Annotated in this window: 45 protein-coding genes and 1 pseudogene; 23 read left to right on the top strand and 23 right to left on the bottom strand. The window is 72.5% G+C overall.

Going from position 1 to position 43135, the window contains the following annotated elements; all coding sequences use genetic code 11:
* Window positions 1-779 (top strand): hypothetical protein (locus ACFWN1_RS09350; RefSeq protein ID WP_384359516.1); only part of this gene is annotated, 779 nt, incomplete at its 5' end.
* 93 nt (window positions 780-872) lie between these two features.
* Here the strand turns inward: ACFWN1_RS09350 and ACFWN1_RS09345 are convergent.
* Window positions 873-1631 (bottom strand): DUF4239 domain-containing protein, encoded by a 759-nt coding sequence (locus tag ACFWN1_RS09345; RefSeq protein WP_384359515.1) that lies wholly within the window; start codon window positions 1629-1631, stop codon window positions 873-875.
* A gap of 30 nt (window positions 1632-1661) precedes the next feature.
* The gene (locus ACFWN1_RS09340) at window positions 1662-1790 is read right to left on the bottom strand and encodes a hypothetical protein (RefSeq protein WP_384359514.1); all 129 of its coding nucleotides are present in this window, start codon (window positions 1788-1790) and stop codon (window positions 1662-1664) included.
* Between the two features lie 723 nt (window positions 1791-2513).
* Between ACFWN1_RS09340 and ACFWN1_RS09335 the strand changes: the two genes are divergently transcribed.
* The 3 genes from ACFWN1_RS09335 to ACFWN1_RS09325 all read left to right on the top strand — a co-directional run bounded on the left by ACFWN1_RS09335 (window position 2514) and on the right by ACFWN1_RS09325 (window position 6643).
* Window positions 2514-3461 (top strand): SCO0930 family lipoprotein, encoded by a 948-nt coding sequence (locus ACFWN1_RS09335; RefSeq protein ID WP_384359513.1) that lies wholly within the window; start codon window positions 2514-2516, stop codon window positions 3459-3461.
* Window positions 3462-3692: 231 nt separating this feature from the next.
* On the top strand, window positions 3693-4505 hold the full coding sequence (locus ACFWN1_RS09330; protein WP_384359512.1) for an SAM-dependent methyltransferase: 813 nt from the start codon (window positions 3693-3695) through the stop codon (window positions 4503-4505).
* Window positions 4502-6643 carry a putative bifunctional diguanylate cyclase/phosphodiesterase gene (locus ACFWN1_RS09325; protein ID WP_384359511.1) on the top strand — a complete coding sequence of 714 codons (2142 nt, stop codon included), beginning with the start codon at window positions 4502-4504 and terminating at the stop codon, window positions 6641-6643. Before ACFWN1_RS09330 ends, ACFWN1_RS09325 begins: the two co-directional genes overlap by 4 nt.
* Window positions 6644-6763: 120 nt before the next feature.
* Here ACFWN1_RS09325 and ACFWN1_RS09320 read toward each other — a convergent pair whose 3' ends face one another.
* Complete coding sequence (locus tag ACFWN1_RS09320; RefSeq protein WP_384359510.1) at window positions 6764-7648, bottom strand: LysR family transcriptional regulator; 885 nt, start codon at window positions 7646-7648, stop codon at window positions 6764-6766.
* A 115-nt stretch (window positions 7649-7763) separates the two neighbouring features.
* Between ACFWN1_RS09320 and ACFWN1_RS09315 the strand changes: the two genes are divergently transcribed.
* From ACFWN1_RS09315 to ACFWN1_RS09305, 3 genes are read left to right on the top strand one after another with little or no spacing between them, the layout of a single operon-like run.
* Window positions 7764-8435, top strand: a complete 672-nt coding sequence (locus tag ACFWN1_RS09315) for a succinate dehydrogenase (RefSeq protein ID WP_384359517.1) — start codon at window positions 7764-7766, stop codon at window positions 8433-8435.
* 3 nt (window positions 8436-8438) lie between these two features.
* Window positions 8439-10385, top strand: coding sequence for a fumarate reductase/succinate dehydrogenase flavoprotein subunit (locus ACFWN1_RS09310; RefSeq protein ID WP_384359509.1), 1947 nt, complete (start codon window positions 8439-8441; stop codon window positions 10383-10385).
* Window positions 10382-11131: a succinate dehydrogenase/fumarate reductase iron-sulfur subunit gene (locus tag ACFWN1_RS09305; RefSeq protein WP_384359508.1), complete on the top strand. Its 750-nt coding sequence runs from the start codon at window positions 10382-10384 to the stop codon at window positions 11129-11131. The genes ACFWN1_RS09310 and ACFWN1_RS09305 overlap by 4 nt, the downstream gene beginning before the upstream one ends.
* 178 nt (window positions 11132-11309) lie before the next feature.
* On the opposite strand, the gene ACFWN1_RS09300 is transcribed toward ACFWN1_RS09305, so the two are convergent.
* The 8 genes from ACFWN1_RS09300 to ACFWN1_RS09265 form a co-directional block, all read right to left on the bottom strand.
* Window positions 11310-11504: an antitoxin gene (locus ACFWN1_RS09300; RefSeq protein WP_031182137.1), complete on the bottom strand. Its 195-nt coding sequence runs from the start codon at window positions 11502-11504 to the stop codon at window positions 11310-11312.
* Window positions 11505-11587: 83 nt separating this feature from the next.
* Window positions 11588-11800, bottom strand: coding sequence for a dodecin (locus ACFWN1_RS09295; protein ID WP_030817079.1), 213 nt, complete (start codon window positions 11798-11800; stop codon window positions 11588-11590).
* A 147-nt stretch (window positions 11801-11947) separates the two neighbouring features.
* Window positions 11948-12907, bottom strand: coding sequence for an L-histidine N(alpha)-methyltransferase (gene egtD / locus ACFWN1_RS09290; RefSeq protein ID WP_384359507.1), 960 nt, complete (start codon window positions 12905-12907; stop codon window positions 11948-11950).
* On the bottom strand, window positions 12904-13680 hold the full coding sequence (gene egtC / locus ACFWN1_RS09285; protein WP_384359506.1) for an ergothioneine biosynthesis protein EgtC: 777 nt from the start codon (window positions 13678-13680) through the stop codon (window positions 12904-12906). The genes egtD and egtC overlap by 4 nt, the downstream gene beginning before the upstream one ends.
* Window positions 13680-15014 (bottom strand): ergothioneine biosynthesis protein EgtB, encoded by a 1335-nt coding sequence (egtB, locus tag ACFWN1_RS09280; RefSeq protein WP_384359505.1) that lies wholly within the window; start codon window positions 15012-15014, stop codon window positions 13680-13682. Before egtB ends, egtC begins: the two co-directional genes overlap by 1 nt.
* Window positions 15011-16348 carry an ergothioneine biosynthesis glutamate--cysteine ligase EgtA gene (egtA, locus tag ACFWN1_RS09275; protein ID WP_384359504.1) on the bottom strand — a complete coding sequence of 446 codons (1338 nt, stop codon included), beginning with the start codon at window positions 16346-16348 and terminating at the stop codon, window positions 15011-15013. Before egtA ends, egtB begins: the two co-directional genes overlap by 4 nt.
* 350 nt (window positions 16349-16698) lie before the next feature.
* The gene (locus ACFWN1_RS09270; protein WP_384359503.1) at window positions 16699-17145 is read right to left on the bottom strand and encodes a type II toxin-antitoxin system PemK/MazF family toxin; all 447 of its coding nucleotides are present in this window, start codon (window positions 17143-17145) and stop codon (window positions 16699-16701) included.
* Window positions 17146-17191: 46 nt separating this feature from the next.
* Window positions 17192-18178 carry an alpha/beta hydrolase gene (locus ACFWN1_RS09265; protein ID WP_384359502.1) on the bottom strand — a complete coding sequence of 329 codons (987 nt, stop codon included), beginning with the start codon at window positions 18176-18178 and terminating at the stop codon, window positions 17192-17194.
* Window positions 18179-18312: 134 nt separating this feature from the next.
* On the opposite strand from ACFWN1_RS09265, the gene ACFWN1_RS09260 reads away from it, so the two are divergent.
* Window positions 18313-19281, top strand: coding sequence for an SDR family NAD(P)-dependent oxidoreductase (locus ACFWN1_RS09260; protein WP_384359501.1), 969 nt, complete (start codon window positions 18313-18315; stop codon window positions 19279-19281).
* A gap of 65 nt (window positions 19282-19346) precedes the next feature.
* Here the strand turns inward: ACFWN1_RS09260 and ACFWN1_RS09255 are convergent, their stop codons facing one another.
* Complete coding sequence (locus ACFWN1_RS09255; protein WP_384359500.1) at window positions 19347-19910, bottom strand: NAD(P)H-dependent oxidoreductase; 564 nt, start codon at window positions 19908-19910, stop codon at window positions 19347-19349.
* A 101-nt stretch (window positions 19911-20011) separates the two neighbouring features.
* Here ACFWN1_RS09255 and ACFWN1_RS09250 point away from each other — a divergent pair, with 101 nt between their 5' ends.
* A complete protein-coding gene (locus ACFWN1_RS09250; protein WP_384359499.1) occupies window positions 20012-20770 on the top strand; it encodes a TetR/AcrR family transcriptional regulator in 759 nt (252 codons plus the stop codon).
* On the opposite strand, the gene ACFWN1_RS09245 is transcribed toward ACFWN1_RS09250, so the two are convergent.
* Together ACFWN1_RS09245 and ACFWN1_RS09240 are read right to left on the bottom strand one after the other, a co-directional pair.
* Window positions 20667-21851 (bottom strand): FAD-dependent oxidoreductase, encoded by a 1185-nt coding sequence (locus tag ACFWN1_RS09245; RefSeq protein ID WP_384359498.1) that lies wholly within the window; start codon window positions 21849-21851, stop codon window positions 20667-20669. The two genes, ACFWN1_RS09250 and ACFWN1_RS09245, sit on opposite strands and share 104 nt — an antisense overlap.
* Window positions 21852-21868: 17 nt before the next feature.
* Entirely contained in the window at window positions 21869-22531 is a 663-nt protein-coding gene (locus ACFWN1_RS09240; RefSeq protein ID WP_384359497.1) for a TetR/AcrR family transcriptional regulator, read from the bottom strand.
* Between the two features lie 150 nt (window positions 22532-22681).
* Here ACFWN1_RS09240 and ACFWN1_RS09235 point away from each other — a divergent pair, with 150 nt between their 5' ends.
* Window positions 22682-23680 (top strand): LacI family DNA-binding transcriptional regulator, encoded by a 999-nt coding sequence (locus tag ACFWN1_RS09235; protein ID WP_384359496.1) that lies wholly within the window; start codon window positions 22682-22684, stop codon window positions 23678-23680.
* Window position 23681: 1 nt separating this feature from the next.
* On the opposite strand, the gene trxA is transcribed toward ACFWN1_RS09235, so the two are convergent.
* Entirely contained in the window at window positions 23682-24077 is a 396-nt protein-coding gene (gene trxA / locus ACFWN1_RS09230) for a thioredoxin (protein WP_384359495.1), read from the bottom strand.
* 197 nt (window positions 24078-24274) lie between these two features.
* Here trxA and ACFWN1_RS09225 point away from each other — a divergent pair, with 197 nt between their 5' ends.
* Window positions 24275-25705: a dihydrolipoyl dehydrogenase family protein gene (locus tag ACFWN1_RS09225; protein WP_384359494.1), complete on the top strand. Its 1431-nt coding sequence runs from the start codon at window positions 24275-24277 to the stop codon at window positions 25703-25705.
* Between the two features lie 8 nt (window positions 25706-25713).
* Here the strand turns inward: ACFWN1_RS09225 and ACFWN1_RS09220 are convergent, their stop codons facing one another.
* Both ACFWN1_RS09220 and ACFWN1_RS09215 read right to left on the bottom strand, forming a co-directional pair.
* Window positions 25714-26355: a peptide deformylase gene (locus tag ACFWN1_RS09220; protein ID WP_384359493.1), complete on the bottom strand. Its 642-nt coding sequence runs from the start codon at window positions 26353-26355 to the stop codon at window positions 25714-25716.
* 96 nt (window positions 26356-26451) lie between these two features.
* The gene (locus ACFWN1_RS09215; protein WP_384359492.1) at window positions 26452-26799 is read right to left on the bottom strand and encodes a tetratricopeptide repeat protein; all 348 of its coding nucleotides are present in this window, start codon (window positions 26797-26799) and stop codon (window positions 26452-26454) included.
* A 183-nt stretch (window positions 26800-26982) separates the two neighbouring features.
* Here ACFWN1_RS09215 and ACFWN1_RS09210 point away from each other — a divergent pair, with 183 nt between their 5' ends.
* Complete coding sequence (locus ACFWN1_RS09210) at window positions 26983-28041, top strand: enoyl-CoA hydratase/isomerase family protein (RefSeq protein ID WP_384359491.1); 1059 nt, start codon at window positions 26983-26985, stop codon at window positions 28039-28041.
* Here ACFWN1_RS09210 and ACFWN1_RS09205 read toward each other — a convergent pair.
* Window positions 28029-28364, bottom strand: coding sequence for a hypothetical protein (locus ACFWN1_RS09205; protein ID WP_384359490.1), 336 nt, complete (start codon window positions 28362-28364; stop codon window positions 28029-28031). The two genes, ACFWN1_RS09210 and ACFWN1_RS09205, sit on opposite strands and share 13 nt — an antisense overlap.
* Window positions 28365-28432: 68 nt before the next feature.
* Entirely contained in the window at window positions 28433-28765 is a 333-nt protein-coding gene (locus ACFWN1_RS09200) for an antibiotic biosynthesis monooxygenase family protein (protein ID WP_384359489.1), read from the bottom strand.
* A 79-nt stretch (window positions 28766-28844) separates the two neighbouring features.
* Here ACFWN1_RS09200 and ACFWN1_RS09195 point away from each other — a divergent pair, with 79 nt between their 5' ends.
* Window positions 28845-29228, top strand: a complete 384-nt coding sequence (locus tag ACFWN1_RS09195) for a VOC family protein (RefSeq protein ID WP_384359488.1) — start codon at window positions 28845-28847, stop codon at window positions 29226-29228.
* Window positions 29229-29274: 46 nt separating this feature from the next.
* Here the strand turns inward: ACFWN1_RS09195 and ACFWN1_RS09190 are convergent, their stop codons facing one another.
* Window positions 29275-31407, bottom strand: coding sequence for an MMPL family transporter (locus tag ACFWN1_RS09190; RefSeq protein ID WP_384359487.1), 2133 nt, complete (start codon window positions 31405-31407; stop codon window positions 29275-29277).
* Between the two features lie 159 nt (window positions 31408-31566).
* On the opposite strand from ACFWN1_RS09190, the gene ACFWN1_RS09185 reads away from it, so the two are divergent.
* The 7 genes from ACFWN1_RS09185 to ACFWN1_RS09155 all read left to right on the top strand — a co-directional run bounded on the left by ACFWN1_RS09185 (window position 31567) and on the right by ACFWN1_RS09155 (window position 40707).
* Complete coding sequence (locus ACFWN1_RS09185; RefSeq protein ID WP_384359486.1) at window positions 31567-32040, top strand: MarR family winged helix-turn-helix transcriptional regulator; 474 nt, start codon at window positions 31567-31569, stop codon at window positions 32038-32040.
* A 169-nt stretch (window positions 32041-32209) separates the two neighbouring features.
* Window positions 32210-33184, top strand: a complete 975-nt coding sequence (locus ACFWN1_RS09180) for a LacI family DNA-binding transcriptional regulator (RefSeq protein ID WP_384359485.1) — start codon at window positions 32210-32212, stop codon at window positions 33182-33184.
* A gap of 245 nt (window positions 33185-33429) precedes the next feature.
* Entirely contained in the window at window positions 33430-34785 is a 1356-nt protein-coding gene (locus ACFWN1_RS09175) for an ABC transporter substrate-binding protein (protein ID WP_384359484.1), read from the top strand.
* Window positions 34772-35671, top strand: coding sequence for a carbohydrate ABC transporter permease (locus ACFWN1_RS09170; RefSeq protein WP_384359483.1), 900 nt, complete (start codon window positions 34772-34774; stop codon window positions 35669-35671). Before ACFWN1_RS09175 ends, ACFWN1_RS09170 begins: the two co-directional genes overlap by 14 nt.
* Window positions 35668-36555: a carbohydrate ABC transporter permease gene (locus ACFWN1_RS09165; RefSeq protein ID WP_384359482.1), complete on the top strand. Its 888-nt coding sequence runs from the start codon at window positions 35668-35670 to the stop codon at window positions 36553-36555. Before ACFWN1_RS09170 ends, ACFWN1_RS09165 begins: the two co-directional genes overlap by 4 nt.
* Complete coding sequence (locus ACFWN1_RS09160) at window positions 36552-38564, top strand: beta-galactosidase (RefSeq protein ID WP_384359481.1); 2013 nt, start codon at window positions 36552-36554, stop codon at window positions 38562-38564. The genes ACFWN1_RS09165 and ACFWN1_RS09160 overlap by 4 nt, the downstream gene beginning before the upstream one ends.
* A gap of 22 nt (window positions 38565-38586) precedes the next feature.
* Window positions 38587-40707: an alpha-galactosidase gene (locus tag ACFWN1_RS09155; protein WP_384359480.1), complete on the top strand. Its 2121-nt coding sequence runs from the start codon at window positions 38587-38589 to the stop codon at window positions 40705-40707.
* Between the two features lie 10 nt (window positions 40708-40717).
* Here ACFWN1_RS09155 and ACFWN1_RS09150 read toward each other — a convergent pair whose 3' ends face one another.
* Complete coding sequence (locus tag ACFWN1_RS09150) at window positions 40718-40900, bottom strand: hypothetical protein (RefSeq protein ID WP_384359479.1); 183 nt, start codon at window positions 40898-40900, stop codon at window positions 40718-40720.
* 713 nt (window positions 40901-41613) lie between these two features.
* Here ACFWN1_RS09150 and ACFWN1_RS09145 point away from each other — a divergent pair.
* Entirely contained in the window at window positions 41614-41979 is a 366-nt protein-coding gene (locus ACFWN1_RS09145; protein WP_384359478.1) for a mechanosensitive ion channel family protein, read from the top strand.
* 3 nt (window positions 41980-41982) lie between these two features.
* A complete protein-coding gene (locus tag ACFWN1_RS09140; RefSeq protein WP_384359477.1) occupies window positions 41983-42180 on the top strand; it encodes a hypothetical protein in 198 nt (65 codons plus the stop codon).
* Between the two features lie 86 nt (window positions 42181-42266).
* On the opposite strand, the gene ACFWN1_RS09135 is transcribed toward ACFWN1_RS09140, so the two are convergent.
* Window positions 42267-42437 (bottom strand): DUF5670 family protein, encoded by a 171-nt coding sequence (locus ACFWN1_RS09135; RefSeq protein WP_384359476.1) that lies wholly within the window; start codon window positions 42435-42437, stop codon window positions 42267-42269.
* A gap of 210 nt (window positions 42438-42647) precedes the next feature.
* Here ACFWN1_RS09135 and ACFWN1_RS09130 point away from each other — a divergent pair, with 210 nt between their 5' ends.
* The gene (locus ACFWN1_RS09130) at window positions 42648-42890 is read left to right on the top strand and encodes a hypothetical protein (RefSeq protein ID WP_384359475.1); all 243 of its coding nucleotides are present in this window, start codon (window positions 42648-42650) and stop codon (window positions 42888-42890) included.
* A gap of 14 nt (window positions 42891-42904) precedes the next feature.
* On the opposite strand, the pseudogene ACFWN1_RS09125 reads toward ACFWN1_RS09130, so the two are convergent.
* A pseudogene (locus ACFWN1_RS09125) lies at window positions 42905-43135 on the bottom strand (SRPBCC family protein); the annotation flags it as partial.

Below are 43135 nucleotides of genomic sequence, written 5' to 3'. Positions count from 1 at the left end.
GCATGGGCAACGGGAACGGCACCACGGGCGGCGTCGTCCCGAACACGGGTGTCGTCCCCCCGAACACGGGCGTCGTCGTGCCGAACCCCGGCATCGTCATCCCGAACACCGGTGTCTTCAACGGGAACGGCAACTTCAACGGGAACTGGGGCAACGGCAACGGGAACTGGGGCAACGGGAACGGGAACGGGAACTGGGGCAACGGGAACGGCAACGGCAACTGGGGCAACGGGAACGGGAACGGGAACGGCAACAACAACGGCAACTTCGGCAACGGCAACGGCAACTGGGGTAACGGCAACGGCCGGGGCAACGGCTTCGGGAACGGCAATGGGAACTTCGGCAGCGGGAACGGCAACGGCGGTCACGGCGGCGGCAACGGCGGCAACTTCCGCGACATCTTCGTCACTCCCAGCGTCCTCCCCGCCGGCGGCCGGCTGACCATCACCGTCCGGGACTGCCGGGGCGGCACCGTCTCCTCGCGCGCCTTCGGCTCCGCCCGGCTGAACTCGAACGGCGACGACGACGCCCGCGCCGTCGTCACCATCGACCGCAGCGCCCGGCCCGGCCGCTACGACATCACCGCCGACTGCGGGGGCCGCTCCCTTACCCGCCCGAACGCCTTCACGGTGCTCGGCGGTGTCAACGGCGGCCTCGGCGGCAGCAGCGTCACGGGCGCCACCCCCGCCGACACGGCCATCGGCGGCGGACTCGTCGCCTCGGCCGCGCTCGGCGGCGGCGTCTTCTGGCTGCGCCGCCGCCACGAGAAGCGCGCCTGAGCGCCGCCCCGCGTCCTCGCCGGCGCGGGAGACCCGCCACCACGGGCCCTCGCCCCACCCCTCGCCGGGCCGGGACGAGGGCTCCGGCGTACGCTACGCGTGCGGGAACAAGGTGCGGAACGGCTCCGCCGTCACCGCGATGCCCCGGCTGAACGGGGCGTCGAAGTCCCAGATCAGGAACAGCATGAACGCGATGGTGGCCGAGAACAGCCCGGCCAGGACCAGTTCACGCGCGGTGCGCCTGATCTGGAGCGCGAACACCATCCCCACGGTGATCACCGCGCCGGCCAGCAGCCCCCACCACACCACGGACGGCATGGTCGCGCCGGTGGAGTCGGCCCGCGCGTTGCGCGCCTGGTCGGCCGCGGCCACCTGGTCCACCAGGGGCTGGTACGCCTGCGCCTCGAAGTCGTCGCGCGGCTGGTAGTCCGTCACGTCCTGACGCACCCGGTCCAGCAGCCGCGCCCCCCGCCCGGTGACCTCGCCCCTGTCCGTCATCGACTTCCACTCGGTGTCCACGACGTAGGAGACATAAGCGTCGATGTCCGTGCGCACCCGGTCACGTACGTCCTCCGGGTACACCCGGACCCGCTCCGAGACCTCGTGCAGTGCCTGCGCCTCGGCCTGGACGGTGTCCCCGGCCGCGCCGCGCGCCTCCCAGACGCCCGCGATGGCCAGGCCCAGGACGATGGCGTACACCACCCCGATCCACATCGTCATGTACTCGATGACGTCCGGGGTCTCGCTGGGGTCCTCGTCCTCGGGAGCCCGGCGGTGCCGGACGAGGGTGATGACCACCACCACGGCACAGGCGCCCAGCATGGCAAGGACGAGAACGAGCCAATCCGACAACGGATACCTCCAGAGACGGGTGCGGCCGCGTCACCGCGGGCGCAGCGCCGCGACGGCGACGATCGCGGGGATGGTGACGAGCAGGACGTAGCGGACCGGAGAGGTGTGGGAGCGAGCGGTGTGCCGGGCGGGACGCGGGTGGTACGCCGGGTAGCTCACCGGGGTCACGGTCGGCCGGGGGGCTGCCACCGGCGGCGGAGGGGGCTTCGGCACCGGCCTGGGCGGCGCGGGTACGGGCTCGGGCACCGGAGCGGCCGGGGGCGGCGGGGCCGGGGGCGGTGCCGGGCGCGGTGCCGGTGGGGTCGGCGTCGGCCGGACGGGTGGGTCCGGGGCGGGAGGCGGTGTCGGCCGCGGCTGGGGCTTCGGCGGGGGAGTAGGGCTGGGTGTGGGCGTCGGGGGTGGCGGAGTCGGGGTGGGTGTCGGGGTCGGGGGTGTCGGGGTCGGCGGGCACGGTGGCGGCGGGGCCGGTGGGGAGGGAGGGCACGCCGGGGGGTCCGGGTGGTGGCCGCCGGCCACCGCCACGGCCACCGTGCCGTCCGGGCCCGTGGAGGCGTAGGCGCAGGCATCGGCCGACGCCGTGCCGACCGGGCAGCCGGCCACGCTCCACACCACCGCCAACAGCGCCAACGCCTTCGCGGCGACCGCGCATCGGGTTGCTTGGGGACCTTGCACGAGCGAGATCATGAAGGGCGCGCGAGGCTCCCACGTCGAATAATGTGGAGAGTGGTCCGAATGAGGGACAACGCGCCCCGCCCGGTTTGACGAGCCGCGCCGAAAGAATTTCGCCGCGCGTTGAACGCTCCACCCCCCGCCCCCCGTACCCATGACCGTGCGGCAAGTCATTGGACGCCGCAACAAACTGGCGAAAATGGGGAGTTGAGGATGAAGACCTCCTGGCGGACCGCCGCACTGGTGGCCACAGCCGCTTCGGTGCTGGCGCTGACGACGGCGTGCGGTCAGGACAACGTCACGCCCCCTGCGGCGGCGGCCCAGAACGTGGGAGCCTCGGCCAGCGCCCCGGGCACCGGCCTCGTCACGGGCAACGGCTACGGCGCCGACGGTGCGCAGAGCAGTGCCTCACCGGCGACCCCCGCCGCCCCCGCGGGCAAGCTGACCGTGGCCACCAACCCCCAGCTGGGCAGCGTGCTCACCGACGGGTCCGGCCTCACCCTGTACCGGTTCGACAAGGACACGGCCGAGCCGCCGAAGACCAACTGCGAGGGCGACTGCGCCACCACCTGGCCCCCGGTGCCCGCCGCCGACGCCAACGCCGGCGCCGGCATCGACAAGGCCATGCTCGGCGAGGTCACCCGCCCGGACGGCACCAAGCAGCTCACCATCGGCGGCTGGCCCGCCTACCGCTACGCCAAGGACCTCAACTCCGGTGACGTCAACGGCCAGGGAGTGGGCGGCAAGTGGTTCGCGCTCGCCCCCAACGGCAAGAAGGCGTCCCTGACCTCCCTGCCCGGCCTCTCCGTCCGCAAGGACCCCAAGCTCGGTGACATCGTCGTCGACAAGAACGGCCGCACGGTCTACCGCTTCCTCAAGGACAAGGCGTGGCCCAAGTCCGTCTCCAACTGCACCGGGGCGTGCCTGGAGAAGTGGCCCGCGGTCGCGCCGGTGAGCGCCGACGACACCCAGGGCGTGAAGAAGAAGGGCCTGATGCCCTTCACCCGTCCCGACGGCGTCAAGCAGATGTCCGTCAACTGCTGGCCCATCTACACCTTCTCCGGCGACAAGGCCCCCGGTGACACCAACGGCCAGGGTGTGGGCGGCACTTGGTACGCCGTCTCGCCCGAGGGCAAGCCGATCGGCGCGCCCGGCAAGTAGGGGCACCGCCCTGGGCGACGGGCCCGTACCGTCCGTGTCACGCGGAGGGTACGGGCCCTGTCCCATGCGCCCGGGTGGTCACCCAGCGGGGTCGGACGGGTGCTTTCCGCAGGCGGTGACCGGGAACGGATGGTCAATTTCCGTTTGGGGTCGCCCCTTTGGCGGGCGATCAGTAGCCTCAGCTCGAACGCCGCCACACCCGTCCCTGTCGCCTACGCCTTGGAGTGATACATGGAGCGCCCCGCCTGGGCCCCCCGCAGCATCGACATCTCGGTGCCGAGCGTCTCGCGCATGTACGACTACTACCTGGGCGGATCGCACAACTTCGAGGTCGACCGGGAAGCGGCCCGCAAGGCGATGGAGTTCCTCCCCGGCCTGCCGAAGATCATGCAGGCCAACCGGGCGTTCCTGCGCCGGGCCGTGCGCTTCGCCACCGGGCAGGGCATCGACCAGTTCCTCGACATCGGCTCCGGCATCCCGACGCACGGCAACGTCCACGAGATAGCCCAGGAGGCCCGCCCCGGCGCCCGCGTCGTCTACGTCGACCACGATCCCGTGGCCGTCGCGCACAGCCGGTCGGTGCTCGCGGGCAACGCGGACGCGGACGTCGTCGCCGCCGATCTGCGCAAGCCGCAGGAGATCCTCACCAGCCCCGAGGTGGCCCGCCTGATCGACCTCGACCGGCCGGTGGCCCTGCTGCTGGTGGCCGTCCTGCACTTCCTGGAGGACGCCGACGAACCCCACCGGGCGGTGGCCGGACTGCGGGCCGCGCTGGCGCCGGGCAGCCTGCTGATCCTCACCCACGCCTCCTTCGAGGGCATCCCGCTGCCCGAGGAGCGCGCCGAGGGCGCGGTGGACGTGTACCGGGACATCCGCAACCCCCTGGTCATGCGCCCGCGGGAGGAGATCGCCCGCTTCTTCGACGGCTTCGAGTTGATAGAGCCCGGCCTGGTCCATCTCCCCGACTGGCGCCCGGAGTCCGCGCCGGAGGACGAGGACGACTTCGCGTTCTCCGGATACGCCGGCGTGGGGCGTACCGCATGAGCGCCGAGCCGGACGGGCCGGAGGACAGAGTACGGCGGCTGACGGCCATCTGGAGCCGGGCGGTCTACCCCGTCACCTCCACGTCCCTCACCCGCGCCGAGTTCGAGGAGCGGCTGCTCCCGCTCGCCCACCGTCTCAGCCACGCTCTGCGGGCCCACAGCTTCGACGCGGGTGAGGCCAGGGCGGTCGGCGCCGCGCTGGTCCACGCGCACGGCACCGACCCCGAGGTGCTCGCCCGCACCCTGGACTGCGTCGACGCCTACCTCGTCCTGTACTGCGGCGACGACGGCCCGCAGGACCAACTCCGCATGCGCTCGTCGCGGTTGCAGCACGCCATGGCCGCCGGGTACGCCCAGGCGCTGCGCGAGCGCACCCTCGTCGAGCAGGAGTCCATCGCGCAGGCCGCCCTGCGCGCCCAGGGCGTGGTCGCCGAGGCCCTGCACGCCAGTGAGGCCCGCTTCCGCGCGGTGTTCGAGGGAGCCGCGATCGGCATCGGCATCGCCGACCTCGACGGCAACGTCCTCCAGGTCAACGGCGCCCTCCAGCGCATGTTCGGCGTCTCCGAGACCGCGATGCGCGGCCAGCAGGTCCGGGACTGGTCCCACCCCGAGGACGCGCCCCAGACCTGGCGGCTCTACGAGGAGCTCATCCGCGGCGAACGCGACCACTACCACGTGGAGAAGGCGTTCAACCGGACCGACGGCACCGCCCTGTGGACCAACCTCACGGTCTCCCTGCTCCGCGACGGCGAAGGCAACCCGCGGTACCAGCTGGCGCTGATGGAGGACACCACCGAGCGCCGCCTCCTCCATCTCCGGCTGCGCTACGAGGCCACCCACGACGCCCTGACCGGGCTGCCCAACCGCACCCTGTTCTTCGAGCGGCTGGAGAAGGCCCTCGCGGCGGGCGAGGGCCAGCGCTTCGGCCTGTGCTACCTCGACCTCGACGGCTTCAAGGCCATCAACGACAGCCTCGGCCACGCGGCCGGCGACCGGCTGCTGGTGGAGGTCGCCGACCGGCTCCAGTCCTGCACCGCCAGGTCCGGCGAGATGGTCGCCCGGCTCGGCGGCGACGAGTTCGTGGCCCTCACCACCGGCCGCGACACCGAGCGCGGGGTGGAGGAGCTGGCCGAACGCATCACCCACGCGCTGCTCACCCCGGTCGGCATCGACGGCCGCGACCTCCTGGTGCGCGGCAGCCTCGGCATCGTGGAGGGCCCGGCGGGGGAGCGTACGGCGGCGGAGGTGCTGCGCAGCGCCGACATCACGATGTACCGGGCCAAGTCGGCCGGCGGCAACCGCGCCGAGCTGGCCGACCCGGAGGCGGACGCCCGCGCCATCACCCGGCACGGTCTCACCACCGCGCTGCCGAGCGCGCTGGAACGCGGCGAGTTCTTCATCGAGTACCAGCCCCTGGTCCACCTCGGTGACGGCACCGTGTGCGGCGCGGAGGCCCTGGTCCGCTGGCTGCATCCGCAGCACGGGGTGCTCGGCCCGGACCGCTTCATCCCGCTCGCCGAACACACCGGGCTGATCGTCCCGCTGGGCCGGTGGGTGCTTGAGGAATCGATCCGGCAGGCCCGTGCCTGGCGGGAGAACGAGGACGGGCCCGCGGCGGGCCCGCTGCGGATCAACGTCAACCTCTCCCCGTGCCAGCTCTCCCACCCCGGCCTGGTGCAGGACACCGTCGACATCCTGGAGCGGGCGGGCGTCACCCCGGACGCGCTGTGCCTGGAGGTCACCGAGTCCGCGCTGATCGGCGCCGACGACGGCCTCCTCAAGCCGCTGCGCCGGCTGGCCGAGATGGGCGTCGACATAGCCCTGGACGACTTCGGCACCGGCTACTCCAACCTGGCCAACCTCCGCCGCCTGCCGGTCAGCGTCCTCAAGCTGGACCGCTCCTTCACCCAGGGCATGCAGCAGTTCCCGGCCGACCCGGTCGATCTCAAGATCGTCGAGGGCATAGTCTCCCTGGCCCACAGCCTGGACCTCGCGGTGACGGTCGAGGGCGTGGAGACCAGCGCCCAGGCGGAACAACTCCGCCTCCTGGGCTGCGACACGGCCCAGGGCTGGTACTACGCGAGACCGGGTCCCCCGGAGAACCTCCACACCCTGGCCCTGGCGGACGCGACGAGCTGACGAGCTGAGGAGGGACGGGGTGGGGCCGCGCGGCAGGCCGCACCCCGTCAGGCGCCCGGAAGCCGTGCGACCAGTCACCACGCACCCGCAGACCCACGGCACAGGGCAGCCGGACGGGCGCTACCGCTCCAGCAGCATCCGCTGGAGCTCCCGCGCCCCCCGAGGCGGAGCCACATCACTCCGATGGGCCAGTGCGATGGTCCGCGACAACCCAGGCCGCGCCAGCGGCGTGACCCTCAACCCCCGCCCCGCCCGACTGGCCACCATCCGAGGCACCACGGCGACCCCGAGCCCGGCCCGCACGAACCCGAGGACCGCGTCCATCTCACCCCCCTCGACAGCGAACTCCGGCTCGAACCCGGCGGCGCGACACGCCGCGACCGTCAGCTCCCGCAGGTCGTACCCGTACCGGAACATCACCAGCCGCTCGCCCTCGAGATCGGCGATCTCCACGGCCCGCCGCCCCCCGCCGGGGGCCGGCGCCTCCGGCGAGGACACCACCACCAGGTCCTCCCGCAGCAGCTCCACCGTGGTCAGCGCGGGCGACGGCGCGGGGAGCGGCAGCACGACCAGGGCGAGGTCGAGCGCCCCGCGCCCCAGCTCCCGCACCAGATCCCGCGAACCGCTCTCCTGGACCAGCAGCTGGATGCCCGGATACCGGTCGTGGAAGGCCCGCAGCACGTCCGGCAGCAGCCCCGTGCAGAGGCTCGGCGTCGCCCCCAGCCGGACCCGGCCGCGCCGCAGCTGCACCAGTTCCTGCACCTCGTGCCGGGCGGTGTCCGCGTCCGCCAGGATGCGCCGGGCCAGCGGCAGCAGCGCCTCGCCCGCGTCGGTCAGCGCGATGTTGCCCCGCGCCCGCACGAACAGCTCCGCGCCCAGTTCCCGCTCCAGCGCCCGGATCTGCTGGGACAGCGAGGGCTGCGCCACATGGACCCGCTCGGCGGCACGGGTGAAGTGCCGGGTCTCGGCCACGGCCACGAAGTACTGGAGCTGCTGGAACTGCATCCCTCCAGAATAGCGAGGGCCTATGGAAACCAGCCGAACCATGTCTTGGACCGATCGGCGACGAAGCCGTAATGTCCTGTTCATGGCTCTGGCAACGCGGACGGACCGACCGTCCATGGCGCGCTCGATCTGGGACAGCTCCGTCGGCAAGAAGACCGTGATGGCTGTCAGCGGCATCGTGATGCTGCTGTACCTGGTCGCGCACATGATCGGAAACCTGAAGATCTACTTCGGGGCCGGCGACTTCAACGGTTACGCCCACTGGCTGCGCACGGTCGGCGAGCCGTTCATGCACTACGAGTGGACGCTCTGGATCATCCGGGTCGTCCTGGTCGTCGCCGTGGTCGCCCACGCCACCGCCGCGTACCAGCTCAGCCGCCGCGACATCAAGGCCCGGCCCAGCCGTTACGCGCACAAGAAGGCACGGACGAGCTACGCCACCCGGACCATGCGCTGGGGCGGCGTCATCCTCGGCCTCTTCATCGTCTGGCACCTCCTCGACCTGACCACCGGCACCGTGCACTCCGGCGGCTTCCAGGAGGGCCACCCGTACCAGAACGTGGTGGACACCTTCTCCACCTGGTACGGCAATGTCATCTACATCGTGGCGATGCTCGCCCTCGGCCTGCACATCCGGCACGGCTTCTGGAGCGCCGCCCAGACCCTCGGCGCCGGCAGCCGCGCCCGCGACCGGGTGCTGAAGACCGCTGCCAATGTCCTCGCACTGCTGCTCACGGCCGGTTTCATCGCCGTACCCGTGGGTGTCATGACCGGAGTGGTGAGCTGACCCATGACCTACACCGACTACTCGACCGGCGAACCGGTCGCCGACACCAAGGCCCCCGCAGGTCCGGTCCGGGAGCGCTGGGACACCCGCCGCTTCGAGGCCCAACTGGTCAACCCGGCCAACCGGCGCAAGCACACCGTGATCGTGGTCGGCACCGGCCTCGCGGGCGGCTCGGCGGGCGCCACGCTCGCCGAACAGGGCTACCACGTCGTCCAGTTCTGCTACCAGGACTCCCCGCGCCGCGCCCACTCCATCGCCGCGCAGGGCGGTATCAACGCGGCGAAGAACTACCGCAACGACGGCGACTCCGTGCACCGGCTGTTCTACGACACCGTCAAGGGCGGCGACTTCCGCGCCCGGGAGTCCAACGTGCACCGGCTGGCGCAGGTCTCGGTGGAGATCATCGACCAGTGCGTGGCGCAGGGCGTGCCCTTCGCCCGTGAGTACGGCGGTCTGCTGGACACCCGTTCCTTCGGCGGCGTCCAGGTCCAGCGCACCTTCTACGCCCGCGGCCAGACCGGCCAGCAGTTGCTGCTCGGCGCCTACCAGGCGCTGTCCCGGCAGATCGCGGCCGGGAACGTGGAGATGCACCCGCGCACCGAGATGCTCGACCTGATCGTGGTCGACGGCCGGGCGCGCGGCATCGTCGCCCGCGACCTGATCACCGGGAAGATCGACACCTACTTCGCGGACGCGGTGGTGCTGGCGAGCGGTGGCTACGGCAACGTCTTCTACCTGTCGACCAACGCCATGAACTCCAACGCCACCGCCATCTGGCGGGCGCACCGGCGCGGCGCGCTGTTCGCCAACCCCTGCTTCACCCAGATCCACCCCACCTGCATCCCGCGCACCGGCGACCACCAGGCCAAGCTGACGCTGATGAGCGAGTCGCTGCGCAACGACGGCCGTATCTGGGTGCCCAGGGCGGCGGGCGACACCCGTCCGGCCAAGGAGATCCCCGAGGACGAGCGCGACTACTACCTGGAGCGGATCTACCCCTCCTTCGGCAACCTGGTGCCGCGCGACATCGCCTCCCGCGCCGCCAAGAACGTCTGCGACGAGGGGCGCGGTGTCGGACCCGGCGGCCAGGGCGTCTACCTGGACTTCGCCGACGCCATCGCCCGCATGGGCCGGGCGGCGGTCGAGGCAAGGTACGGCAACCTCTTCGACATGTACCAGCGGATCACCGACGAGGACCCGTACGAGGTGCCGATGCGGATCTACCCCGCCGTGCACTACACGATGGGCGGTCTCTGGGTCGACTACGACCTCCAGACCACCGTCCCCGGTCTCTTCGCCATCGGTGAGGCCAACTTCTCCGACCACGGCGCCAACCGGCTCGGTGCCTCCGCGCTGATGCAGGGCCTGGCCGACGGCTACTTCGTGCTGCCGGCCACCCTCAACGACTACCTGGCCCGCCACCCGCACCAGGAGCCGCTGACCGACGAACACCCCGAGGTGCGGGAGGTGCTGGCCGAGACCGCGGACCGGGTCGACCTGCTCCTCGCTGTCGACGGCGACCGCACCGCCGACTCCTTCCACCGCGAACTAGGCGAACTGATGTGGGAGTTCTGCGGCATGGCCCGCAACGCCGAGGGCCTGCGCAAGGCGCTCGCCGAGATCCCCCGTATCCGCGAGGAGTTCTGGCGCCGCATCAAGGTGCCCGGCACCGGCGAGGAGTTCAACCAGTCGCTGGAGAAGGCGAACCGTATCGTCGACTACCTCGAACTGGCCGAGCTGATGTGCCTCGACGCCCTGCACCGCGCCGAGTCCTGCGGCGGCCACTTCCGCGAGGAGTCCCAGACCCCGGAGGGCGAGGCGGCCCGCCGGGACGACGAGTTCTCCTACGCGGCCGCCTGGGAGTTCACCGCCACCGGCGAGGCCCCCGTCCTGCACAAGGAAGACCTGGTCTTCGAGTACGTCCACCCCACCCAGCGGAGCTACGCATGAGGCTCACCCTGCGCGTCTGGCGCCAGCGGAACGCCGACACCGACGGCGCCATGTCCACCTACGAGGTGGACGACATCTCGCCCGACATGTCCTTCCTGGAGATGCTGGACGTGCTCAACGAACGGCTCATCGTGGAGGGCGAGGACCCCGTCGCCTTCGACCACGACTGCCGCGAGGGCATCTGCGGGGCGTGCAGCCTCGTCATCAACGGCGACGCCCACGGCCCCGAGCGCACCACCACCTGCCAGTTGCACATGCGGTCCTTCCGCGACGGCGACACCATCGACATCGAGCCCTGGCGGGCCGCCGCCTTCCCAGTGATCAAGGACCTGGTGGTGGACCGCTCCGCCTTCGACCGGATCATCCAGGCCGGCGGCTACGTCACCGCTCCCACGGGTGCCGCCCCGGAGGCGCACGCGACGCTGGTGCCCAAGCCCGACGCCGACTTCGCCTTCGAGCACGCGGAGTGCATCGGCTGCGGGGCCTGCGTGGCGGCCTGTCCCAACGGTGCCGCGATGCTGTTCACCTCGGCCAAGGTCAACCACCTGAACGTCCTCCCGCAGGGCGCCCCCGAGCGGGAGACCCGGGTGCTGGACATGGTGGCCCAGATGGACGTGGAGGGCTTCGGCGGCTGCACCCTGGCCGGCGAATGCGCCACCGCCTGCCCCAAGGGCATCCCGCTGTTCTCCATCACCGGCATGAACAAGGAGTGGCTGCGCGCCACCCGCAAGGCGGGCAAGCGGTAGCAGCCTCAGCAGACGTTCGCCGAAGGGGGCGGACGGGCGGGGCCGGGAGTGGTGCTCATCCCCGGCCCCGTCTGCTGTGCTCGGACACGGCGCACCGTGGGTGCCCGCACGGCCGCGCCCGGCTCGGAGTTGCTCCGAACCGGGCGCGGACGCGGGCGTGATGGAATTCCGCGAGGGTCTAGGACTGCGGCGGATTGTCGCGGTGCTGCTGGGAGCCGAACTGGTCCCTCAGCTTGTCCTGAGCGGTGTCGACCTGGGACTGGTGCTTGTTGCCGGTCCGCTGGTCGAGGTAGTCGCCACCCCTGTCGATGCCCTTGTCGGTCATGTCTTCGTGACCCTTGAGCATTCCCTTGATCTTGTCCATAAAGGACATGGCAGCCCTCCTGGTCGCTTGAGGCTTCCCCTCCCAGGGTCACCGGCCCGGCTCCGCTTCGCATCTTGAACGCCCGGCGGACGTCAGACGTCCTCCAGGCGGAAGCCCACCTTCAGGCACACCTGGTACTTCTCGATCCGCCCGTTCTCGATCTGCCCCCGGACCTGGGTGACCTCGAACCAGTCCAGGTTGCGCAGGGTCTGGTCGGCACGGCCGATGGCGTTGCGGATGGCCTGGTCGACACCGTCGTTGGAGGTGCCGACGATCTCGCTGACCCGGTAGGTGTGGTTCGACATGGGCGGGTGCTCCTCTTCGCCGTACGGCAGGATGACGGCGCCCGGCTGCCCCGACACGGCCGGTTCGTCGCGCCGTAATCCACCGTGCCGCATCCCCGCCCGGCGCGCGAGACGACGTCCGTCGGGCGGTGACGCGGCACCTGTGCCTCAGCGCGCCACGCTGAGCGACAGCGCGAAGCGGTCCTCGGAGTCGGTCCACCAGTGGGTCAACTCCAGCCCTGCCTGCTCCAGTTCGGCGTCCACGCCCTCCCGCCGGAACTTGGCCGAGACCTCGGTGCGCAGCTCTTCGCCGGCCGCGAAGTCCACGGCCATGCCGAGCGCCGGGATCTTCACCGTCTGCGCGGTGCGCGAGCGCAGCCGCATTTCGATCCACTCCCGCTCCGGGTCCCAGCGGGCCACATGGTCGAAGGTGTCCGGGTCGAAGTCGGCGCCCAGCTCGCGGTCGACCACGCTGAGCACGTTCTTGTTGAACGCGGCCGTCACCCCGGACGCGTCGTCATAGGCCCGGACGAGCACCGCCTCGTCCTTCACCAGGTCGGTGCCGAGCAGCAGCCCGTCGCCCGGCGCCAGCATCGCGCGCACAGTGGCCAGGAAGGCGGACCGCTCCGCGGGCAGCAGGTTGCCCAGCGTGCCGCCGAGGAAGGCGACCAGCCGGGGACCGGGCGTCCCGGGCAGCGTCATGGGCGCGGTGAAGTCCGCGATCAGCGCGTGCACCGCCAGCCCCGGCCGCTCCTCGGTGAGCGCCTGCCCCGCCCGCACCAGCGCGCTCTCGCTGACGTCGACCGGGATGTAGGCCTCCAGCGAGGTCAGCGCGTCGATGAGATGGCGGGTCTTGGCCGACGAGCCCGAGCCCAGCTCGATCAGGGTGCGGGCGCCGCTGGCGGCGGCGATCTCACCGGAGCGGGTCTGGAGGATCTCCCGCTCGGCGCGGGTCGGGTAGTACTCGGGCAGCTCGGTGATCCGCTCGAACAGCTCGCTGCCGCGCGCGTCGTAGAACCACTTCGGCGGCAGCGTCTTGGGGTCGGCGGTGAGGCCGTCGAGGACGTCGGCGCGCAGCGCGGCGTCGGTGGTGTCCTCGGGGAGGGTGCGGGTGACGTGCAGGCTCACGTGCGGTGCTCCTTCGATGGGGACACGAGGTCCTCGACGGGGTCGAGCCGCACCTCGGCGCGGCTCGCGGTGACCACGGTGCGGTCGGGGACCTCCCGCCACAGCGGCTCGTCGTCGTACGGCTCGGAGGCGACGACCACGGCGCGTCCCGGTTCCGCGCGGTACCAGAGGCTGTCGCCCCAGGCGGTCGCGGTGATGGTGGCGCCGTCCGTCAGCAGGAGGTTGAGACGGGAGGCGGGCGCGGCCTCCGCCAACTGGCGGACCGTCGCGGCGAGGGCGTGTTCCGGCGCCTCGCCCGACCTGAGCCGGTGCAGGACCAGCGCCCAGACGAACGCCGAGTCGGTGCGCGCCTGGAGCGACAGCACATCGACCGGCGGCAGCAGCGATACCAGCGGCGCGGCCGAGTCGGGCCAGCCGGCCACCGCCCCGTTGTGGCTGAACAGCCACCCGCCGGAGGCGAACGGCGCCGCCGCGGCCTCCGCGTCCGCGCCCGTCAGGGTGGCGTCCCGCACGGCCGCGAGGACAGCGCCCGAGCGCACCACGCGGCCGAGGTCCAGCAGCGACTGGTCCGCCCAGATCGGCCCGGAGCGCCGGTAGCGGGCCGGTACCGGGTCGCCGTCCGCGTACCAGCCGACCCCGAAGCCGTCCGCGTTCACCGTGCCGTTGCGCTGCCGCCGGGGTGCCCAGGACTGGCGGTACAGGCTGTGCGGCGGGTCCAGCAGCAGGTGCTTCAGCGGCTGCTCGGGGCCGAGGTAGGCCAGATGGCGGCACATCAGGCGGACTCGGAGCGTGCGGTGCGGAACCCGGCGAAGATCTGCCGCCGGACCGGATAGTCCCAGTTGCGGAACGTACCCCGGCAGGCCACCGCGTCCACGGCGAACGAACCACCCCGCATGATCTTGTACTCCGGCCCGAAGAACACCTCCGAGTACTCCCGGTACGGGAACGCGGCGAACCCCGGGTACGGTTCGAGGTCGCTCGATGTCCACTCCCACACGTCCCCGATCAACTGACGGACGCCGAGCGGAGATTCACCGGCCGGGTAACTGCCCACGGGGGCGGGGGAGAGGTGCCGCTGACCCAGGTTGGCGTGCTCCGGGCCCGGCTCGGCGTCGCCCCACGGGTAGCGCGTCGAGCGGCCCGTCGCCGGGTCGTGCCGGGCGGCCTTCTCCCACTCCGCCTCGGTGGGCAGCCTGCGGCCGGCCCAGCGGGCGTACGCGTCCGCCTCGTACCAGCACACGTGCAGCACCGGCTCCTCGGGCGGCACCACCTCCGTGACCCCGAAGCGCCGCCGCAGCCACTGGTCCCCGTCCCGGCGCCAGTACAGCGGCGCGGTCAGGGAGTCGGCCCGTACGTGTGCCCAGCCCTCCGGGGTCCACCAGCGCTCGGTTTCGTAGCCGCCGTCCGCGATGAACGCCTGGTAGGCAGCGTTCGTCACCGGCACCGTGTCGATCCAGTACGGCGCCACCTCCCTCACATGCGCCGGGCGCTCGTTGTCCAGCGCCCAGGGCTCGGTGGAGGTGCCCATGGTGAACGGGCCGCCGGGCACCAGGACTTCGGCCGGGCCGGGGTACGGCGGGACCGGTCCGTGGCCGGGTGCGGTCAGGGCGGCCGGGCCGGTGCGGAGCTGATGGGTTATCAGCATCGTCTCGTCGTGCTGCTGTTCGTGCTGGGCGATCATCCCGAAGGCGAAGCCGGCCTCGGTCAGCCGGCCGCCGCCCTCGAAGTCCGTGCCCTCCAGCAGGTCCAGCGCCCGCCCGCGCACCTCGGCCGCGTACTTCCGCGCCTCCTCGGGCGGCAGCAGCGGCAGCGAGGGGCGTGCGGAGCGCGGGTGCTCGAAGGCGTCGTACAGCCCGTCTATCTCGGGCCGCATCGCCTCCCGGCCGCCGACGTTCCGCAGCAGCCACAGCTCCTCCTGGTTGCCGATGTGCGCGAGGTCCCAGACCAGGGGCGACATCAGCGGGGAGTGCTGGGCGGCGAGGTCCGGGTCCTCGACACAGCTGGTCAGCAGTGTGGTGCGGGCGCGGGCGGTGACCAGCGAGGCGAGCAGCCGCTCCCGCAGCGTCTCGGTGCCGGCCGCCGTCGTCCCGCTCTCCTGGGCGGTCATGAGCGCATGTCCTTCCTCGCGTGGGCGCGCGGGTCCGTGGCGCGGGCGCCGGCCAGCAGGTCGTCGGCCGGGCAGCGGCCCCGCAGGACGTAACGGTCCAGGTACCCCGCCACGGCGTCCGACACCTCGGGCGTGGCACCGAGGCGGGGCAGCGCCGTGAGCGCCGCCGTGAAGCAGGCGGTCGCGGCCTCCCGCAGCTCCGGGTCGGCGAGCCCGAGCCGGGCGGCGTCCGACCAGAGCGGGTTGTGCGGGGCGGGCCGGTCCAGCGCGCGTTCCGTCAGCGGCTTCACCGCCCGGTGCGCGGCCTCGGCCGCCTCCGGATCGTCGAAGAGGGCCGCCGTCACCGCGAGCGGCACGATCCAGCCGTCGTCACCGGGCTGCGCGTCGATCATCCGCAGCTCCAGATGGCCGCGCGGCCTGACCGGCGGGAACAGCGTGGTCAGGTGGTAGTCGAGATCCGCGCGGGTGGGCGGGCGCGGGGACCGCGACCGGGTCCACGCGCGGAAGGTCAGCCCCTCCGGCACGTCCCAGGGGCCCTCGTCGCGGCGGATACACATCACGGGCGAGTCCAGCACGTGCCGGGCCCAGTCGGCCCGTGGTTCGCCGTCGGTCGGGGGAGCGCCGGCCCGGCCGGCACCTATCTCCATCCAGTGCCGCTGCCGGGTGGAGCGCCAGCCCGTGGGCCGCCGTCCCACCAGCGGGGAGTTGGCGAACGCGGCCACCAGGACCGCGCCCAGCTGGTGCGCCAGCCACCAGCGCCGCTCGTACCCCAGCGGGCCCGGCTCCTCGTACCCGGCGTCCACGCAGACCTGCACCGACGCCGACGCGCGCATCATGTGCCGCCCGGCCGGGCCGGTGCGGTCCAGGCACGCCTCCATGGCGTCGTAGCGGGGTTCGCGCAGGAAGCGGCCGGGCTCCTGCCAGGGATCGTGGCCCACTCCGACGAGGGCCAGGCCGTGCCCGGCGAGCACCGTACGGACGGCGGCCAGGTCGGCGGAGACGGAGGTGACGCACTCCGTCAGGGATGCGGCGGGCCGGGAGCTCAGCTCCAGCTGCCCGCCGGGCTCGACCGTGAGCGGCGAGTCCAGGGTGAGGGTGCGCACGGCCGCGTGGGCCGCTTCGAGCCGTTCGGGCGATACGGTGAGCCACGGCCGCTCCGGGTCCCGGACCAGCCACTCCACCTCCACCCCGAGGGTGGAAGGCGGGCCGGTCTTGAAGCAGATGCCCCGGATCAGGGCGTCCACCTCGGCCTCGGTGACCTCGGTGCGGTGCCGGGCGCAGTCGTGCTTCGTGCAGTGGTGCTCCGTACAGTCACCGCTCGTGGCGTCAGACATGTCGGGATTCTCCTGGGTTTCCATCGTGCCGACGGAGCCCGGCCGAGGGTGTGCCGGGCTGAGACGCGTTCCACCCAAGTCCCTCGCACCGCATCGCACAAGAGCGCCCTGTGGGACGTCCGGGGTCGTTCATCTCCGTCTCCTCGCGCGTTTCCTCCCGAATCGGGTGACCGGTTCCGGGCGCTTTCGCGGCACCCCACCAGCATCACCCCCGGCGCGCGTGGGGGCACGGCGGGGGTGATGCCGGCGGGGTGCCGGCCGGTGGCGGTCCGGGCGGCTCAGGAGGGCTCGGGGGCGGTCCGGGCGGGTCTGCTCCGACCAGGTGAGTACAAGGCGCGGCCCGGCTGGGGTCAGGTCCAGCCGTAGCGCTCGTAGAGCCGCTGCCGGACGAGGTTGAACCGCATCCGGTCCAGCGCGCACGCCTCCCGGCGCATACCGTCGTCGTGCAGCCGCAGCACCCGTTCCACGGACACCCAGGAGTCGCGGCCGGTGCGGTCCCACGGGCCCTGGCCTATCGCCACCCAGTCCCGCTCACCGTCGTGCTCCTTGCTGGACAGCTGGACGGCGAGGAAGGTCCCGGTGTCCTCCCTGGCCACGACCAGCACCGGGCGGTCCTTGCCCCGGCCGTCGTTCTCCTCGAACGGCACCCAGGTCCAGACGATCTCGCCGGGATCGGGGTCGCCGTCGCGCTTGGGCGTGTACTCGGTGCGCACCGGGCCGACCCGGCGCGGGTCGGCCTCGGTGGTGGCGTGGGGGCCGAAGCGGCCGGGAACGTTCTCATCGCTGTAGGTGCTCACGCCGTGCACCCTAATGGTCGGCCAACAGCCGCTCGGATCTCGGGGTTTACGCCTTGCCGACGGCGAGCAGCCGTTCCAGCCAGCCCAGTTCGGCCGCGCGGGCCGCCTTCGAGATCGCCGCCCCGGGCGCGAGGGCGTCGAAGCCGTGGAACCCGCCCGGCCAGACGTGGAGTTCGGCCACTCCGCCGCACCGCCAGAGCCGGGACGCGTACTCCACCACCTCGTCCCGGAACGTCTCCGCCGAGCCCACGTCGAGGAAGGCCGGGGGCAGCCCGGACAGATCCGTGGCGCGGGCCGGGGCGGCGTAGGGGGAGACGTCCGGTCCGCCCCGGCGCTCACCCAGCAGGGCGTTCCAGCCGGTCTCGTTGGCGGTGCGGTCCCAGACGCCGGTGCCCGCCAGCTGATGGCTGGAGGGGGTGTCGTTGCGGTCGTCCAGCATCGGGTACCGCAGCAACTGGCCGAACACGGGCGGGCCTTGGCGGTCCCGCAGCAGCAGGGCGACGGCGGCCGCCAGCCCGCCGCCCGCGCTGGCGCCCGCCAGGACGATCCGCTCCGGGTCGCCGCCCAGCTCCCCGGCGTGCTCCGCCGTCCACAGCAGCCCGGCGTACACGTCCTCCACCGGCGCCGGATGCGGATGCTCGGGGGCGAGCCGGTACTCCACGGAGACGACCACCGCGCCGCCCACGTCCAGCGCGAGGGCAAGGGCCGCGTCCACGCCCGCGCGGTTGGTGCCGAGGATCATGCCGCCGCCGTGCACGTAGTAGATCACCGGCAAGCGGGCGCCGGGCCGGGTGCCGGCGGGGCGGCAGAGGTACAGGGACACGTCCGGTGCGCCCGGCGGACCCGGCACCTCCCGGTCCTCGACCTCGAAGGCGCCGTCCATGGTGAGGTCCAGCGAGCCGAACACCTCCATCGCGGCGTCCTCGCGGGCCGCCTCGATCCCGTCCGGGGTCAGCCCCGGCTCCATCAGCTCCTTGAGCTGCTCCAGAACGGCGGCGAGTTCCGGGTCGAACGGAGGCGGGTCCATGGTCATGGTCGTGCCCCTTCCCTCCCTCGCGGGCGGCTCACCTCTTCAGCATCGGTGCGCGGGCGCCGCCGCGCAGGTCGTCGGCGCGTCCCCGTGCCGGGCTTGACCTATAGGGAACTCCAATTCGTAGCGTTCCGGTCATGAGCACTCCTGCACAGCACAGAATCGGTTCGGGGTTCGGCGCGGAGAGCACCGCCGAGGAGGTCCTGCGGGGCATCGACCTCACGGGCAAGCTGGCGGTCGTCACCGGCGGCTACTCGGGGCTCGGCCTGGAGACCACCCGCGCGCTGGCCGCGGCCGGCGCCCAGGTGGTCGTCCCGGCCCGGCGTCCCGACGCGGCCCGTCAGGCGCTGGCCGGGATCGACTACGTCGAGGTGGACGAGCTGGACCTCGGCGACCTCGACAGCGTGCGCGGCTTCGCCGAACGGTTCCTGGGGTCCGGGCGCACCATCGACCTGCTCATCGGCAACGCCGGGATCATGGCCTGCCCGGAGACCCGGGTCGGGCCGGGCTGGGAGGCGCAGTTCGCCACCAACCACCTCGGCCACCACGCCCTCGCGGGCCGCCTCTGGCCGGCGCTCGCCTCCGGGGACGGCGCCCGCGTCGTCTCGGTGTCCTCGCGCGGCCACCACCTCTCGCCGGTCCGCTGGGACGACGTCCAGTGGACCGAGGGGTACGACAAGTGGCAGGCGTACGGCCAGGCCAAGACGGCCAACGCGCTGTTCGCCCGCCACCTGGACACGCTGGGCCGGGACGCCGGTGTCCGCGCCTTCTCGCTCCACCCCGGCGGCATCATGACCCCGCTCCAGCGGCACCTGCCGAAGAAGGAGATGGTCGAGCGCGGCTGGATCGACGAGCGGGGCAACCCGCTGAACCCGGCCGGCTTCAAGACCCCGGAGCAGGGCGCGGCCACCCAGGTCTGGGCGGCTACCTCACCCCGGCTCGACGGCCTCGGCGGCCTGTACCTGGAGGACTGCGACGTCGCCGAGCCCGCCCCCGAGGACGGCACCCGGGGCGGTGTCAAGGACTGGGCCACCGACCCCGGGCAGGCGGCCCGCCTGTGGACGCTGTCGGCGGAGCTGACGGGTGTGGACGCGTTCGCGAAGTAGGTCTGCGCGCACGCCTCGAGGGCCGGGGTCCCGTGCGGACTCCGGCCCTCGGGCGTACCGGCTGATCAGGCGGCGAGGATGTCGCCGACGTTGCCGTGGAGGCGGGTGACGACCTCGGTCAGCTGGGCGGCGACCTCGGTGTCGTCGGACGGGTGGGTCTCGGCGAAGCGGGTCAGGGAGCCGGGGATGGAGAGCTTGATGTCCTCGATCACCTTGCCGCCCGCGATGCCCACGGCCTTGCGGGTCTCGTCCTGCGCCCACACGCCGCCGAACTGGCCGAAGGCGGTGCCGATGACGGCGACGGGCTTGCCGCCGAAGGCGCCGGCGCCGTACGGGCGGGACAGCCAGTCGATGGCGTTCTTGAGGACGGCCGGGATCGTGCCGTTGTACTCGGGGGAGAACAGGAGGAACGCGTCGGCGGCCTGGGCGGCGGCGCGCAGCTCGGCGGCGGTGGCCGGGACCTGGCCCTCGACGTCGATGTCCTCGTTGTAGAACGGAACGTCGGCCAGGCCCTCGTAGAGCACGACCTCGGCGCCCTCGGGGGCGAGCTTGGCGGCCGCCTCGGCGAGCTGACGGTTGTGCGAACCGGCGCGGAGGCTGCCGACGAGCGCGAGGATGCGGACGGACATGAGGTACTCCAAGGGGTGGTGAAACACATGGGACACGATCCGGACCGGGGTCCGTTTAGATTTCTACCACCCTAAACGGACCGGGGTCCAGTTTCTTCCCGATGCTTTACGCTGTCGTCATGTCCAGCGCTCTGCCGCCCTGCCCGAAGCCCCAGGAGCCCGTCGACACGATCCAGCTGCTGGAGGTCGGCACCGGCCCCGACGAGCCGTGCCTGCGCGCGGACGCCGCCCGCAACCGGGCCCGGCTGCTGGAGGCCGCCACCCGGCTGATCGCCGAACACGGGGTGGCCGGGGTGACCATGGAGGCCGTCGCCGCGGCGGCGAAGGTCGGCAAGGGCACCGTCTTCCGTCGCTTCGGCGACCGCACCGGACTGCTCACCGCCCTGCTGGACCACTCCTCCGCGCGGCTCCAGGCCGACTTCCTCGCCGGCCCGCCCCCGCTGGGCCCCGGCGCACCCCCGCGCGAGCGGCTGCACGCCTTCGGTGTCGCCGTGCTCCACCTGTGCGCCGACCAGCTCGACCTGCAGCTGGCCGCGCTTCCCGAGCCCACCCGCCGCCACCTCCACCCCTCCACCCAGGCCATGCGCGCCCACCTGCTGGTCCTGCTGCGCCAACTGCTGCCCGGCGAGGACTGCGAACTCCTCGCCCCGGTCCTGCTGGCCTACCTCGACCCCGCCCTCATCCACCATCTGAGCCGCCAGCTCGGCATGCCGATGGCACGGCTGGAGGCGGGCTGGTGCGACCTGGCCGACCGGATCACGGCCGCGCCGCTCGCGGCTGCTCCGCCCGCGGTTCGTGCCCCGCGAACATCGCCGACAGACGCTCCGGCGCGTCCGGCTGGAACAGTGTCCCGCCCATGAGGGCCGAGTCGGTGGCCGAGTGCTCGGCGCGCGGGAACATCCGCTCCTCGTAGGCGCTGAGCGCGGTCTCGGTGTCGCCGGGGTGGGCGAGCAGGGCCAGGGCCAGGTCGGCCCCGTCGATCAGTGCCAGGTTGGCGCCCTCGCCCGCGAAGGGTGACATCAGGTGGGCCGCGTCGCCGAGGAGGGTGACGCCCGGGGTGCGGAGCCAGCGGTGGCCGACCGGGAGGGCGTGGACGCGGCGCGGGATGAGGGGCCCGTCGGCGTCCGCGACCAGGGCCCGCAGGCTCTCGTGCCAGCCGTCGAACTCCTTGAGCACCGCGTCCGCCGCTCCCTCGGCGTCGGTGAGGCCGAGGCCGTCGAGCCACTCCTCCGGCGCCCGCACGGCGGCGTACACATGCAGGCTGCCGTCCGGCTCCCGGTGGGCCAGGAAGCCGCGTCCGGCGCCGAGCGCGAACAGCATCCCGTCGCCGACCACCTCCGCGCTCGCCGGGTGCCGCGTGCCGGCGTCGTGCAGGTCGGCCTCGATGAACGACATCCCGGTGTAGGCGGGCACCGCGTCCGACACCAGCGGCCGCACCCGCGACCAGGCGCCGTCCGCGCCCACCAGCAGGTCGGTGGTGAAGGCGGTGCCGTCCGCGAGCGTCACCTCGTGCCGGCCGCCGGCCCGCGCCCGCGCGCCGGTCACCTTCGCGCCCCAGCGGATCATGCCCTCGGGCAGCGCCTCCAGCAGCAGCGACCGCAGTTCGCCCCGGTCGATCTCGGGGCGGCCGCCCGTGCCGTCGTCCGCGTGCGACCAGTGCACCGCCGCGTGCCGGTCGAGGACCCGGGTGGCCTGACCGCCCACGTGGACCCGTGCGAGGAACGCCTCGTGCAGCCCGGCCGCGCGCAGCGCCTCCTGCCCGGTGTCGTCATGGATGTCGAGCATCCCGCCCTGGGTGCGCGCGGCCGGCGAGGGGTCGAGGTCGAACACCGCAGCCTCGACACCGTGCGCGTACAGCACCCGCGCGAGCGTGAGTCCGCCGAGCCCGGCGCCGACGACGGCTGTCGGGTGGTGGGGGAGTGGGGGAACAGGGCCGGACATGGCAGCCTCCTGGTGGCTCATTCGGGTACGGCGGTCCGCTCGATGCCGTTGATCAGGGTCTGGAAGGCCCACGACAGCCGGTTCTCCGGGGTGCCCGAGAGCAGCACAGGGGTGCTGTCCGCGATGTGCGGGTGGGTCTTCCCGGACACCTCGCGCAGGACGCCGGCCAGGGTCCGCCAGTCGTCCGCCGGTTCCTCCCCGGCGTGCTCGGCGGCGGTCGCGGTGGCGTGCTGGAGCAGCAGGTCGACGCCCCAGGCCGCGCGGTCGCGGGGCACCCCGCCCTCGGCGAGCAGCCCGAGCAGGGTCTCGATCAGGTGGAGGTAGTGCGGTCCGCTCGGCCGCGCGGTCAGCGCGGAGCGCGCCAGTTCGGCGTGGGCCAGCAGCATCGCCGTACAGGACGTCAGCACCTGCTCCAGACGCTGCCGCCAGGTGCCCTCGGCGGGGACGGGCGGGAGCGTGCCGAGCAGTTCGTCCAGGACGGCCGCGTGCAGTTCGTCGGCGCTGCGGACGTAGACGTAGAGCGAGGCGGGGCCGGTGTCGAGTTCCCGCGCCAGCCGCCGCATGGTGACCTTGCGCAGCCCCTCGGCGCGCAGGATCGCCAGTGCGGCGGCCACGATGCCCTCCCGGGTGAGGGCGGACTTGGCGGGTCGCTCCCTGCGGGAGCCGGTGGGTGGGGTCATGGCAGAGACAGTAACGAACACATTCGATGCGAACAAGTTCGTGACGAACGTGTTCGCACGTCCTCATGCGCACCCCTCGGTCGTCCAGCCCTGTACGACCTCGCCCCGCCCGCACCCGCTCCGCGCGCCTCTGCCAAGATGCGCCCTGTCATGGTGCAGCTACCGAACACGCCCACGAGCGCCGATGTCGCCCGCCTGGCCGGCGTGTCGCGCGCGACCGTGTCCTACGTCCTCAACGACACCGACGCCGTACGGATCAGCGAGCCCACGCGCCGCCGCGTCCACGCCGCCGCCCGCGAACTCGGCTACGTGCCCCACGCGGCCGCCCGCACCCTGCGCGCCGGACACAGCCGTATGGTCCTGATGCCCGCCCCCACCGTGCCGACGGGCCCCCTCTACCACCGCTTCCTGGGCGAACTCCAGGCCGCGCTCGGCCGGCTCGACTACACGGTCGTCCAGCACGGCGCCGTCGGCGAGGGCGACGAAGTCGCCCGCTCATGGGCCGAGTTACGCCCCGTCGCCGTCCTGGTCCCCGGCTCCGGGCTCGGTCCGCGCGGTGTAGAGGTGCTCAAGCGGGCCGGAGCCCGCGCCGTGGTGACCCTCGGACCCGCCCGCGTCGAGGGCGCGCACGCCCTGCTGATGGACCACACCATCGTCGGCCACCGTGCGGCCACCCATCTGTACGAACGGGGGCGCCGCCGCATCGGCGTGATCCTCCCCGAGGAACCCGGCCTGGAGGTCTTCTCCCACCCCCGCCTCGCGGGCGTCCGCCGCGCCCTCACCGGCACCGGCGCGGCCGTGACCGCACTCCCCCTCGCGTACACCGAACGGGCGGCCGGTGAACTGGCCGCCCGGCTGCCCGAGTTGAACCTCGACGCTGTCTTCGCCTACAACGACGAGTACGCGATGCTCCTGATGCGCGCCCTGGAGGACGCGGGGCTGCGCGTACCGGAGGACATCGCCGTGGTCGGCGCCGACGACCTGATGCTCGGCCGCCTGCTCCGACCCCGGCTCAGCACCGTCCGCATCGAACTGCCCTCCGGCCGCGATCTCGCCCAACTGGTCGACCACGCCGTACGCCACCCCGGCGCCGGACCCGAGGTCCGCACCGTGCTGCACGCCACCCTGATCCACCGGGCGTCGAGCTGACTCACTCGCCGCCGGGCTGTTGACCCTGCCCCTGGCCCTCCTGGGCCGCGATGTCCTTGCGGACCTCGTTCATGTCCAGCTTGCGGGCCTGGTCGATGACGTCCGTGAGCGCGGACTCGGGCAGCGCGCCCGGCTGCGCGAAGATCGCCACCTGGTCGCGGACGATCATCAGCGTCGGGATCGACTGGATGCCGAACGCCTGCGCCAGCTCCGGCTGGGCCTCGGTGTCCACCTTGGCGAACACCAGATCCGGGTTCGCCTCGGCGGCCTTCGCGTACACCGGCGCGAACTGCTTGCACGGTCCGCACCAGTCGGCCCAGAAGTCGATGAGTACGAACTCGTTGTCCGCCACCGTCTGGTCGAAGTTCTCCTTGGTCAGCTCCATGGTGCCGCTCATGGTGTGATCCCTCTTCCTGGTGTGGAGGCAGTGCCACCGGGGGAAACATGCCCGGCAGAGTGGCTATTCCGGGCCTCGGTGCCCCGTCTTCCCCGCATCGGTCCCCTACAGCTTCCCCGCCGGGAAACCTTTCGGCATTCCCGCGCTTCCGGATCATGTGTGTGGCCCCAGGGACGCCCACCCACCACACTGGCCGCATGACGGAAACGGAAACCATCGCGTACGACGTCGTGGTGCTCGGGGCCGGGCCCGTAGGGGAGAACGCCGCCGACCGGACCCAGGCGGCCGGGCTCAGCACCGCGATCGTGGAGAGCGAGCTGGTGGGCGGCGAGTGCTCCTACTGGGCCTGTATGCCCAGCAAGGCGCTGCTCAGGCCGGTCCTCGCCCAGGCCGACGCCCGCCGGCTCCCCGGCCTCGCCCCCGCGAACCAAGGCCCCCTCGACGCCGGGGCTGTGCTCGCCCGCCGCGACGACTTCACCTCCCACTGGAAGGACGACGGCCAGGCCGCGTGGCTGGACGGCGTCGGCATCGCCCTGTACCGGGGGCACGGCCGTCTCGCCGGACCCCGTACGGTCACGGTGACCGGCGAGGACGGCACGGTCACCACCCTCACCGCCCGGCAGGCGGTCGTCGTGGCAACCGGCAGCCGCGCCCAGCTCCCCGACCTGCCCGGACTGGACGAGGTACGGCCGTGGACCAGCCGGGAGGCGACCAGCGCGCAGACGGTGCCTGGCCGGCTGATCGTGGTCGGCGGCGGTGTCGTCGCCACCGAGATGGCCACCGCCTGGCAGGCGCTCGGCTCCCGGGTCACCCTGCTGGTGCGGGGCAAGGGCCTGCTCAGCCGGATGGAGCCGTTCGCCGGGGAACTGGTCGCGCAGGCGCTCGGCGAGGCGGGCGTGGACGTGCGCACCGGCACCTCGGTGGAGTCCGTCAGCCGCGAGAACGGCACTGTCGTGGCCGTCACCGGCTCCGGTGAGCGCGTCGAGGCCGACGAGATCCTGTTCGCCACCGGGCGCGCCCCGAGGACCGACGACATCGGCCTCGGCACCGTCGGCCTCGAACCCGGTTCCTGGCTGGAAGTGGACGACACCCTCCAGGTCCCCGGCACCGACTGGCTGTACGCGGCCGGTGACGTCAACCACCGGGCCCTGCTCACCCACCAGGGCAAGTACCAGGCCCGGATCGCGGGCGCCGCCATCGTGGCCCGCGCCTCGGGCGACCCGGTGGACGACACGCCCTGGGGACCCCATACGGCCACCGCCGACCACCACGCCGTACCCCAGGTCGTCTTCACGGACCCCGAGGCCGCCGCCGTGGGGCTCTCCCTCGCGGAGGCCGAGCAGGCCGGGCACCGGGTCCGCGCGGTCGACGTCGACTTCGGCTCCGTCGCGGGGGCGAGCCTGTACGGGGACGGCTACAGGGGGCGTGCCCGCATGGTGGTCGACCTGGGCGAGGAGATCCTGCGCGGGGTCACCTTCGTCGGTCCGGGCGTCGGCGAACTCGTCCAGTCGGCGACCGTCGCCGTCGCCGGACAGGTGCCGCTGGACCGGCTGTGGCACGTGGTGCCGCCGTACCCGACGCTCAGCGAGGTGTGGCTGCGGCTGCTGGAGGCCTACCGGGACAACTGAGTCGCTGGTCAAGGGAGTTCGAAGCCCAGTGCCCCGGCGGCGGCCTCCGGTGACGGCTGCGCCCAGCGGGCCGCCACCGCCTCGTTGGTCGACAGCGAGCGGAGTTCGGCGCGGTCGAGGTACAGGGTGCCGTTCAGGTGGTCCGTCTCGTGCTGCACGATCCGGGCGGGCCACCCGGCGACCACCTCGTCCAGCTCCCGCCCGTGCTCGTCCTGCCCGCGCAGCCGCACCCGCGCGTGCCGCGTCACCACGGCTTGCCAGCCGGGCACGCTCAGGCAGCCCTCGAAGAAGGACGCGCCCTCGGTGCCCTCCGCCTCGTACACGGGATTGACCAGCACCCGGAACGGCTGCGGCACCCGGCCCCGGACCACCGCGATCTCCTCCGGCACCGGTGCCGGGTCCTCGATCACGGCGAGCCGCAGGCCCACCCCGACCTGCGGCGCGGCGAGCCCGACACCGGGGGCCGCGCGCATGGTGTCGCGCAGGGCCTGGACGAAACGGGCGAGCAGCCCGGACGCGAGCTGGCCGTCGTACGGCTCGGCCGGGCGGCGCAGCACCGGATGCCCGGCCGCGACGATGGGCAACGGGCCGCCCGCCGCGAGGAGTTCGGCCACCCGCTCGGCCAGGGCGTGATCACTGACAGGTGTCATCGCGCCAGGATGCCACGCCGGCCCGCGCGGAGGAGGGGCGCGCCGCACCAACGGCCGGTGCGAAACCGGCTGTTCATACGGCGCGCCCCCCAGTGCTCAATCCTGCGGGAAGTCACCCGCGAGGGCGCCGGCGATCCGCAGATGCGGCGCGGCCTCCTCGGCGCGGGACTGGCGCTCCAGCGTGCGGCCCAGCATCAGCCGGGCATAGTGCTCCACCGGGTCCCGCTCCACGATGATCCGCAGCTCCGCCTCGGCGCGGTTCAGCTGGGCGGAGTGGTAGTAGGCGCGGGCCAGCAGCAGCCGGGGCGCGGTCTGCTCCGGGACCTCGTCGACCAGCCCGGTAAGGACGCGCGCGGCGTTCGCGTACTCCTTGGCGTCGAAGAACATCCCCGCCCGCTCCCAGCGCTCGGCGGCGGTGCCGTGGTCGTAGTACTCGATGTCCATCTGAGACCTCCTTCGCGGGCTGGAGCGTTCTGCGGTCGTTGAATATTCCACCAAAGCCTGGGGGTGTCGTCGGAGGTGCTCGCGGAGGCAAGATCGTCTGTGTCCCGCTCGTCCACCGGACCCGGAAGGAACCGACGAGATCATGCGCGTCATCGTGGCCCACGGCCCCGCGGAGGCGACCGGATGACCGGCGCCGACTCTCCCGTACGGGTGCGCACCACCGGCCGGGCCGGCCACCTCACGCTGAACCGGCCCCGGGCGCTCAACGCCCTCAACCACACCATGGTCCGGCTCATCGACGAAGCGCTCACCGAGTGGGAGCGGGACCCGGCCGTGAGGACGGTGGTCGTCACCGGGGCGGGGGAACGCGGGCTGTGCGCGGGCGGCGACATCCGCGCCGTCCACGACGACGCCCGCGACGGCGACGGCACCGCCTCGGCGGAGTTCTGGCGGGACGAGTACCGGCTGAACGCCCGCATCGCCCGCTATCCCAAGCCGTACGTGGCCGTCATGGACGGCATCGTGATGGGCGGCGGTGTCGGCATCTCGGCCCACGGCAGCGTCCGGGTCGTCACCGAGCGGTCCCGGATCGCCATGCCCGAGACCGGCATCGGCTTCGTCCCGGACGTGGGCGGCACCTACCTGCTGTCGCGGGCTCCCGGCGAGCTGGGCACCCACCTCGCCCTCACCGGCGCGCAGACCGGCGCGGGCGACGCGCTGCTGTGCGGACTGGCCGACCACCACGTACCGTCCGCGGCCCTTCCGGACCTGGTGGCCGATCTCGACGCGCTCCCGGTGGAGGAGGCGCTCGCCCGCCACGCCCGTCCGGCACCGGACGGCGAACTGGCCGACCGGCGGGGGTGGATCGACTCCTGCTACGCCGCCGGCACGGTCGAGGAGATCATCGACCGGCTGCGGGAGCACGGCTCGCCCGAGGCGCAGGCGGCCGCCGACACCCTGCTGACCAGGTCACCCACCGCTCTGAAGGTCACCCTGGCCGCCCTCCGCCGCGCCCGCCGGCTCGGCTCCCTGGAGGAGGTCCTCGACCAGGAGTACCGCGTCTCCTGCGCGGCCCTGGCCACCCCCGACCTCGTGGAAGGGGTCCGCGCCCAGATCATCGACAAGGACCGCTCGCCGCGCTGGTCACCCGCCACCCTGGCGGAGGTCTCCGGCGTGGAGCGGTTCTTCGCCCCGCTGGGGGAGCGGGAACTCGGACTGGGGGCCGGACTTCACTCCGGGTGAGCCACCGCCTTCTTCTGGAGTTCCACCGCCGTCAGCAGGCCGAGGGCCGGCTCGGCCTTGCGCAGGGCCCGCAGGGCGGCCATCGAGGCGATGTCACCGGTGAAACCGCTGTCGGCCAGCCGGGCGCGGACCCAGCGGGCGCACAGCGCGTCCTCGGACGCGGCGGCGGTGGACTCCACGAGAGCGACGGCCCGTTCCAGCCCCGGCCGCTCCTCCGGCGGCGCGTCCGCCAGCGCCCCGCGCACCGCCGCCAGAATCGCGTCCGAGTCCTTGAGCGGCAGCACGAAGGCCCGGCCCCTGCTGAGTCCCGTGAGTCCCGTCATGGAGTCGATCCTGGCGCTCATGGACCGGTGCTGCCAAGGGACTTGAGGAGAACCCGAGCCGGGGACCGTCAGCTCACGTGGACCGACTCCACGCGGAAGAGGCGGGGCTGGACGTGGCTGGCGATGGTGGCCGCCTTGTCCATGTGCACCCTGGCCTCGGGGTCGGCCAGCATCGAGCGGTAGTGCTCCTCGGTCTCCCACTGGGCGTAGTTGATGACGCTCTCGCCGTCCAGGGAGGCGTGGAAGTTGGCGCAGATGAAGCCGGGCCGGTGCTTCATCGTCTCCTCCGTGGCGCGGGAGAGTAGCTCGATCAGCTCGACCTGGCGGTCCGGCGTCACGGTGAACACGTTGATGAGCGTGGCCACCGGACGCGTCGTGTCGATGTATGCGGTGAGGGTCATGCCGAAAGGCTCCCCGGTACGGCACGGTGGGGCCGCCTCCGCCGCACCGGATTCGCCCGTTCTCCGTACACTGACGCGCATGGCATGCCGCATCAGTGAGCTGGTCATCGACGTCGCCGCCCCCGAGCGGCTCGCCGCCTTCTGGAGCGAGGTGCTCGGCTATGTGGAGCTCGGCCGCGAGGCGGACGGCAGTATCGAGATCGGGCCGCCCGGCGCCGGCTTCGGCGGCCCCCAGCCCACCCTCGTCCTCAGCCCCAGCGCTGCGCCCCGCTCCGGAAAACTCCGGCTGCACATCGACGTCAACGCCACCGACCGCGACCAGGACGCCGAGCTGGAACGCCTGCTCGCCCTCGGCGCCCGCCCGGTCGACATCGGCCAGACCGGCGAGGAGAACTGGCACGTCCTGGCCGACCCGGAGGGCAACGAGTTCTGTCTCCTGCGCCGGCGCCTGAGGCCGGCGTAAGTGGAGACCGCCGCACCCGGGGTGCGGCGGTCTCGTGTGGGGAGGGCTACTGCCGCTGCTCGACCGGCTCCCCGTCCCCGGCCGAGTCCCGCTCCCGCGGGGTGTCCCGCTCGTGGGACAGCTTGCTCGGCCACCACACCGCCGGGCCGATGTCGCGGACCAGGGCCGGGACCAGGAGGGAGCGGACGACGAGGGTGTCCATGAGGACGCCGAAGGCCACGATGAAGGCGAGCTGGACGAGGAACGCCAGCGGGATCACGATCAGCGCGGCGAACGTCGCCGCGAGGACCACACCGGCCGAGGTGATGACGCCGCCCGTGGCGATCAGGCCGCGCAGGATGCCCTCACGGGTGCCGTGGCGGACGGTCTCCTCGCGGACCCGGGACATCAGGAAGATGTTGTAGTCCACCCCGAGCGCGACCAGGAACACGAACCCGTACAGCGGCACCGACGCGTCCGTGCCCGAGAAGCCGAAGCCGTGCCGGAAGACCAGGCCCGCGATGCCCAGCGTGGCCAGGTAGTTGAGCGCGACCGTCGCCACCAGCAGCACCGGCAGCAGCAGGCTGCGCAGCAGGGCGATGAGGATCACCAGGATGATCAGCAGGACGACGGGGACGATCAGGTTCCGGTCGTGCTCGGCGGTGCGCTGGGTGTCGTACTGCTGGGCGCTGTAACCGCCCACCAGCGAGCCGGGGTCGATCGTGTGCAGCCGGTCGCGCAGCCGCTGCACGGTCTGCTTGGCGGCGTCGCTGTCGGGCGCGTCGGTCAGGGTCGCGTCGATCCGTACCCGGCCGTCCACCACACGCGGGGCGCCGCCCGGCCGGCCGGTCGCGCTCAGCGCGGCCGCCGAGGCGACACCGGGCGTCTTCGCCGCGGCCGCCGTCACGTCCGCGCGCTTCGCCGCGTCCGCGATGACGACCACGGGCTGCCCGGAGCCGCCGGGGAAGTGCTCACCGAGCGTCTGCTGCGCGGACACGGACGGGGCGTCGTTGACGAACAGCTCGTCCAGCGGGACACCCTTGGAGTGGAGCGCCGGGAAGAACGCCGCGCCCACCACGAGCACGGCACAGGTCGCCAGCCACACCTTCCGGGGGCTGCCGTCGACCCGGTGCGCGACCCGGCGCCAGACGCCGTGGCCGCCCGTCTCCACGTCCGCCGGGCGGGGCTTGGCCGGCCAGAACGCGGCGTGACCCAGCAGGGCGAGCACGGCGGGCAGGAAGGTGAGCGTCGAGAGCACCGCGCACCCGATGCCGATCGCGCCCACCGGACCCAGCGCGCGATTGTTCGTCAGGTCGCTGAGCAGGAGCGCGAGCAGGCCGAGCGCCACCGTGGCGGCACTGGCGGTGATGGCGCCGAACGAGCTGCGCAGCGCGCCCCAGGCCGCCTCCGCCCGCGCGGCACCCCGCGCCAGCTCCTCGCGGAACCGGGAGGTGAGCAGCAGAGCATAGTCGGTGGCCGCGCCGATCACCAGGATCGACAGGATGCCCTGCACCTGGCCGTCGACCCGGACCACCCCGTGGTCGGCGAGGACGTAGACGATCGCGCAGGCGATGCCGAGCGCGAACACCGAGCTGAGGATGACGACGAACGGCAGCAGCACACTGCGGTACACCAGCAGCAGGATGACCAGCACCGCCGCCAGCGCCACGCCCAGCAGGATGCCGTCGATGCCGCCGAAGGCGTGGGTCAGGTCGGCCTGGGTGGCGGCCGGTCCGGCGACCTGGGCGCGTGTGCCGTCGACGCCCGCCGCCGTCCGCTCGACCCGGTCCACCACATCGGTGACCCGGTCGCCCAGCTCGGGACTGAGCGGGACGACACCCTCCAGCGCCGACCCGTCCTTGGACGGCAGGGCCGGAGAGGGCCGGCCCACCACGCCCTCGGTGCCGGCGAGCGATTCGAGTGCCCGGGTGGCCGCCGCACGCTGGGCCGGGGTGATCCGGCCGCCGTCCTTCCCGGTCCACACCACCACGGCCGGCAGGGTCTCCTGCCGCTCGAACTCCTTCTGGAGGGCGACTGCCTTGGTGGACTCGGCGCTGCGGGGCAGGAACGCGGTCTGGTCGTTGGTCGACACCTCGCCGAGCTTGCCCGCGTAGGAGCCGAAGGCTCCGCCCAGGCCGAGCCAGACGAGCACGAGGACGAGGGGGACCAGCCAGCGGACCGGTCGTCTTACGGAGTTCATGCGCTCCCCAGGAGGAGTGGGCGGGATGCCGGGCAAGTAGCTCGATCCGAAGGTATCTCAGTGACCGATTACCTCAGCGGTCAAGTAGCTCAGTATCAAATATCTCAGTAATCGAGTATCTCAATGATCGAGGGATCTGGAGATCATATCCTTGCGCTCATGCAGCACGAACGCCCGGAGGAGCGTCCTCCCAGCGACCTCCAGGGGTACGCCGTCCTCCTGCGGACCTTGAACAGCGAGATCAACCGCATCGCTCACGCGTTTGCCCAGGCGCACGGCCTCCACGCTACGGACATCCACGCCCTCGCCGCGATCATGGACGCCTCCGCCCTGGACGGCGAGCCCATGACCCCCTCCCGCCTGCGCGAACGCCTCGACCTCACCTCGGGCGCCGTCACCGCGTGCCTGGACCGTCTGGAGCGCGCCGGCCACATCGGCCGGGTCCGCGACAGCGCCGACCGCAGGGTGGTGCACCTGCACTACCATCCCGGCGCGCGCACGCTGGCCCGCGAGTACTTCAGCCCCCTCGCCCGGGGCGCGGAGGCGGCCCGCCGCCGCTTCACCCCGGAACAGCTGGAGACCGTCGCCGAGTTCCTCCAGACCCTCAACCACGAACTCGCCGGGGAGCGCTGAAGGGCCGGGAGCGGCGACGGCCCCAGGGGCAGGGCCTGGAGAATCCGCTTCCTGGACGCCGTCGGCTGACGGACCGTTCGCACCCTGATTCCGGCACCTCGGCCCTGCACGGCCGGTGAAGTAGGGTGAGCGCGCGGAAGGGGCGTGAGCGGTGCGGGAGCGGGTCACCATGGCGGACGTCGCCCGTGCGGCCGGGGTCTCCTCCGCCACGGTGTCGTACGTGCTGTCCGGCAAGCGCGCCGTCGCCCCCGAGACCCGTACGGTCGTCGAGGCGGCCGTCGCCGAGCTGGGGTTCGTCGTCAACACGGCTGCCCGCAGCCTGCGCACGGGGCGTTCCAGCCTGGTCGCGCTGATCGTGCCGGACATCGCCAACCCGTTCTTCGCCCAGCTCGCGGCCACCCTCCAGGAGGAACTGCGCGGACTCGGCCTGCATGTCGTCGTGTGCGACACCCAGGCCCGCCGCGAGGAGGAGCGGGCCCTGCTCGCCGAGGCGGTGCAGCAGCGCTTCACCGGGGTGGTGATCACCCCGTTCCGACTGCTGCCGAAGGACCTGGGGGTGCTGGCCGACGCGGGCATACCCGCCGTGGTCAGCGCGGACGTGCCCTTCGGCGCCGTCGACCAGGTGGCTCCCGACGCGCGTGCCGCGACCCGGCAGGCACTGGAGCTGGTGACCGCCGCGCGCCGCCGCCGTATCGCGATGATCGCAGGCCCCCGGGACGCCACCGGCGGCGACCCCCGGCTGGAAATGCTCCGTGCGCTCGCCCGTCAGTACGGCACCGCGCTGCCCGGCGAACTCGTGGTGCGCGGTGAGCATACCCGGGAGGCCGGGGCGGAGGGCTTCGCCGAACTGATGCGCCGCCGCTACCGGCCCGACGCGGTGTTCTGCGCCAACGACGTGATCGCGGTCGGCGCCCTGGACAAGGCGCATGAACTGGGCATCGACATCCCCGGCGAGGTCGCCCTGATCGGCCACGACGACGCCGCCTTCGCCTCCCTGGTCCGGCCCCGGCTCACCACCATCCGCTACCCCGCCGAGGACGTCGGCCGGGCCGCCGCCCAGCTGCTCCGCGAGCGGCTGGGCGGCCGCGTCGCCCACCGCACGATATGGGTCAAGGCGGACCTCGTCGCCCGCGCCTCTGTCTGAGCCCCGGTGCCCCGAAGCGGGCCGGCGGGCCGTGATGCGTAATCGATTCCGCCTCGTGGCACCGACTGCCGTAAGGGGCAGGGAACTTGCAGGTCAGCGGGCTTCTTCCGGGGAAATCACATGCTCACGGACCGGTCTCGGTTTCGGTCAATTCTTGCAAGCCTGTTGACTTTTGTGGATTCCTGTTGTGAAGGTTGCGCCCACTACGTCCCCGGAGCTCGACCCTCAGCGCAAGGAGCACCCTCATGGCGATGTCCCTTCGGATGTCCACCGCAAGACGATGCCTGGCCGGTGCGGCTGTCCTGGCACTCACGACGGTGGCCGGCTGTGGAGGCGGGGGCGGTGAGGACGACGGTGCGGCCGACTCCTCCTGCAAGCCCGCATCCGGCAAGGTCACCCTGCAGTACTGGTCCTGGGTGCCCGGCATGGACCAGGCCGTGCGCGTCTGGAACACCGAGCACCCCGACGTGCAGGTCAAGCTGCGTACGACCCCGGCGGGCAACGCCGGCACCTACCAGAACATGTCCAACGCGCTGAAGGCCGGCAAGGCTCCCGACCTCGGTCAGATCGAGTACGACTCCCTGGCCAGCTTCCGCCTCAAGGGCGGTCTGAAGAACATCGAGTCCTGTCCCCAGGTCGCCGAGTCGCAGAACAAGTTCGTCGACTGGACCTGGTCCCAGGTCGGCTTCGGCGCGGACGGCAAGGACGGCGTCTGGGCGGTACCCCAGGACACCGGCCCGATGGCCCTGTACTACCGCAAGGACATCTTCGACAAGCTCCACCTCAAGGCCCCCACCACCTGGGCGGAGTACGCGGCCGACGCGCGCGTCCTGAAGAAGGCGGGCAAGTACATCACCCACTTCTCCCAGACCGACCCGAACTGGTTCACCGGCCTGCTGTGGCAGAACAAGGCCACCATGTTCGAGCGCAAGGGCGACGCCTGGAAGGTCACCGTCGACCGGCCGGAGAGCCGCAAGGTGGCGGACTACTGGCAGAAGCTCATCGACGACAAGCTGGTCGCCACCGACCTCCAGGGCTTCTCGCCCGCGCTGTACAAGGCGTGGAACTCCGGCGAGGTCGTCACCTGGGTCAGTGCCGCCTGGGGCTACAGCACCATCCGCGACAACGCCGCGTCCACGGCGGGCAAGTGGGCGGTGGCCCCCATGCCGCAGTGGCAGGAGGGCGACAACCGCGCCGGAAACTGGGGCGGTTCCACCACCGCGGTCCTCTCCGGCAGCAAGCACCCCGCCGAGGCGGCCAAGTTCGCGCTCTGGCTCAACACCGACCCGAAGGCCCTGGAGATCCTCAACCGGTCCGGCGGCCTCTACCCGGCGGCCAAGGCCGGACTGGACCTGCCCGCCCTGCAGAAGCCCGTCGCCTTCTACGGCGACCAGAAGGTGTTCGACGTCTTCAAGCAGGCGTCCGCCGGGGTGGACACGAACTTCACCTGGGGTCCCACGATGACCGACACCTACCGCTTCCTCAGCGACGGCACCTCGGACGTCGCCGGCGGCAAGGGCACCCTCGGCGACGTACTGAAGCGGACCGCCGCCGACAGCACGGAATCCCTGCGCAAGCAGTCGCTCGATGTCACGCGCTGACCGGCGCACGCCGGCCCGCCGGTCCCTCGCCCCCTACGCCTTCCTCGGCCCCTTCTTCGTCCCCTTCGTCCTGTTCACCCTGCTGCCGGTCGGCTACGCCTTCTGGCAGAGCCTGCACAAGACCGCGCGCACCGGCGGCACCTTCGGCCGTACCCACTCGGTGTTCTCCGGCTTCGAGCAGTACGCCGATGTCGTACGGGAGCCGTTCTTCACCGACAGCATCCTGAGGGTCGGCCTGTTCGCCCTCGTCCAGATCCCGGTGATGCTGCTGTTCTCCCTCGTCCTCGCCCTCCTGCTGGACTCGGCCGTGGCCCGGCTGAAGCGCTTCTTCCGGCTGGTGTACTTCGTCCCTTACGGCATTCCGGGCGTCGTCGCCGCGCTGATGTGGGCCGGGCTGTACGACCCGAGGCTGTCCCCGATCACCTCCCTGCTGGAGTCGGCCGGCATCCGGGCCGACCTGCTGGGACCGCACCTCGTGCTCTGGTCCATCGGCAACGTCGTCACCTGGACCTACACCGGCTACAACATGCTCATCCTGTACTCCGCGCTCCAGGCGCTGCCCGGGGACGTCGAGGAGGCGGCCCGCGTCGACGGGGCCGGCGGCTGGACCATCGCACTGCGCATCAAGGTCCCGCTGATCCGCCCGGCACTCGTCCTCACCGGCGTGTTCTCCATCATCGGCACCCTGCAACTCTTCACCGAGCCCGCGGTGTTCCGGTCCATCTCCACCAGCGTCACCAGCACCTACACCCCCAACCTCGCCGCCTACTCCCTCACCGCCGGCGACGACTACGGCGGGGCCGCCGCGCTCTCCGTACTGCTCGCCACGGTCACCTTCGCACTGTCCTTCGCGTTCCTGCGCCTCACCACCAGGAGGCAGGGATGAGCCTGCTCACCCGTACCGACGGCGCCCACGCGACCAACGGGGCCCGCACCGGCCGCGTGTCCACGGCGGCCGCCGTCGCCTTCATGACCCTGGCCGCCTGCTACATGCTGCTCCCGGTGTACTGGCTCGTGGTCTCCGCGACCAAGAGCCAGGGCGATCTGGTCGACAGCCCCGGACTGCGGCCCGCGCACTGGCACCTCGGCGACAACCTGGCCGCGCTCTTCCAGCAGCAGGACGGCGTCTTCGTGCGCTGGCTCCTCAACAGCCTGCTGTACGCGGGCGCGGGAGCCGCCGTCGCCACCGTGCTGTCGGCCGCCGCCGGGTACGCCCTGGCCAAGTACCAGTTCCGGGGGCGCGAGCTGCTGTTCTCCGTGATCCTCGGCGGCGTCCTCGTACCGGCCACCGCCCTCGCGCTGCCGCTGTTCCTGCTGTTCGCCGAGGTGGACGCCACCAACACCTTCTGGTCGGTGTTCCTGCCGAGCATCGTCAGCCCCTTCGGCGTCTATCTGTCCCGGGTCTTCGCCGCCGCGTCCGTACCGGACGAGGTGATCGAGGCCGCCCGGATGGACGGCGCCGGAGAGCTGCGCATCTTCACCGGCATCGGGCTGCGCATGATGTCGCCCGCGCTGGTGACCGTGTTCCTCTTCCAGTTCGTCGTCATCTGGAACAACTTCCTGCTGCCTCTGGTCATGCTCCAGGACGACGACCTCTACCCCGTCACCCTCGGCCTGTTCACCTGGCAGACGCAGACCAGTCGCCTGCCCGTCCTGCAGACCCTCACCCTCGTGGGAGCCCTGGTTTCCGTCGTGCCCATCGTGCTCACCTTCCTCCTCCTCCAGCGCTACTGGCGCGCCGGACTCTCCGCCGGGGCGGTCAAGTCATGAGCCACCCCATCACCGCCCTCAACCACCGCCTCGGCGGCATCGGTTACGGCGGCGACTACAACCCCGAGCAGTGGCCGCGCGAGGTGTGGCGGGAGGACGTCCGCCTCATGCGGGAGGCCGGCGTCAACCTCGTGACCGTGGGGGTGTTCTCCTGGTCCCGCCTCGAACCGCGCCCCGGTGTGTACGACTGGGAGCTGCTGGACGAGGTGCTCGACCTGCTGCACGCCCACGGCATCGCCGTCGACCTCGCCACCCCGACCGCCGCCCCGCCGCCCTGGTTCACCAGGCTGCACCCCGACGCCCTGCCGGTCACCGCCGCCGGCACCCGGCTCACCCACGGCAGCAGGCAGGTCTTCTGTCCCAGCAGCCCGGCCTACGCCGAGGCGGCCGACGCCCTCGTCACCGCGCTGGCCACCCGCTACGCCGGTCATCCCGCCGTCGCGCTCTGGCACGTCCACAACGAGTGGGGCAACCACAACGCCCTCTGCCACTGCGACACCAGCGCGGCCGCCTTCCGTACCTGGCTGCGGGACCGCTACACCACCCTGGACGCCCTCAACTCGGCCTGGGGCACGGACTTCTGGAGCCAGCGGTACGGCGACTGGGACGAGATCGAACCGCCCCGGGACACCACCGCCTTCCGCAACCCGGGACAGGAACTCGACTACCGCCGCTTCTCCTCCGACGCCCTGCTCGCCCGGCACCGCGCGGAGACCGCCCTGCTCCGGCGGCTCGCCCCCGGTATCCCCGTCACCACCAACCTCATGGGCACCCTGGAGAAGAAGGTCGACGGGTACGCCTTCGCCCCCGAGTGCGACCTCGTCTCCGTCGACCACTACCTCACCGCCGCCGACCCGGAGGGCCACATCGGCCTCTCCCTCAACGCCGACCTGGCCCGGGGCATGGCCGGCGGCGACCCCTGGCTGCTCATGGAGCACTCGACCTCCGCCGTCAACTGGCAGCCCGTCAACGTGGCGAAACGGCCCGGCGAACTGCGCCGCAACAGCCTCACCCACCTGGCCAGGGGCGCCGACGGCATCATGTTCTTCCAGTGGCGGCAGTCCACGGCCGGCGCCGAGAAGTGGCACTCCGCGATGCTCCCGCACGCCGGCACCGACAGCCGGATCTGGCGTGAGGTCCGCGCCCTGGGCGCCGAGCTGTCCGCCCTCGCCGAGGTCTCCGGCACCCGGGTGCGCGGCGAGGTCGCCCTTCTCTTCGACTGGCCCGCCTGGTGGGCCCTGGAACTCCAGGCCCGCCCCTCCGGCGGGCTGCGCTACCCGGACCTGGTCCAGGACTGGTACGCGGCCCTCTGGTCGCTCAACCTCACCTGCGACGTGGTCCCGCCCGGCGCCGACCTGACGCCCTACCGCGCCGTCGTCGCCCCGAACCTCTACCTCCTCTCCGACCGGGACGCCGCCGGCCTCGACGCTTACGTCCGCCAGGGCGGCCACCTGGCGGTCGGCTGCTTCAGCGGGGTGGCCGACACCCAGGACCGGATACGCCCCGGCGGCTACCCCGGCGCCCTGCGCGACGTACTCGGGCTGCGCGTCGACGAGTACCTGCCGCTCAGGGCCGGCGAGAGCGCCCTGCTCGACGACGGCACCCTCGCGCAGGACTGGGCCGAACGCGTCGAGCCGCGCGGCTGCTCCGCCGTACTGCGCTTCGCGGACACGCCCGAGGGCGGCCCGGCCGCCGGAGGCCCCGCCGTCACCCGCCACGAACACGGCCGGGGCACCGCCCGGTACGTCGCCACCCGCCCCTCCGCCCCCACCCTGCGCGAGCTGATGCGGACCCTGGCCGACGAGGCGGGCGTGCTCCCCGTCGCCCCCGAGGGGGTCGAGGCGATACGCCGCACGGGTGAGCGGGGCAGCTATCTGTTCCTGATCAACCACACCGCCGACGACATGACGGTCCCGGTCCGGGGCACCGGCCTGCTGGACGCCCAGGTCACCGACTCCGGCGCCCTGGTCCCCGCCGGGGGAGTCGTCGTCGTCCGCGAACACGAGTGACGCCGAGCGAGGAGAGCCGCCCATGACGCCGCCCGTGGAGTACGACGAGCCCAGTGGCACCGTCGTCCTGCACACCGAGGCCACCTGCTACGTCCTGCGGGTGGACCGCGCACGGGGTGCCGTGCTGCACGTCCACTGGGGTGCGCGACTGCCCCTGGAGGACGCGGCGGCGCTGCCCGTGCCGGCCGAGCACGACAACAGCTTCGCCGGACCCCTCGACGGGGTGGAGGAGTATCCCGTCGAGGGCGGCGCCCGCTTCGGGGTGCCCGCGCTGGAGGTCCGCTTCGCCGACGGGCACAGTCCCGTCGAGCCCGAGGTGACCGGCGTCCGGGTCGAACGCGCGGGGCACGTGGTGGTCTCGCTGCGGGACCGGGTGCGGCCGCTGGCGTGGGAGACGCACTACCGGGTGCCGCCCGGCGGCGACGTCATCGAGCGCTGGACGGAGTTCGAGCACACCGGCGACGCGGACCCGCTGCTCCTCGTGCGCCACGCCGCCGCCCACTGGCCGCTGCCCCGGCGGCACGGCTGGCGGATGTCGGCCGTGCACGGCGGCTGGTCCGACGAGAACCGGCTCGCCCGTACCGAGGTCGCCGTGGGCGAGACCACGCTGACCAGCAGACGCGGCCACACCAGTCATCAGGCGGCCCCCTGGGTCGCGCTGGACACCGGCGGCGCAGACGAGGAACACGGCGAGGTCTGGGCCACCGCGCTCGCCGCCAGCGGAAGTTGGCGCCTCACCGTGCAGCGCACGGCGGCCGGAGCCGTCGGCGTCGTCGTGGGGGAGGGACAGGAGGGAGCGGAGATCGCCCTGGCCCCCGGCCGGCGGCACGTCACGCCGGTCAGCGTGGCCGTGCACACCACCGGTGGCTTCGGCGCCGTCAGCCGTGCCTTCCACGCCCATGTCCGGCGCCATGTCCTGCCCCACCCCGGGGAACTGCGGCCCGTCCTCTACAACTCGTGGGAGGCGACCGGGTTCGAGACCTCCGAGGAGGGCCAGCTGCGGCTCGCCCGGCGGGCGGCGGACCTCGGGGTTGAGCTGTTCGTCGTGGACGACGGCTGGTTCGGCACCCGCGACGACGACCGGTCCGGCCTCGGCGACTGGACCCCGCACCCCCGGCGCTTCCCACGCGGCCTGCGCCCCCTGGCCGACGAGGTGCACCGGCTGGGCATGGCGTTCGGGCTGTGGGTGGAACCCGAGATGACCAACCGCGACAGCGACCTGTACCGCGAACACCCCGAGTACGTGCTGCACCTGCCCGGCCGCACCGCCACCGAACTGCGACACCAGCTCGTACTGGACTTCTCCCGCCCCGAGGTGACCGAGTGGGCGTACGGCTGGCTGCGCCGGCTCGTCGCCGAGAACGCGGTGGACTTCCTCAAGTGGGACTTCAACCGGTCCTTCACCGAGGCGGGCGCGCAAGGCGGCGGCCCGGACGGGCGGCGGGTCCACATCGAGCACGCGCGCGGGGTGCACCTCGTCCTCGACCGGCTGCGCGCCGCGTTCCCGCGCCTGCGGATCGAGTCGTGCGCGGGCGGCGGCGGCCGTACCGACCTCGGCATGCTCGCCCGCACCGACCAGGTGTGGGCCTCCGACAACACCGACGCCGTGCAACGGCTGGCCATCCAGCACGGGTTCAGCCAGATCCACCCGGCGGGCGTCATGTCGGCCTGGGTCACCGACAGCCCCAACCCGCTGACCGGACGCACGGTGCCGCTGGGCTTCCGGTTCCACTCGGCCATGGCGGGCGTCCTCGGCATCGGCGGAGACCTGGACCGCTGGACACCGGCCGAACTCACCGAGGCGGCCCGGCTCATCGAGGTCTACAAGGACATCCGCCCGCTGGTGCAGCACGGACACCAGTACCGGCTGCTCGCACCGGGGGAGGGCGCCCTGACCGCCGTCCAGTACGTCGCCCCGGACGCCGAACGGACGGTGGTGCTGCTGTGGCGGCCCAGCGCCTCCTTCGGCCCGGCCCACCCGGCGCTCCGCCTGCGCGGCCTCGACCCCGACGCCCGTTACCGCGACGAGGACACCGCCGCGGAATGGTCGGGGGCGACCCTGATGGGCTTCGGCCTGACCGTCCCCGCCCTGCCGGACGGCGACTGCGCGAGCGCGCTGGTGCGCCTGCGCAGGGTGGCGTGACCGGGGACCGTCAGCGGGCGCCGGGCTGACCCATCGGGCCGGGCGCGTGCGAGGCGGCGGCGGGCAGCCGGGTCCCGGGAGGCATCACCCGGGCCAGGTCGCGGTGTATGCGGTCGGCCTCGCCCCGCACCTCGGCGGGCACGTCGCCGCGCTCGGCTACCAGACGGCTGAAGATGGGGGTGTCGGTGAACATGACTCGAGTCTGCTCTTTTCCAGTGGGTCGCCGGGTGGTGGGGGCGCGAAGGGACGGGTGACGGTCACCCGCCGTGGCCGGAGCGTCAGCGGGCCGAGAGGACGGCGGCCCGGAGCAACGCCCGGCCAGGAACGGGCACATGACACCCTAAGGGGCCCTACCGGCAACACGCGTCCGTGGACCCGGCCCGACCGCTCAGCTCAGGTGATCATGCGTTCGGCATTCGAGGGTAGACGCGGCCGACGAGTCAGAAAGCCACCGAACACGGAGTTGCTGTGCCGGCGCCGCACCCTTTCCCGCAGCCCGGCGCGTCCGTAGCCGTGCAGCCGGCCGCGTCCTGGCCGGCCTGGCTGGCTGGCTGGCTGGCTGGAGGAGCACACTACGGCGCTGGTCTAGGTGCCGCTGCGCATCGCCCTCATCGTCATCGTCCTGGGAGTGATCCGCCGGGTCGCCAGGCGGGCCGTCACCCGCGTCGTCCAGCACATCCTGCGGCCCTCCGGCGACGAGGGCGAGTCCCGGCCGCCGCGCCGTGCCGGACGCGGGGCCACCGTCCTGATGCGGGAATGCTCCCGCTCCTCCCAGCGCCGAACAGCGCGCCCGCACCATCGGCTCGGTGCTCAGCAGCGGCGTCGCGATCGTGCTGGCCCCGCTCGGTACGGCCATGGTCCTCGACCAGGTCGGCATCGCGCTCGGCCCGCTGCCGGCCAGCGCCGGTGTGGGTCGGCCTCGCCATCGGGTCCGGCGCCCAGAGCCTGGTCGCCGACTACCTCTCCGGTCTGCTCATCATGGTCGAGGACCAGTACGGCGTCGGTGACACCGTCGAACTCGGCGGGGCGATCGGCGAGGTCGAGCGCATCGGCCTGCGCCTCACCCACGTCCGCGACCTCAACGGCGGCCTGCGGCACATCCGCGACGGCGAGGTTCTGCGTGTCCGCAACGACAGCCAGGACTGGGCCCGCGCCGTCCTCGCCTACGACGCCGACCTCGACACCGTCTACCAGGTGCTGGAGGACGCCGGCCGCACGCTGCGCCAGTACCCGGCCTTCTCCGGCGTGCTGCTGGAGGACCCCGGCGCGTGAGGTGTGCAGTCGCTGGACGCGGACGGTGTCGTGGTCCGTCTCGCCGTGAAGACCGTGCCGCTCCAGCAGTGGGCCGTCACCCGCGAGCTGTGCCGCCGGGCGAAGGACGCGCTGGACGCCGGCGGCATCGACATCCCCTTCCCGCAGCGCACCATCTGGCTGCGCGACGAGGACTCGGAGACGGCCCTCTCCGCCCGCTGAACCCGCCGTACATGACGAGGAGCCCGGCCTGTCCAAGGCCGAGCCCCTCGTTTCGTCATGTCAAGCGGCGTCCGCGCGCCGTCCGCCTACCAGCGGTACCAGCGGCCCCGACGGCCACCGCTGCCCGCCGGGCGGACGAAGAACCCGACCAGCCACACCACCAGGACGATCACCGCTATCCACCACAGCGCTTTCAGGGCGAAGCCCGCGCCGAAGAGGATCAGAGCCAGAAGAAGTACCAGAACCAAGGGAACCATTGTCAAAACCTCCTGACCACCGATTGCCCCTGACCAGCGGAAACACGCACACGATTGCCAAGTTACACAGGCGATCCGAAGGGCATGAGCACGGGTTGCGAACCGCTCCTGCCGGATCGGGTACTCCGTCCGGTCCAGTCAGGCGCGCGGTGAGGGCTGACGGGGCGGATGAGGAGGGATTCTCCGCCTGTGCCGGGGTACCCGCCCTGCATGAACATCGCTGCTGAATTCCTTGCCGCGTCCAGCAAGGGCGCGCTCTGGATCCTCGCCGTCGCCGTGATCGTCGCCGTGCTCCTGCTCGGCGCGGTGCTGCTGGGCATCAGGAAGTCGCGCTCGCGCCGCCTCTCCACGCCGCCCCCCGGCGCCGAGGCCCGCCGCGGCCCCCAGGCGCAGGCGGGCGTCGGCTGGCAGACCCCGGAGGACAACCCGGAGAACCACACCCACCGCCGCTGACCGCCCCCGGCCGCTCACCTCATGTGCTGCCGCTCCAGCTCCCGCTTGAGATCGCGCAGCGTGACGCGGATGTCGCGGGTCCGGAGGTCGGCGAAGGTACGGCCCGAGGTGACGACCCGGTCGAAGACGCCCGCCGCGAAGTCCGGCCAGGTGCGGCGGTCGTCGGTCCAGGTCTCGGTGACGCGGGTGCCCTCGCCGGCCGGTTCGAAGCGGTACTCCCAGGTGGCGATCGGGCCGCGCAGGCG

Source organism: Streptomyces sp. NPDC058459, assembly GCF_042721685.1.
Taxonomy (GTDB): domain Bacteria; phylum Actinomycetota; class Actinomycetes; order Streptomycetales; family Streptomycetaceae; genus Streptomyces.
Note: the sequence above shows the minus strand (reverse complement) of the source record. Positions and strands in the feature narration are given on the sequence as shown.

Coding starts and splice junctions, on each gene's coding strand:
- ACFWN1_RS09315 (WP_384359517.1), top strand. CDS start 7,764: ATGGCGCGCTCGATCTGGGACAGCTCCGTCGGCAAGAAGACCGTGATG.
- ACFWN1_RS09330 (WP_384359512.1), top strand. CDS start 3,693: ATGGAGCGCCCCGCCTGGGCCCCCCGCAGCATCGACATCTCGGTGCCG.
- ACFWN1_RS09205 (WP_384359490.1), bottom strand. CDS start 28,364: ATGACGGGACTCACGGGACTCAGCAGGGGCCGGGCCTTCGTGCTGCCG.
- ACFWN1_RS09200 (WP_384359489.1), bottom strand. CDS start 28,765: ATGACCCTCACCGCATACATCGACACGACGCGTCCGGTGGCCACGCTC.
- ACFWN1_RS09325 (WP_384359511.1), top strand. CDS start 4,502: ATGAGCGCCGAGCCGGACGGGCCGGAGGACAGAGTACGGCGGCTGACG.
- ACFWN1_RS09295 (WP_030817079.1), bottom strand. CDS start 11,800: ATGTCGAACCACACCTACCGGGTCAGCGAGATCGTCGGCACCTCCAAC.
- ACFWN1_RS09320 (WP_384359510.1), bottom strand. CDS start 7,648: ATGCAGTTCCAGCAGCTCCAGTACTTCGTGGCCGTGGCCGAGACCCGG.
- egtB (WP_384359505.1), bottom strand. CDS start 15,014: ATGACCGCCCAGGAGAGCGGGACGACGGCGGCCGGCACCGAGACGCTG.
- ACFWN1_RS09195 (WP_384359488.1), top strand. CDS start 28,845: ATGGCATGCCGCATCAGTGAGCTGGTCATCGACGTCGCCGCCCCCGAG.
- ACFWN1_RS09180 (WP_384359485.1), top strand. CDS start 32,210: ATGGCGGACGTCGCCCGTGCGGCCGGGGTCTCCTCCGCCACGGTGTCG.
- ACFWN1_RS09255 (WP_384359500.1), bottom strand. CDS start 19,910: ATGTCCGTCCGCATCCTCGCGCTCGTCGGCAGCCTCCGCGCCGGTTCG.
- ACFWN1_RS09215 (WP_384359492.1), bottom strand. CDS start 26,799: ATGGACATCGAGTACTACGACCACGGCACCGCCGCCGAGCGCTGGGAG.
- ACFWN1_RS09175 (WP_384359484.1), top strand. CDS start 33,430: ATGGCGATGTCCCTTCGGATGTCCACCGCAAGACGATGCCTGGCCGGT.
- ACFWN1_RS09135 (WP_384359476.1), bottom strand. CDS start 42,437: ATGGTTCCCTTGGTTCTGGTACTTCTTCTGGCTCTGATCCTCTTCGGC.
- ACFWN1_RS09245 (WP_384359498.1), bottom strand. CDS start 21,851: ATGTCCGGCCCTGTTCCCCCACTCCCCCACCACCCGACAGCCGTCGTC.
- ACFWN1_RS09210 (WP_384359491.1), top strand. CDS start 26,983: ATGACCGGCGCCGACTCTCCCGTACGGGTGCGCACCACCGGCCGGGCC.
- ACFWN1_RS09170 (WP_384359483.1), top strand. CDS start 34,772: ATGTCACGCGCTGACCGGCGCACGCCGGCCCGCCGGTCCCTCGCCCCC.
- ACFWN1_RS09220 (WP_384359493.1), bottom strand. CDS start 26,355: ATGACACCTGTCAGTGATCACGCCCTGGCCGAGCGGGTGGCCGAACTC.
- ACFWN1_RS09305 (WP_384359508.1), top strand. CDS start 10,382: ATGAGGCTCACCCTGCGCGTCTGGCGCCAGCGGAACGCCGACACCGAC.
- ACFWN1_RS09130 (WP_384359475.1), top strand. CDS start 42,648: ATGAACATCGCTGCTGAATTCCTTGCCGCGTCCAGCAAGGGCGCGCTC.
- egtA (WP_384359504.1), bottom strand. CDS start 16,348: ATGTCTGACGCCACGAGCGGTGACTGTACGGAGCACCACTGCACGAAG.
- ACFWN1_RS09165 (WP_384359482.1), top strand. CDS start 35,668: ATGAGCCTGCTCACCCGTACCGACGGCGCCCACGCGACCAACGGGGCC.
- egtC (WP_384359506.1), bottom strand. CDS start 13,680: ATGTGCCGCCATCTGGCCTACCTCGGCCCCGAGCAGCCGCTGAAGCAC.
- ACFWN1_RS09155 (WP_384359480.1), top strand. CDS start 38,587: ATGACGCCGCCCGTGGAGTACGACGAGCCCAGTGGCACCGTCGTCCTG.
- ACFWN1_RS09310 (WP_384359509.1), top strand. CDS start 8,439: ATGACCTACACCGACTACTCGACCGGCGAACCGGTCGCCGACACCAAG.
- ACFWN1_RS09265 (WP_384359502.1), bottom strand. CDS start 18,178: ATGACCATGGACCCGCCTCCGTTCGACCCGGAACTCGCCGCCGTTCTG.
- ACFWN1_RS09300 (WP_031182137.1), bottom strand. CDS start 11,504: ATGTCCTTTATGGACAAGATCAAGGGAATGCTCAAGGGTCACGAAGAC.
- ACFWN1_RS09150 (WP_384359479.1), bottom strand. CDS start 40,900: ATGTTCACCGACACCCCCATCTTCAGCCGTCTGGTAGCCGAGCGCGGC.
- trxA (WP_384359495.1), bottom strand. CDS start 24,077: ATGAGCGGCACCATGGAGCTGACCAAGGAGAACTTCGACCAGACGGTG.
- ACFWN1_RS09335 (WP_384359513.1), top strand. CDS start 2,514: ATGAAGACCTCCTGGCGGACCGCCGCACTGGTGGCCACAGCCGCTTCG.
- ACFWN1_RS09250 (WP_384359499.1), top strand. CDS start 20,012: ATGCTTTACGCTGTCGTCATGTCCAGCGCTCTGCCGCCCTGCCCGAAG.
- ACFWN1_RS09185 (WP_384359486.1), top strand. CDS start 31,567: ATGCAGCACGAACGCCCGGAGGAGCGTCCTCCCAGCGACCTCCAGGGG.
- ACFWN1_RS09225 (WP_384359494.1), top strand. CDS start 24,275: ATGACGGAAACGGAAACCATCGCGTACGACGTCGTGGTGCTCGGGGCC.
- ACFWN1_RS09235 (WP_384359496.1), top strand. CDS start 22,682: ATGGTGCAGCTACCGAACACGCCCACGAGCGCCGATGTCGCCCGCCTG.
- ACFWN1_RS09190 (WP_384359487.1), bottom strand. CDS start 31,407: ATGAACTCCGTAAGACGACCGGTCCGCTGGCTGGTCCCCCTCGTCCTC.
- ACFWN1_RS09160 (WP_384359481.1), top strand. CDS start 36,552: ATGAGCCACCCCATCACCGCCCTCAACCACCGCCTCGGCGGCATCGGT.
- ACFWN1_RS09260 (WP_384359501.1), top strand. CDS start 18,313: ATGAGCACTCCTGCACAGCACAGAATCGGTTCGGGGTTCGGCGCGGAG.
- ACFWN1_RS09240 (WP_384359497.1), bottom strand. CDS start 22,531: ATGACCCCACCCACCGGCTCCCGCAGGGAGCGACCCGCCAAGTCCGCC.